Below are 57,671 nucleotides of genomic sequence, written 5' to 3' on the forward strand. Positions count from 1 at the left end.
TAAACTTTACAACATTCTCTATCTTTCCTTTGGATTCCGGGTCTGCTTTCCTGCATAGATATACGCGAAAATCCCGGTTCTGTTTATAGGCCTGAAATTCCTCTGTCAATATAAGATCCCCTCCATTTTCACTGACCGTCATTAATTTATCTTGGTCATAGACAATCTCTTCTGTGATCCCTCCAAAATACTCAAAAGCATTTTCGTGGCATCTAAGGACATCCCTTGTAGTGAATGGTCTCTCCTGCCACTCCGCATATTTGTATCGGGAGTGCGAAAGTACGAATGCTATCACATAAACCTTCATGGTTCTTCCATCAATAACCTTTACTTTCAACTCTCCAAAATCCACCTGCATCTGTTTACCTATCGGTAACTCTTGTATAGCCTCAAAATGCCGTTTATGCATGATTTTGGGGATATGATATTGTGAACGAAGTTCTCTTACATAGCTCCTCACCGTGCTCTCGCCAATCTCCCGAAAACCACATCTTTCTTCCAACCAATCAGATATTTGGGAGGCCGAGAGGTCTGGGTGTTCCCGCAGCCAATCCAGTATAATTTCTTGATAGGAGTCTAACTTTTTCTTTCTCGTTTTGAGTGTATGAACCCAATCCATTGCTGTATCAAAGTCTTTTTCTAGGTAAGCANTCTGCTTTCTTAACTCTTATTCCATAATCTTTCCAAGCAAAAAACACACTAATTAAAGTCATTAAAAATAAAAGTAACCTTCCAAAATCCAATTGAAACTCTCCTATGCAGTCTATAATTTTACCAGCATCGTTTACAACTGTATTTTTTTCCATTCTTTACTAACGTCAATCCATTCTGAAATTGGAGTACTTCTCAAATTCATCTAAAGAAAGGTCGATTGCACTATTCCTGCTACCACATGCAGCTATACTTTCTCATACCGTTTTAGAGACTTGTCCAGATATACGGCAATATCCTTACTGATTCCAAACGGACATACAACTCCCGGAGGATGTCCTACCATTTCTTCTACTTCATTGCCTTTTAACATTACGGCTCTCTTATGGAATTGTGCTTTATATTTTGGATTATCAATTTTGGCATCTCCTGCCATTACAATTAAAATCACCTTACATCGATTATATGACATTGTTTTTGCAAGCAACCAATGGCTAATGCAGCTTCTTCTACAGTTGAGCTAGAGATTGGAATTTCCTGTATTCTATCTTCCATGTTGAAATAATTTTGTCCTGATTCGAGTATAGTTTACAATAAAAAGTAGCTGTAACTTATTAATTTATTATTGCAAAACGATAAATAATGTATTAAACTCATAATGAAAATAATGAAATGAGGTGCTTAGAATGAAACGTGGTTCAACACTCCTTCTAAAGATAGCTGTTATTTTAATTGGAGTTCCAATTCTTGGGTTGTGCATATTTTTATTGCCTCAAATAGCGAGAGAAGCTTTTGAGCATGCAGGAAAGGGAGCAGTGTTGGCTTATGTAGTGTTTGGCATATTAATTATTATGTATCTATCCGCGATACCGTTTTACTTTGCGTTGTATCAGGCATTACGGCTTATAAATTATATTGACAAGAACCAAGCTTTCTCGCAAATTTCTGTGAAAGCTCTCAAGAAAATAAGAACGTGTGCCATCACAATCAGTGGCTTGTATGTGGTGGCCCTACCTCTCATCTTTGTGGTAGCGGAGTGGGATGACGCACCAGGTCTGATATTAATCGGTCTGGTCATTGCTGGGGCTTCCATGGTGATCGCAGTCTTTGCTGCTGTTCTTAAAAAACTATTACAAGAAGCGATAGATATAAAATCAGAGAACGATCTAACAGTCTGAGGTGAATAATATGGCAATTATAATCAATCTTGATGTAATGCTAGCAAAAAGGAAAATGAGTGTAACAGAACTTTCGGATAGGGTCGGAATCACGATGGCAAATATCTCTATACTAAAAAATGGAAAGGCCAAAGCAATTCGGCTTTCAACTTTAGACGCCATTTGTAAGGCCTTGGATTGCCAACCGGGAGATATATTGGAGTATCGTGAAGACGAATAGGGACTAAGGGGAGGTTACACATGAACGTAGCTTTTCAACGTGATACTCAAAGAAACTCTTGGAAGGCAAAAGGCATGGGAGCTATAAAACAACTTATTCGCTTTGGTTGGGAGGAGGCCTGGTCATGTTTATTTGCGGTCGCTATTTTTGCCTCCCTGGCGATTACTCAACTCATGACGCTCCCCTTTCTACCAAGGTATGATTGGCTACTCATCATCTTCATTCTGATGCAAGTCTGGATGATCCGGTCTGGACTTGAAACATGGGATGAGCTAAAGGTGATTACATTGTTCCATCTTATCGGGCTTGCTCTTGAAATTTTCAAAGTGCATATGGGCTCATGGTCTTATCCAGAGGAAGGGTATTCCAAAATCTTTGGAGTCCCTCTCTATAGCGGATTCATGTACGCAAGTGTTGCGAGTTATCTTTGCCAATCGTGGAGGAGATTAAAGGTTGATTTGGTTAGGTGGCCATCTTCTCTGGCAGTTGTGCCTCTTGCAATCGCCATTTATTTGAATTTTTTCACCCACCATTATTGGATAGATGTTCGCTATTGGCTAGCGTGGCTTGTCATCATTATTTTTTGGAAATCATGGGTCACCTACGAAGTTAATGGGATACGCTACCGCATGCCACTCGCACTTTCTTTTATGCTCATCGGTTTTTTTATATGGGTAGCTGAGAATATTTCAACGTATTTGGGAGCCTGGGAATATCCAAACCAAGCGGAAACATGGAGTCTCGTCCATCTTGGAAAAGTAAGTTCATGGGTCTTATTAGTAATTGTCAGCTTTCTAATTGTAGCTACGTTAAAACGGATGAAGGGAAGATGCATATAGATGCCTGACACCCCTATTCTGGCAATATATTGTGCCTATCGCCCTAAGCAGACGTTACGTGGGTGCAGAGAATATGGGAAGGGGCAAACATTTCGGAGGGATAAATCATGCCAATAAAGATTCCTATTTTCAATAATAAACAACAACGGAAAGATTCCTTTTATGATTCGGAAGGTACTATACCGGGCCATATCGCCATCATTATGGACGGAAATGGACGCTGGGCCGAAAAGCGGAGCATGCCAAGAATTTACGGACATAAAGAAGGGGTATCTGCCCTTACCAAAATTGTCGAGGCAGCAGTCAAATGCAAGGTGAAGATGCTGACACTTTATGCATTTTCCACGGAAAATTGGAAACGTCCAAAGTCCGAGATAGATTATATATTAAGACTTCCTAAGGAATTTCTACATATCTATCTGCCAGACCTTATATCCAATAATGTACGCATCTCAACCATCGGTGATATGAAAGATCTACCTGCCTCCACAAGCGAAGCCGTGCAGTATGCAATGGACCGTACCCGAGACAATGACGGTCTTCAGCTAAATATTGCGCTCAATTATGGAAGCAGACACGAGATTGTGGGTGCCATAAAAAACATACTTACGGATATAAATAATTCGGCATTGTCACTGGACGAACTGGATGAACAGAAATTTTCAGGGTACCTGTATACAGAAGGTTTGCCAGAACCCGACCTGCTTATTCGGACCGGCGGAGAAAAGCGTCTGAGCAATTTCCTGCTCTGGCAGCTAGCCTATACGGAGTTCTGGTTTACTGATATTCTGTGGCCGGATTTCTCCCAAGAGGAATTTTTTCGTGCAATGGAAGAATACCAGCGTCGACAAAGAAGATATGGCGGAATATAGGTTAAAGGGAGACCTGAAAAATTAGGCGCACTTCATGGGGAGTGCGCCTAATTTATGAAACCAGAAATCATACCATAAATTGAGTGAACATTCTTCTTGAGCTAATAAGTATGTAAGCATAAAAAAGGGAGGCTATTTCACCTCCCAAAACTCTGCGAATAAATATATTTTCCTCTTCAACGGAACTACTTACAGCTGTCCATCTTTCCCGAATACCTATTTACTTCTTTACATGTTCCGGGTCGTCCTTGGTTTCTTTTGGTGCAGCTGCTTCCTCATCACTGATCAGGCTGCTTGCCGATTGCTTGAATTCAGACAGGGTCTGTCCAAATGCTTTGCCGATTTCCGGCAGTTTCTTCGGCCCGAAGATGATCAGGGCAATGATCAGGATGAGGATCAAGCCTGGTATGCCAATATTTGCAACTCCCACGTCAAAACAGCCCCCTCATTAGCCATACATCGCTGATATTGTCCTGCGTCATGCAAGCTTCCTGTCATTCTTTTCCTCTTTTGCCTTCTGGTCCTTCGCTTCTTGGGCAAGCTTGCTTTTACTCTTCTGGTTTCCTTGCACCAGCTGGCCGCCGTTTTCCCGGTACTGCAGAATGCCTTCTGCCGCCCGGTAGGCAAGCGCCCCTACTGTCCCGGTCGGATTGTAGCCGCCGTTATGGGCAAATGCGGAAGCCCCGACGACAAATACATTTTCATGGTCCCACATCTGCAGATAGTTGTTGACTGCAGATGTCTCCGGATCATCACCCATGATGACCCCGCCGGTATTATGGGTGGTCTGGTATGGAACGATATCATAGTGGTCCGGCATGGTTGCCCGTTCCACAATATCGGCTCCCATTTCTTCCATGATCTCTGCTGCCCGGTCGGATAAGTATTCATGCAGTTTGCGGTCCTGTTCCGTAAAGTCGTAGTTCAGACGCAGGAGCGGATTCCCATGGGCATCTTTATAGGTCGGATCCAAGTCCATATAGTTATTTTTATGCGGCATGGAAGCCCCTTGCGCCCCAATGGACAGCGAACGGTTGAAGTAACGGAGGGACTGGGCCTTGAAATCCGCTCCCCAGCCAGGTGTCCCTTTAGGCACCGGGTTATTGGCGATCGGTCGGCGTCCGGTCTGGGTAATGGACATCACCCCGCCATGGATGAATCCAAGGTCGGAATGGTCGAAGTTGTCTCCATTGTAATCATCAACCGAGGCACCAAGAGCACCGGCCCCCATGAAGGTATTGAATTTTTCCTCCTCAAAATAACCGGTGGCACCAGGGAGAATCTGATAGCAATAGTTCTTGCCGATGACTCCTGTACCGTTGTCAGGATTATATGGTTTCCCAAGGCCAGACTGGAGAAGCAGCCTCGTATTGTTCATTACATAGCTGGTCATCACCACAATATCCGCCGGCTGGATGAATTCCTCACCGGATTTCAGATCGACATAACGCACACCTGTGGCCTTTTCGCCGTCATGGATGATCTCTACTACATCAGCATCCGTGCGCATTTCGAAATTGCCGGTGTCCAAGGCGGTCGGAATAACGGTCACGTTCGGCGTGGACTTAGCGCCATACTCGCATCCGAACCGCTCACAGAATCCACAATACTGACAGGCGTTGATCCGCTGGCCGTCTGGGTTTTCATAGCTCTCCGATAGGTTCCCGGATGGCATCATGAATGGATGCAGGCCGAGATTGCCTGCCGCTTCCTTGAATCGGTCGAGGATCGGCGTGCTTTTCATCGGAGGTGTCGGATACGGGTTGCTCCGCGGCGGTCCCATCGGGTTTTCCTCCCCGCTGATCCCGGCAGTCTGTTCAAACTGATAGAAATACGGCTCCAATTCCTCGTAGGTGATTCCCCAGTCCTGCAGGGTATATTCATTCCCCAATTTATCCCGGCCGTATTTTTGGTCGGTCATGGATTTGATCTGCAGGTCATATGGAAGGAAGCGCCAAGTCTGCCCGTTCCAGTGGACCCCCGCTCCCCCGACACCCTCACCAGGAAGGAAGGATCCCCATTGTCTGATCGGCAATGCCCTTTCTTCCCGGTGGTTTCGGAATGTCAACGTTTCTCTCGATGCGTCCTGCATCAGTTCATATCTCAGTGCATAGCGGTACTCATCATGCACCATCTGGAAATCGGATGTATCCCTGTTCTCGCCGCGTTCCAGGCCTACTACCTTCACACCTTCTTTTCCCAATTCCGCGGCAATGATGCCGGCCGTCCAGCCGACACCGACTGTCACTACTTCCACTTTATCCAGTTCTTGTGCCATTGTCAGTCTCCTTTTCCATCTAGAAGTTGTTTATGTTATCCGCAAGTTGCATATACTTCACTTCTTTTCAACGGGCTGCCCCTCTTCTCTTGAATGGATGCGGGTCCCAGCGTGCGCTCCATGTACGAGCCAGTTCCAGGCTGCTAACCTTTCAGCTTAAAAAAGTAGCCTTCTTTTTAGAAATTTGTATGGGACGTGAGGGCATCCGGCTCGATCTCTACAAATTCTTCACTATCAATCTGCTCCGTATAGCTCATTTGGCTGCCAGGGAATTCTTTCATTCTCCAACCTTCCATATCGGCATTCCCGCCATATAATGGATCGGCATAGGCTCCAGCCAGGGTCGCAGACTTCAATTCTTCGAAGAATGTGGAAGATGTTGCCCCTTTGATAGCCACCCCGTTATTTTCAAATTCTGTTAGAATCTCATCCTGCTGCTCGCCTTCCAGATCAACGAACGATCCATCGAATCTCTTTCTGCTCTCATCATTCAGGGCACGGATACCGACCATAAATAACTCATGGCGCTGCAGCCGTGTCTGGTATCCCTGATAGTCCGTTCCAGGATAGAAAGGCCCTTGCATATACTCCCTGTCATTATGTCCATAACCGCTGGCCAGCTGATGGTCGATAAAGTACGGAACACCTAATGCGACGGCACCTGGGCCATTATCATCCTCGGGGAAAATCCGCTCTGTTGCCGCACTGAGCGTATTAAAATCTTCCCTCCGTTTAAAGTACATCAGGGCTCGGTTATAATTATTCCGGTTATCCGCCGTTTCCGGAGCTGTCTCCTGCTCCGTTCCCAGCATATTCGTCCCCAGCAAGGACCCGAGGATTCCACCACCGATCGCCCCACCGGCTACATAACCTGTATTCTTGATAAATCTCCGTCGGGAAATTTTCTGTTCTTGTTCTTCTGCCAATTCAATTCCTCCATTCACATCCAAAGATTTACCTTCAAAAGGCAGGACTGGATCCTCCACCACAGGGTCACCAGTCGGATTGTTCTAATATTTACCTGTAGGTTATGCAATAAATTGAGAAAAAAACATATTTCTCCATTTTTTTGCAGCATCTTCCAATAGCCTCATATTTTCACGGATATCCTGCAGGGTCGCCGCCCGGGACATCCATCCTGAAACGTGCGTATATGTAGCGCATATCAAAAAAGCGGACACCGTCATGTCCGCTTCCTTACATCCCTATTCATTTAATCATCTTGGTAAAAATCAGTCCTTCCACTATGGACGATTTTCCCTCTAATCTTCATCATCCTGTTCTATTTCCAATACGTCGCCTGTCACCGCATCGATGGTCAGTTCCGTCTCGCCGTTATCGGTACCCAGTTCGATTTCATACACATAGCGCCCATCATCTTCATCGACTTCCATTTCTGTGACCGTACCATCAACCTCAGCCTGGGCAATTTCCACTGCTTGCTCAGTTGTCAGGATGTCGCTTGGGAACTCTCCTTCCCGGTCGTCATCATCATCCCCATCTGATTCGGTTTTCAAGACTTCTCCGGTATAGGCATGGACGTATATCTCATGTTCAGCTTTCCCATTTTCTAATTCCATCTCATAATAGGAAACACCGTCATCTTCATCCAGCTCCACTTCCACCACATAGCCATCCTTCTCAGCAAGCGCAATATCCTTCGCCTCTGCCACGGAGAGCTTGTTTGCCTCTCCTGATTCTGCTTCCTTCACAGCCCCCTGCCCGTCATCAGCGGATGATGCCGCCACCGACACTCCACTGAAAATGACACCTGCTGCAATGGTTCCCATGATTAATTTGTTCTTCATTTCCATTCCTCCCTTATTTTTTCTACATCTCTACCATAACCTTCAGATATTAAAGGAAGAATAAAGGCAGATTAGAATTTGATGAGAAAGGTTAATTTCTCTTAACATAGAGATAACTCAGATCCCGGGAGGAAATAATCATGACGAAGCAACTGATCCTAGCATCATCCTCACCAAGAAGGAAGGAACTCTTAAGCCAGGTGAACATTCCCTTCACCCTCCGCAAACAAGACATCGATGAATCACAGGTCACCAGCCAGGACCCGGTGGAAAAGGTCAAACAGCTGGCCATACTGAAAGGACGGAATATCCCCATTCATCAGCCGGATGAAGTCATCCTATCGGCAGATACGGTCGTTTCCTACCAGAACAACATCTTTGAAAAACCTGCAGACCAGGAAGAAGCAAAGAAAATGATCTCCACATTAAGCGGAGATGTCCATGAAGTCTACACCGGTGTCCTGTTACGCACGGAGGAGGAGGAAGCAGTAATAGTCGAGCGGACCGAGGTGGAATTCTGGCCGCTGACAGAGGAAGAGATAAACTGGTATATTGCCACAGAGGAACCGTATGACAAGGCCGGCGCCTACGGAATCCAGCACCTTGGTGCGATGTTTGTAAAGCAGGTGAAAGGAGATTACTACAACGTCGTGGGCCTCCCCATCTCCCGTGTCGTCCGCGAGCTCCGTAGGTTTTCCGTATTTCCAGAGAGAGGGGATTTATAGTGATGTTGGCGCCCGAGTGAGTGTGCATGGTGCCCGAGTGGAGGTGGCTGGCGCCTGAGTGCGTGGGTGTGCGGCCCGAGTGGATCTCCAAGTTAAAGAAAAGCTGCTCATTTCCATGAGCAGCTTTTCCATCATCTCTCTCTTTTATCGAAATGCTCAAAATTCGCTATTACACGCCCGCGAAAATTCGTGGTAAGATAAAAATATCCAAAAATGAATGCGGTTACAACGAGGGGAGAGGGATATATCATGCAGGTAAGGGACTATATGATCACCAAGGTCTTTACAATTAAACCGGAGAGTACGGTAAGGGAATTGCTGCACATCCTCCATTCCAACCGGATTGGCGGTGTGCCGGTAGTGGATGACAGGGGGAATTTGACCGGAATGGTCTCCGACGGGGATGTATTGCGCTATCTCGCCCCCAAGCGCCTGGGCGTTGCCGGCCTCATCTATATGATAGAAGATGGAGAAATCGAGGATGTGATCCAGGAAAAGCTGGATACCCAGGTCCATACCATCATGACCAGAAGAAACCTCCTCTCCGTCCCGCCGGATGAGGATTTTGAAAGCACCCTCCAGTTATTATCACGGCATCATTATAAAAAGCTCCCCGTCGTCAATGGAGCCGGCCGTGTCATTGGCGTGCTCAGCAGAGGGGATCTCATCCACAATGTGATGGAGAAGGTATACTCCTCCTAACAAAGATTGCTGAATAAAAAGAAGCCACCTACGAACGGTATGTTCGTGAATGGCTTCTTTGATGATACAGGTACGTTTTAAAAATGTGAGATCATCAAACGTTTCTATCTTCTTGCAGTGGCAGTTTTCTTCACCGCTGCCGGCGCCTTTCCTTTCGCCTCTACTTCGCTTGGTTTTTTCACAAACAAAGCACAGATCAATCCAACTACCGAAATACCGGTGATGAAGTAGAAGGAATATCTTACACCCGTAGCCAATACATCCGGCTGAGCGGCATCAGGAAAATCGACCAAATAGCCATTCTGGCCGATGGTAAACAGGGTAATCGAGATGGCCGTACCCGCAGCACCGGCTACCTGATTCAATGTATTCATCGCCGCTGATCCGTCGGCATATAATTCACGCGGCAGCTGATTGAGTCCATTCGTCTGTGCCGGCATGGTGACCATCGTCAGCCCGAAGAACAACACCATGAAGGACACGATAATCTGCCAGGCAGGTGTCGTCGACGACAGGACGGTCAAGAAGCCTAAGTTTCCGATAATGACTAGTACAAACCCGCTGATGACGAAATAGCGTGCACCGAATTTATCAAACAGAGACCCGACAATCGGAGACAGAATAACATTGACGGCATTACCAGGAAGCAGCATCAGGCCAGCCGCCGCCGCACTGAATAATAATGCACCCTTCAAGTAGAGCGGAAGCAGTATTCCCGTAGCTAGAATAATCAGGATGCTCAGGAACATGATCGCGGTACCCAAGGAGAACATCGGGTACTTGAACACGCTCAAGTTCACCATCGGCTCGTCCATCCTTGTCTGGCGTCTGCCAAATAAGAAGAGCGAGATCAACCCTACAGCCAATGGCCCCCATACCTGCGGCGAGGAGAAAGAAACTTCCGCCATCGTTGCCAACGCGTAAATCAATCCGCCAAACCCGATAGTTGACAGGACAATTGATGTCACATCAATGCTCGGCTTGGTGATCTCCGATACGTTCACAATCTTTGCAGCCGCAGCAAGTGTCAGTAATACATAGAAAGCAGCGCTGATCCAGAAAATATAGGACCAGCCCAATGTACTGATGATCACACCGGAAAGCGTCGGCCCTAACGCAGGCCCCAATGTAATCACAAGACCCATCAGCCCCATGACGATACCGCGTTTATGAACCGGGAAAATAAGCAGGACGACATTCAACATGACGGGAAGCAATATCCCCGTTCCCATCGCCTGGATAATCCGGCCAAGCAACAGCATGCCGAAATTCAGAGACATTGCTGCGAAGAGAGCCCCCAGCATGGAAATAAGGAGCCCCCCTACCACCAATTGCCTCGTCGTGAACCATTTCATCAATAATGCTGAAATCGGAACTAAGATTGCTAATACTAATAGATAACCGGTCGTCAGCCACTGCGCAGTCGCTGCCGTCACCGAGAATTCTTCCATAATATTGGATAATGCCATATTTAATGCTGTTTCACCAAACAGACCAAGAAATGCACCTAACATTAAGATAAAGGCCATGGTCTTTGGATTTTTCACGTCAAATTGTGTACTCATGCAAATCTCCTTTTTACGTAATAAGAACAGTTTTCGGCAAGACCTGTGAAATTTGCTTGAGTGGTTCACTTGTGTCCTTAGTCAGGCAAAGCATCACACCGCCCTCGATCGAAGCAGTCAGCATGAGTGAAATGGAATCAGCATCCCCCTGCGAAAACCCATCTCCCATCAACTTATCCGCATAAATCCCCTGAATCCTCGTGTACAGGTCCGAACAGGCCTCCCGGACCGGTTCATTCAGGGAACCCATCTCACTCACAATGCTTGCGAATGTGTAGCCGGTAATCGTTCCATCCCGCTCGAAGTCGGCTACCAGTTTTTCAATCATTGCCTCTAGTGCTTCTTCGGTCGACGGATATTTTTGGAAGAACGCCTCCACATCCGTCGTGATTGTTTTATTCAACGACTCAAGACAAGCAATCAGCAGCTCTTCTTTCCCATTGGGAAAATGGTGATAGAGAGCCCCCTTCGTAATTCCACAGGTCCTTAAAATTTCACTTATTCCCACACCCATATATCCCTTTTTCTGAAAAAGGGCCGTCGCGTTTTCAATTATTAAAGATTTTGTATTTGTATTCATTTTCCGTTGTACACCTCCACATACCAACCGGTCTGTTTTACTATACCAAAAAAAATCTCTATAATACAAGAGATTTTTTATCTTTATGAGCAAGCTATCAGGGCATATTGTGATACCTGCTGGCCGGGATTGAACACTTTTTCACCGGTTCCAGTACATTATTCGGAGCTTCTGTCTCATAGCTTAACGGAGGATATAAGGTGTTTATTCTCTTCACGCTTACGTAAAAAAGATGAAATCCCCAATCCTTGGATACAATCTTGAGGATTTCATCTAAGTAGATGTTTTTTAAAATAGTACTTCAATAACAATTAATAGAAAAAGGATATTAGAAAAAATTAAACTATATTCTTGCTGTTATTCAGTTAAATACTTATAGATTTGCTCCTTCATACTTTTTTCCGTAGCTTTCTTGTTATTTGAAAAAGCGTATTTAAAGATATTTTCTTTCACGAAGTCTGTAGAATCATTAGTTAACCACGTCTCCAATTCTTCAATTTCATTCACTATACAAGGTTTTAGATCATCCTCTTTTGACATTTCTATTAGCAGTGTATCTGAATTCAACTCATTAGAACGTACGTAAATGCCCTTTTTATAAGAGACAATGGCTCCTTTACCTATATAGGGAATGAAATTAGTGACAAACTCATAGTTACCTTTCTTTAACTTTTCTGTGGTTTCACTAGGCAACTGATAGTTTTTCGTTTCAAAAAAGTTTGTTTGAACCATTCTTTTAGCATTCGAGGTAAATAACTGAATAAAGAAGTTCTGATAAAATCTTTTCATAAAGGAATCGTCTTTAGTAACCGTTTGGGATTCTAGCAAATTACTAGTTTTGGCAATTTGTTCACGCGCTTTATTGATGACACTTTCGTGATTTATTCCAATTTTCACTTCGATGGGGTATAAGTGGATTTTTATACCCTCTTCTTTTTGTTCCAGGCCAATTAGTAAGATGTCATCACTATGCTTGCCCTTTACCCCAAGGTTTTTTGCTGTAAAAATTCCACCAGTTTTATTAAGACTCACTGCACCTGCTACTCTTAATACTTCTTCAAGGGAAATAGGTACCCACAAAACATCATTATGGTTAAAATACGCTAAAGATGTCTTAATGGCAGCAATGATACTCAACTTTTCTTCAGTAAAGTAACCCCTGTTTCCTATGATCTTCAATAACCATTCGCCATTGATCGTATTAAAAGCAGAAATTGTTCCCTCTACCGCCTGCGGTTTATCATCGGTGGAAATATCTATTGAATCAAAGAACTCTTTAATTACATCATAATACTGGTTTGATCGGCTGGTAACTGTAATTGCATCGTATCTGGCTGATGAAGAATATTGATCATTATAATGGATTACCAACAGATCATCGATAGTACTTTCAAAAAAGTCTAGCTCTACACCAGGATCTACAAATGTTACCCAGTTTGAAGACTGAAGGATGTTATAGATAACATGCAGATCATCTAATGTTGTCCGAGATACAATACCTCTCCCTTTCATATAAGTGTTGCTAGCCTGATTAACCATATTTGAAGCCAATTCATTAGTATAATAAGCACAGTTAAGCAATAAATCGTCTGGACCTATTGTATAGTCTTTTATTCCAAAGCCACTTCGATAATCTTCTTCGAACTTTTTAGATGGTACTGTTGTATAAAGGCCGTTCATAGAGACGCCAGATTCTAATTGGTTCATAGGCTGAGAAGCAAATTGTTTTTGAGCTTCCATTTTATAAAATGAAATATGAGCATATTCATATGTCTTAGCAGAGCTGGTGACATAAAATTGAATATTCTTATGCAATTCCTCTAATAGGTCCTCTGGTGACTCGTTAGGATTCTGTGATTTTAACTTAACATCAAATATTTGCTCAAAGTACTCAACATTACCAATTTCGGTAAAGTGCTCGCAATAACTATCATCTATCTGCTCACGGTAGACATTTACAATAATTGGTGGCATCTTGTTATTTTTTTGCTTATTCTTCTTGTCTAAATACCACCTGATTAATCCCCTTATTGCTTGATAATCATTTAATACATTAATAATGTTGACTCTAATCGGAGCTACAGATTGCTCAAGGAACAAGTACGAAAAATGCTCTTCGAATTGTTGAAGCTTATCTTTGACCACCTTATCTAGATATAGATCTGCATCTACTACGTTTGCAGTTTCCACTTTTTTATATATTATCCAACCTGGCACGTTTTGTTGGGAGTCAGGATTAAATACATCATCATCCTCATCATAAATGAATGGCAATAACCCATCAGGTTTTAATCTATCTAAGATGCCTAGTTCAATTTCTTCATTACTTAGTTGTTCAATTTTTCTCAATTCAAACGCGACATTTAATGGGTGAAAGGGTGTTAACCAAATCTCGTCGCCATTATAGTTATAAATAGTACCAAGCTTAAATAAGTTTTTGCTTTTTTTACCTGCAGGCTGGGTTTCATCCAGCAATTTTATTTCTTTAATAAATTGCTCAATGTATTCCTTTGCGCGTTGTTGTATTGTTTCACTCCAATAAGTGAGTGAGGGCGCCTTCTTTATAAAGCTATTAACAAAGCGACTATATGCATTTGAAAGCTCAGGGGGCAACTTAATTTCATCGTTCTTTCCAAATTGACCACCGTTATAGAAACCTGAATAGGAAATGTCGTCTAACCATTCCTCTTCGATATCAAGAAATTTCTTATACTCATTATATACGTAAAAATCATGAGCATGGTTACTGGTGACCTTTGTTCCTTTCATTTCAAAACTGGCTTGCAATTCTCTTTTCAACTTTGCCAGTTTATTTGCTTTTATAGGATATATATCTGGTTTCTCACCTGCTAACTCTATCTTGACTTCTGTACTTTTATAATTTACTTGATAGATAAGCCTTTCTTCTCTATCTAACATTTCATTTGGCAATTCAAATATGGCACCGTCTGGCCCTTCAATTTCTAGAATGTCCTGTTCTTCCGAAATACCTTGTTTCTGCTCAGGGTTAACACCAAGGGTAATTTCATTACTATCAAATGGCACTTTCAATAATTTATCTTTAAAAACTACTTCAAAAGATGTGTGATAATCTTCAAAAATTAATTCCGAATAAGGGAGTACACAAATATTAAACTCCGCTCCCAAAGATGCCTTTCCTTCATGCTTATAAACTACACGTTCAAAAATAGGCCCTGATTCATCACCTGATATTGTTACATCGATGGCTTTCTTTCTAACCTTTAATTCAGATTCTCCATAATGCTTTAGAAACTTTTTGTGTAACCCATCAATCTCGCTATTCTTCACATCCATATTTAAAGAAAAACTTAATGATTGAGGATTAGCGGTATAGATTAGAAGTTGAAACTTTCTTTTTCCCGCCCCCTTCTCAGAAAGCGGCCTAATAAAAAATTCACAACTAACATTGGAGGGAACTTTAATTTTCTCAAACGTAACTTTTGTACCCTTAGAAGACTCAATTCTTCTCTTATTTGAATGGTATACTTCAGTAAAGTCTAGTTCCCTCCAATTGTCCTTCTTAAATTTAGGAATGTCTTTCTCAATAAATAGCCTCTCATATTCTGAGTCATCCTGATTAAACTCATGAAGCTTTTCTAATTTGGAATACAGCTCTTTGTTTTTCTTTAATCGTTCCTCTAAATTAACCCCTTTAGATCTACCTAAATCTTCATCTTTAAACATAGCTAAATTTTGATAATCTTCTTTTGATAACATTCCTTTACTCACTATTTCTATGACCTCTTTATAATCATAAAAGGTAGTGAATTGGACAAGCCTTTCTTTATCAATTTGAGATAAGTGATTCGCCAATACTATTCGATCTGTCGTATCTATAACTTCTTCTGAAATTTTTTTTCTAATACTTGCTGATAACTCTTTAGGGTGCAAAGGCATTCCTTCACTTTGGAGTGAAATACTACCCCCGCTGATTGAATCCAGCTCATCAATAATAACACTTAAGAGAGCCTTACCTTTCCACTCTCCAGCTTGGTCTCCGACTCGGTTACGTAAGGTCACCAAAAAGTCATTTGTAACCACTTCACTGGTATGGGCAATTACCAAATCTACTCTTTCACTGTAGATTATTTGATCAGTCGAATAGGTACCTCCATTTTCAAGCTTATATTCAAACGTTTCTGTTTCAATAGCTCTGTCCAAAGCGTCTTTAAAATTTTTTATATCCTTATTATTATTTAGAGTTAAGTAATACCTCTCCCCTGGATTGGGGGAATTATTAGAAAAATACTCATAGATTAATTCGGCTATAAAATTAAAGAATTGGTTTGACATACTGCGCATCACCACTATCACTCTTCTTTTCTATATAATTCTGTTGATCTAATAATTTAACTGCTTCTTTTTTAGAGTACTGATCAAATACGATTCCACGCCGTTTCAATTCTACAAAGAAATTTTTTAATGGAATTTTTGTATTTCCTACAGCAACAGCACTTAACATTAAGAAATCATCTTGCTTTAAAGATAAAATATAACCATGTTTTCCTCTTGCTTTGAGGAATTTACCTTTTCCTAAGTTATCAATGTTTTTACCATACTTTTCATACACGTCATTGCTCATACCCTTTTGTAGCTGAGTGAATAAGGTTCTAAAAAGCTCAGAGAATTCTATCTCAGCATTTAGTTCTTCTGAAACATCTCTTTTAAGGGCTAGCTGAGAATATTTCCGAATCCAATTAACCAGTGTTTTTTTCTCCTCGAGCTTTTCATCAGGGCCTAGCTTTTCTAGTTCTTTTATAATTTGTGAGTAAGACTTTAATTCCTGTTGAGGGTTATGTTCTTTGTAGTTATGGCTTAGGTGTGACATAGTATGAACATGAACAAATAGGTTTTTGGCGTTCTTCTTAATAAATTGGTAATCATTTACTGCTTCTCTATAACCTCCAACACCGGTCTCCCAGTCAAAGGTAAAATGAAAAGGATCCATTTCTCTCCAAATTTGATCTCTACCAAACTTTTGAGCACTTTTAAGAAATTGTAACACGTACTGGAAGATGTAATAATGTATAATATTAAAGAAATGATTAATGAAATAATCTTTATACCTGCTTAGGAACAAAAAGTCCTGAACAAATAACTCATTAATAACGGAAAATGTATTTGAATACCGAGTCTCCTTTATTTGTTTAGATGCTGGTCGACTTTCTAATTCTGGTAAAGATGAAATGACCAATTCAGTTAATAAATTGTCTGTATCTTTAGATGAAAATAAAGAGGAAATGTTGTCGTTATCATAAAATAGTAAATCATAAATAAATCTAGCATACTTTTCCTTATCATTTTTTTCTCCGTTTATTCCAATATAATTAAACAGATATAAGTGTAAAGGTTTCAATTCTTTACTGCTTTTGAAAAGAAAATCTTCTAAAAAACCAGAGAGAACTTCATGATACATTCCACTAGGGAATTCCACATTTTCTATTACATTATTAATCAGAGGATATTCAGAATAAAAGAAATCTCCTTCATAGTTAAATTGAGGTTCCTTTAGATTATTTGTTATCCGTACAAGCTCTCCAATAATTTCATTAATCCCTTCATTAAATACTTTAGTAAGACGAGAAGAAGTAAATGGAAAAGCGTGTTTTACATTACCTGTATCATGAGAACTTAATCCCTGCTCAGTCTCTTTTTTGCTTAATTTTGTATCTATTTCTTCAAAGTCAAAATATCCACTCATTTTAATTTTCCACCTTCTCAAATGCAAATGATCCAATAAAGTCTTTTTCTAGAGTAAATAACTCTTTTTCTCCATGGAAATGTATTAATAGGTCTGATGTTTTCGATATATTAATCAGCTGGTCCATAAACGTAATAAACGCGAGACCATCTTCATAATCCTTCTTGTTTGGTCTATAACCATTAGACACCTTAGATAATAACTCAAATAATGGATAATCAATTTCTAATTCAACAGTCTCTTTTTTTGATTGATCCATAAACCTCAAATTAAGTGTTGTATTAAAGGAATCTAACTCCTCTTTTGTTGACTTTCTATTTTGATTTGGTGAGGGGATAAAATCGATTTTCTGTGCAACCCTGTATGCCTCAGTCATGTTATTAATATAAATGTACCCCTTTTTAGGTGAGCCTTTCCAAGCGAAGATTGCCTTCCTAACACTCTCATATATGTCTCTAATAATACCTTTTCCGCCTCTATTGTATCCATATAAATAACGGACATATTGCTGCATAGCCGGTCTTTCTAGTTCTTCTTGAATTAATGGGTCCGTCAGGTATGCTGAACGTATAAACGACTTTGTCAGAGATTGAAAGGATTCATCCTCTAGAGTGTTTTCTTCACTATCTAATAGAGTAGAGAAAGGTTCAAAAACTTTCTTATAATTATCATCTTTAATGAACGATTCTATTACTTTATTAAAGTTTTGTGTGCTATAAATGCTGTTAATAATTTCATCAATCATCCGGGAACGCTGGTGTATTGGATCATACTTCTGCATTCCATCGATAAGATCACTCCGCCCTTGTCGATTAAACAAAAGTGATGGCAGCGTATATTTAATACGTTCAAACTCTGTCATATTCTCAATGCGGATATCCTTTAAATTAGTCTCAGTTGGGACTAGGATATCAGCAATAAAATTCAAGAAAGACCTCGTGGAAATAACCATCTTATCTTCTAAAATTAAATTACAGATAAGCTTATTAAGCTCCTTCTTAGTTGACTGATTCGATAACAATTCATAATTAAAATGCACAGCTGTGTAAACATTATTTTTTAAATCTTTTTGGTATGCTTGATAAAAAGGGTTTAAGCTGTCTTTGTTTGTGACTTTGTATAAAATTTCATCAAAATACTTGGAAAATACCTTAGTTTCCATAAGTTGAAATGGTTGATAATCTGAAAAGTTAATAATAGAGAATTGATTTCTTTCAAATACTTCAGTAACTTCATCAGTGAAAAGATTACTATCGTTTATAAATTGTTCAAGATTAGTAAATGTTAAATCATTATGGTCATAAGATATAAAATTATTTAATACTCCTAAATTTATAGCTAAAATTACTTTTTCATCGCCTTCAGTTAAATGTTGATCGCTAAAACCACTCAGTTTCTCTTTTAGTGTTTCCATACTATTTTTATTTGGGGCACTGCTCTCAGTTGCATCGTTTATGATGGTATAATCTTTTATGAGATCAGGTTTATTTTCATTTAAATAGGATAGTAAATGAGACTTACCATCCCCTACACTTCCAGAAAGTAAAATTAACTTCTTTTCTTTTTGGTTAGAACTTTGAAGCTCTTCTTCTAAATTAAACTGAATATTCCTCTCCACATGTAGGTAATTTTTAAAAGCCGAAAAGTTGCCCACGTTTTCCAATGCTTCTTGTGAAGAAGCCTTTAATCTATTTAGTTCTCTAATTAAATAACTTTCGTCAGTTCCTAAGTCACCTTTAATCTCGAAACTATTCTGTTGCGAATCCCCTTCCGTAATCTTAGAACCAGTAAACTTACTAATATGTTGTTTAATAATTTCCTGAATATAATCCTCGTCGATACTTGGGGTAGGCTTAGGTTCAATGTATTCGGGAGTTTCAAAGTCAGGCGACCCATAAACTTCCGCATACCAACCAGCCAATTTGTGCACTTTACGATGTACTTTTAAGGCTGTAATTTGCGAATGTTCCCTTTGTTCATGAACTGCTTTATTTCCATTAAAGCGGAGAAAATCAAAATCCACTTGTAAATCTCTACCAAATATATCTTCCCTATATAATTCATTCAGCATATCATAGAGTTTTGGATAGAAACGTTCATCTTCGACACCAATTTCCATCTTATATATTTCTTTCAGAAGACTTTCAGCAAACTTTCTACCTTGGATTACAGATGAAGTTGCCTCAACATATACTAGTTCATCAACCTTTTGCGAAATCATATATAATGAATGGTTGTATTCTTTTAAGAAACCACAAAACGGTACCTGGGACATATAACCTTACCTCCGAACAAAAATCTATATTATATACAATATTAACATAAAAATAAGGGGACAATAATCGTCAAATAATGTTAAAGATCTCTATTAAAATTATTGAGTTAAAACTCTCTAAGGTTTATAATCAAACTACGATATTACGTACGTAATCAGGAGGATTGACATGGATTTCGGTTTCAGTTATAACTTCCCTGCTATTAAAGGGGTTCAAGCTGGGCAAGAGTATTTTATTGCAATGTGTCCTTTAAGAGTGATACCTAGAATATTCTTATTTAATGAGGAAGAAGTACCACCAAATTACCGAGCTCAAAGAATAATTAACAAAAATAGAATACCAGAAATGACAAATTATATTGTGGACAACAGAGATAATTATGTGTTTTCCTCATTGACCGCTTCTATTGACGGTGAAGTAGAATTCACGTCAGTATCTGAGGAACCCTCATTAAAAGATATGGGTATGCTGACAATCTCATTAGATTCTCGATTCTTAATAAATGATGGACAACATAGACGTGCAGCTATAGAAGAAGCACTCAAACTTAATCCAGAACTAGGCAGTGAAACAATATCAGTTGTGTTTTTTATTGACTCTGGTCTAAAAAGATCCCAACAAATCTTTTCCGACTTAAATCGGCATGCTGTTAATACTACGTCCTCTATTGGCATCCTATATGATCACCGTGATAAACTTGCAATTGCCACACGCACTGTTATTGATAAAAACACCTTTCTAAAAAGATATACAGATCGCGAAAAAGTCTCCCTATCAAAAAATTCTCCTAAAATCATAGCCCTAAATCATATTTTCAATACTAATTTAAAGTTACTAGGAGTGTCAAAAGGGGATAATATCACTGGGGAAGATGAAAAGTTTTTAAATGAGTTCTGGGATCTATTAACAAGCTCTATAACCGAATGGAAACAGGTAATGAATCGTGAGTTGACACCTAAAGAATTAAGAATGAATTACATCGTAGGCCATGGAGTTTTTTTAGAAGCCTTAGGTATTGTTGGTAAAGAACTTAGAGAAACGCATGGAGATAGTTGGAAAACAGTAGTTTCAAATTTAAAAAATATTGACTGGTCAAGAACCAATACTGAGTGCTGGGAAGGCCGGGCAATTAATCATAATGGCAGAGTACAAAAGACCTCCAGTACAATTAAACTAACAGCAATTCAAATAAAAAAATTACTAGGTCTTTCTCTCAGTAAACAGGAATCCCTATTAGAAGACCAGTTTAAGAAAGGAACATCAAAATGAGCGGAATTATTTCACAAGCATTTAATGAGAAAACTACTTTAATAGACGAAGCTAAAGAAGAAATAAAGAGAACCTATATGTCAGACGACCGACCATGGGTAATTGGATATAGTGGCGGTAAAGACTCTACTGTAGTAGTTCAACTTGTCTTTGAAGCTTTACGTGAACTACCAAGTAACCAATTAACCAAAAAGATTCATGTAATTTCTTCAGATACATTAGTAGAAACGCCTCTCATCATACAATCTATTAACACGACATTACGTCGCATTGAAGATAAAGCAATTGAATTGAATTTACCGATTGAAACACACAAGGTGAAACCAATGGTTGAGCAATCATTCTGGGTTAATATAATTGGGAAAGGTTATCCCTCCCCCAATCAACAATTTAGATGGTGTACAGACCGTTTAAAAATAGATCCTGCTAATCAATTCATTAAGGATAAAGTTAATGCCTTTGGAGAAGTAATCATGGTCCTAGGAGTACGTGAAAGCGAAAGTGCTACAAGAGCGAACGTCATTAAATCACATTCTGTCGAAGGTAAAGTTTTAATGAGACATTCTACTCTTACTAATGCATATGTATATGCCCCTATCAGGAGATTTGATTTAGATGAAGTATGGAACTACCTATTAAACTTCGAATCCCCCTGGGGAGACGATAACTACGAACTCCATCGGTTATATAAAGAATCAGGCAGTGGTGAATGCCCTTTAGTAGTTGATAAAACTGTAAAAGAATCTGCAGGATCTTGTGGTAATTCAAGATTTGGGTGCTGGGTGTGTACGGTGGTTAATGAAGACAAAGCATTAAGTGGTTTCATTGATAGCGGACATGACTGGATGAAGCCATTACTTGACTTTAGAAATTGGTTAGCCTCCATACGTGATGATCGAACAAGGCGTATGAAATATCGTATGAATGGTCAGGTTTACTTTAGACCCATGCAGGTTAAAGAGATTGATGGTAAAGATTATGTCATTATCCCGAAAAAAGGAAGCCGTAGAAAGGACCTTATTCCTTTAGAACAATTTGATGTTATTGAGAAAAGTGAACTGAAACAATATCTAAATAAAAATAATATTGATCTCTCTTCTTCTGATGACCCTATGGTATTAATTAAAGATAAAAAACAGAATTTATGCCGTCTTGGTTTAGGGGCCTTTACACTCGAAGCCCGAATGGAAATATTGCAAAAACTCCTAGAAGTTCAGAGAGATTTGACTCACCCATTTGATGATGAGTATGACCTAATTAAAGAAGAAGAATTAAAAGAAATTAGAAAGATATGGTTTAATGATGGAGACTTTGAAGATTCTCTTCCTAAAATTTATCGAGGTGTATTTGGTGAAGATTTAAATTGGGAAAAAGATGAACGATTGATCTTTGACCAAGATGAATTACATCAACTTGAAATGATGTGCCAAGAAGAAGGTTTAGACTTTAAACTTGTTAAGAAGCTTCTACTAATAGAGAAAGATTATACAGGGTACAAGGTGCGCCGTGGTTTAATGGATCAGTTATCATCCGCTTTACAGCAAGATTATTTGCATCTCTAACGTGCTCCGTTTGAAAGGAATAAGTAGTCATGATTTTAAAGAAAATTATTTTAAATAATATTGGCCCCTATGAGGGTAAAAACATTTTTGATTTGCATACCGATGATAGGTTAAATACTGTTTTAATTGGAGGTAAAAATGGTTCCGGAAAAACCACATTCCTCAATAGTGTAAGATTAGCTTTATATGGCCCTTTAGCTTACAAGAAAAAAACAGTAACCCCTGATTATTTAAAGAAGATAAAGTCTTTAATGAATGCTAACGCTATGAAGCAACAAAACGGTTCTTTAAAAGAGTATGAAAATGAGTTTTATATTCAAATAGACTTTACCATAATAGAAAGTTTCCAACGTATTAACGTTTCTATTATAAGAAGTTGGACCATCGGCCCTAATATTAAAGAAAATGTAAGTGTCATTAAGGAAGGTGTGGAAGTTAGTGAAGTTGAAAAAGATCAATTCTTTTCTCATTTACGAACAACTTTCCCCCCTTCCTTATTAGAGCTATGTTTTTTTGATGGGGAGGAAATTTCGCATCTTACAGATGAAGATAACTTATCTCAATATCTCAAAGTCCTGTCATCAAAGATATTTAACTTAGATTTATTTCAAAACTTAGAGCAAGACATGTATGCTTACCTGGATCAGAGCTCTACATCTAAAGAACAAACACGTTTAGAACAAGAAGAAAAAGAGTACGAAGAAGCACTCAACCAAAGCATTCGCGACTTACAAGAAGTTAGAGGTCAAATTGAGAATACTGAAAGTGAAATAACGGTAAGTAAACAAAGATATAACAAAGTGAAGAATGACTTTTCCCTACATGGTGGCATTGCTTATGAAGAAAGGACAAGACTCCAGGAAAAAATTAATGAAATTGAAGTCAATAGAAAACATATAAATGAAAAAATCAAAGAGTTTATTGCAAACGAGTTACCTTTCTTTATTGCTTTTCCACAGCTATATAAATTAGTAGTGCAATTAAAGAATGAAGAGGAATTTCATGTCTCTAATATATTAAAAAATAAGATAGATAAACTTCCAGTAAATCAAATTATGGGTGAGCTAGGAGTACAATCAACTAACAATACTGAAGAAAAATTAAAAGAAAGTCTCGTTACCCACTTAGCAAAAACAGAAGAAGTCAATATCATTCATAATGCTTCTAAGACAGAAGCACAGCAAGTGTATAATTTACTATCTCAAACAAGTATCAACAGGTTAAACGTGATAGTTTCTCTAATTCAGGAAAATCAGAAGTTACTATCTGATGTACAATCTAATAAGAAAAAGTTAAAAGATAACGAAGAGTCGCCGGAATTCGCTGATATGATCCAAAGCATGGAAGAATATACTCGCTCCATTAGTGAGCTAGAAGAACGCTTGAATTCTTTAAAGAACCAAGAGAATGAACTAAGAAATGAAATCGAAATAGTTAATAAAAAATTCGAAAAAATAAAGCAGCAATTATATAAAATTAGAAAGACAAAGTCCTCTTTTGATGAATCCCAGAAAATCATTCAAATCAGCCAAAGATTTCAACAACATCAGTTGAGAAATAAAATAAAAGATATTGAGTACTTTTCTTCTAAGATGTTTAAAGAATTAATAAGAAAAAAAGAATTTATCCACCATATACTCATTGACCCAAAGACCTTCCAACTCAGCATATTGGACCACAACAGCGAAAGAATTGATAAAGATATCCTATCAGCAGGTGAAAAAGAATTATTAGCCCTCTCCATTATTTGGGGAACTATCATGTCATCGAAAAAAGAGCTCCCTCTGATTCTGGACACTTTATTAGGTAGACTGGATAATGAACACAAACACTCTATTGTAACTAATTTACTCCCTAAGTTCGGTGTTCAGAATATCGTTCTGTCTACAGATTCTGAGATTGACGCAAATTTATATAAAGACCTTAAGTATACTATAGCGAATGTCTATACGCTTAACTATGATTCGTCTAATAGAAAAACTGAAATAGAACGACACTTCTTTAACCTGGAAAATGAAAAGGTGACTAAGTAATGAATTTCCGATTAAAAACTACAGCTAATACAGGTGAATTCTTAAAAAACCTGCAAAATTCTACCGGACTGACTCCAAACCTTTTAGCGAGGATCGCTATTTCTCTATCAGTAATAATAACTGATGAACCCGAGGAAGTTTCTTCAGATAGTCAAGGACTTGAATTTAATAGGAATACATTAACCGGTGATCGTGATTACTTTTATAAAGCATTAATTAGACAACATGCATTAAGAGATGTTAGTGAGGAAGAATACTTCCCTAACCTGTTTAATGCCCACCTAACCCGTGGAGTTAAATTACTTAATGAAGAATATAAACATGCGGGTAATTATGATAAGCTCCTTAAAAACCTTCTAAAGCTATCGGAAGAAAATCTAAAGGAGGCTTAGTAGATGCTATATCTTGATAATAGTGCCACAACCCCTATATTGCCTGAGGTTAAAGATAAAATGATTACCTATCTCACTGAAGAATATGGGAATCCTTCAGGCAAATATTATGATTTAGCAATTAATGCGGAAGCAGCAGTTAAGGATGCGAGAAAGCAACTCTCTAAGTTATTAAACTCTGATGAAAAAGAGGTAATTTTTACAAGTGGGGCCACGGAAAGTAACAACATAGTCTTAAAAGGTGTCGCTCAATATTATTCTTCGCAAGGAAAGCATATTATTACCTCCAAAGCGGAGCACAGCGCGGTATTAGAAGTATGTGAATACTTGGAAGAAAGTGGGTTTGAAGTCACTTATTTAGATGTCGACCAGTTCGGCAGAATCAATAGTAAAGACCTTAAAAAGGCTATACGTCAAGACACTATCTTAGTGTCAATTATTTGGGGTAATAATGAGTTAGGGTCCTTGAACGATATAAAAGCTATAGCCAGCGTTTGTCACGAAAAAGGTGTGTTCTTACATACTGATGCTACCCAAGTTATAGGTAAAATCCCTATTAATTGGCAAGAGATTGAGGGACTTAGTTTTTTATCATGCTCCGCTCATAAAATGCACGGGCCAAAAGGCGTTGGAGCATTAACTATTAGAAAAGATCGATATGGTAAGTTAATCCCCCTTACCCCCCTTTTTCATGGAGGTGGACAGGAAGAAGGTATTAGAAGTGGAACCTATTCCGTTCATAATATAGTGGGCATGGGGGAAGCAGCAAGGATAGCAAATAACAACTTAGAGAAGAATAAAAAGCACTTAAAACTACTTGAAGATAAATTAATTGAGATATTAACCAACAAATTTAGTGAAAATATAACGTTAAATTCAGATAGCAAAAATAAGATACCGGGAGTCATCAATGTACGGTTTATAGGACTTAATAATGAAGTATTATTAAAAAAGCTTTCTCCTCTCATCGCTGCGTCTACCGGTTCAGCTTGTAGTAGTGCGAAGCCCTCACATGTTTTGCAGGCAATAGGGCTAAACCTCAAAGAAGTCAGAGAGTCTATCCGTTTTTCTTTTTCTCCTTACACGAATATTGAAGATGTTAATATATTTAAAGAACTGTAAGAAAAAGCAAGGCACAGGCCTTGCTTTTTTCTTATAAGTTTAGATTCTCTTTCAACCTTTTCTTTTTTAATTGTTGCTCATTCTGTATTTCTTCAAATTCCTGGAGGTAATCGATAATATTTTGTAAAGCATTCTTTTCATCTTCCATCACCAATTTATATATTATTTCTGCTCCTCCAGCTGCATACTCTTCTGCTATTGTTAGCTTTTCAACAAAATGTTCTTCTGTGTGACTATTAAGCAGCATAAAGTTTTGTGTTTCCAAGAATGCTATCATGTTAATAATTGGTTCGTCCGTCCGCTCTTTAAAAACCTGCCAATGCAACTGCTCAGACGTGTCTTTAAAAGGATGTCTCCTTTCTTCCAAGTAACCTACTACAAGGGATAACATAAACAGGTCTTTATAGGACTCAAAAATTCCAAATTCATTTTTATCCGTTAACTTTGTATATATGTGTTCTTGCTCTTTTGGCCTTCTTATCCTCCTATTGAACATTCCTTTTACCACCTTTTAATCTCTGTATATTCAAATTCTTCATCGCTATTTTGTCTAGGATCGTGATATTGTAGAAGATATTGATTATCAATATAAGGAGTAAGGGATTGTTCCACCTCACCCTTCCATTGTGAGGTAGACACTATTACAATAATTTGATCCGATAGCCTATGAATGCCTTTAGCTACTCTTTCTCTATGGTCAGAGTCCAGTGCTCCAAATGGTGAATCCATTACCAAGGGGTAAATTCCACCTTCGTTAATGACATTAGAGGACTTCTTATGGTAATGCTTGCGAGCAATATCTACTATTGCACCAATAAAGGATAAACTTGTTATTTGTCTTTCGCCTTGAGACAAAGGAACCTTTTCGTCATAAAAATTACTTACGTTCAGCTTAAAATCATCCGATAAGGAAATTTTGAAACCTTTTCTTAAGAAATTACCGTAGACCTCTTGAATTTTTTCCTGGAGATCCGTTTTCACTTCTTCTTCTTTAAGAGAATATATTTTCTGCATGATGCCTGTAATCTTTTCGCACGTATCTAACCTTCTCTTAGCCAATTGAGCCTTATCCTCAATTTGCTGCTGTTTATCTATTTGCATAGTAACCTCTTTAAACTCTTTCGCAACTTCTTTTATACTATGCTCTATTACACCTAACCTCTTTTGATACTCATTCAACTGGCTTTGGTAATGTCTTCGGTTAGCCTCCAAATCAGCTACATTTTCAAAATTTCGATTGCTTAATTCAACACTTATCTCTTCCAGCTTATTTTCCGTATCCCTTACGTCCTCTTTTAAATTATATTCTGTTTCCTCACTAATTTTAATATCTTCTACAAAGCGCTCTCTTTTATCAAGGACAAGGTCCATTTGAGTATTTAAATTACTTATCATTGCAGCCTGGTTAAACGCTCCCACTTGATCTAACAAACCTGTCAAATGCTCTCTATGATTTTCACATAATTCTTCACCACAGATACAGGTCCCATTTTCTAATATAGAATTAATTAATTGAGCAGTTAGGTCAGGATATACATTCCTTTGCTCCTGTTCATCCTCTGAAAACGTCGTTTTAACTTTTGCAGCCAAAATGTGACTCATGGCGAGATACCCATTCTTACTGACAGATTTCCGCAAATTTGTTTGAGTTTGATTCAAACTTTCTTTTAAATCAGCTAAACTTTCTTCTAACTGTTTTCGTTCCTGCTGTTTTTCACTAATTCCTTTTACAGAAGTTAATTGTTGATCAATATCAGCAATTTGTTTTGTTCGTAATTTAACATTTTGATTAACTTGTTGCTCTTCCTTCTCCAAGTCTTGCTGCCGATACTTCAGGCGTTCCTGTTCATCAAGTAATCCTTTTGTTTTTTCATCTGCAAAACTGGCCCATTCTTTTTGAAAATCTCTCCTGGCATCTTCCGTATGTCGAATTCCACGATCTATGATTTCAAGGTCCATTACGGTTTTTACTGCTTCCTTTATCTCATCGTTATCATTATGCTTTGATAAGTTATCGATTCTTTCCCCATCAAAGAAGAAATAATTTCTTAAGTTGCTTGGTAATATCCTATTGATTTCTATAGATGGATTACTCAACTGTTTTAACTTCCCATCTTCATAATACTGAAGCAATACTTGTTCTCCTTCGCTTCTTAACCTATTACCAAACTTCGTTCCTTCACTACTTCTTTTTAATATATAGTCAACTTCTTTTGAGGCAAACTCCATCTCTACATACATTTCAACTTTCCTACCGTCTGGAGCTGATTCAGCTGCATAACTATTGGTTAACTTGTTGGAATCTGGAAGCTCCGCTTCTCCATACAAGCACCAATTAAATGCATTAAGTAAAGCAGTCTTTCCAGAACCATTCTCCCCATGGATCACAGTAACGTTCTTTTTTCCACTAGTATTAAACTCCATCGATTGTGTTCCGTAATATTGCCGAAAGTTATGTAGGGTGATTTTTTTAATAATCATTACTTCACCCCCTCTTTAATAAAGTTATAAATATCTTTTTTTATAGAAGTTCCTTGTAAAGACTTACGATGCAACAGCTCTTTCTCAGCCTTAACTATTTTCATAAAAATCTCTTGCTCATGATCTTCTAATTCATCTAAAATCCGATATAAATCATTTTCGTTCATTTAAACACCTTCTCCCTAAATATCTAACAAGTTAAATTCTTTCTTTAGTTCCCAGATAACATCTTCTGCTTGCGGTCCATTTATTGCCAAATCAGAGAATTCTTTAAAACGCAGGAATTCTTTCTTAAGTTGGTTTCTTACCATGTTATAAAAATGATCCATACCTTCCGATATATCTTGGATATCTGGCGGTACGACAATGAAGTCAAAGATAGTAGCACTATCCTTACCAGTGTGTTTTCTTAATACTCTCCCTCTTCTCTGAATAAATTCCTTAGGATTTCCGGAACTAGCGATTAAATAAGCGTGCTTTGTTGCTGGCACATCAATGCCTTCATCTAAACATTTTATGGCAACAAGGGCTTCTACCTCGCCGGACTCAAACGTAGATAATAATTCATCTCTTTCATGATTAGATTCATCAGATGTAAATCGTTTGGCATTAACGTTGAACTTTTTCCTCAGCGTTTTCAGGATAGCATCCACTTGTCGCTCTTCTTTATGTTTTCCATCACCACAGTAGAATAACGAATGCTTATGAACACCTTTTTCACTTAGTAAATCAATTAACTCATATATCTTATTCTCAGCAGAGTAAATAATCCTAGCCCTTTTCAAAGCCAGTCTCTCCATGGAATCTTTCGCGTCTGAGTCTTCTTTTGATCTATAGTACAATTTTTTTATTTTATTGGTTAGCTCTATATACTCCTCTGTCTCTTCCTCATTTAGATGAACCAACCGAGGGTAGTAATAATATTTAGTCAGAAATCCTTGCTTTATGGCATCTTTCAATGAAAATGAATATACCACCTTGTTACCAAAATAACTAATAAGATTTTCGGTACCTTCTTCATCCATCCATCTTATAGGAGTTGCTGTAAGTGCCACCCTGTATGAAAATTTATGAGGCAAATGCTTATTTAGTTGTTTAGCTCCAAAATAATGCGCCTCATCTATAATAAGTAATGTATTTTCGGCCATCTTTGGTATTCTGTTCTGAAAAGGAGCCATAGAAAACGTGGCATTTGTTGTCACAGTCACTACTATGTCAGTTACCCCTTTATTATATGCTCTAATAGCGTCGTCTAATTGAGGCATCCATACTTTAGACTTTTGATAAGCCTTTATAGGTTTCAAACCAAAGTTACGGCACTCTTTCATCCATTGTGAAGAAAGTTGACTAAACGGAGTTACGATTACGATATTAAGGCGACTTTTTCGCTTTAATAGTTCATTAGCTAAAGCAAGTGCTGTAATTGTTTTACCTGTGCCTGTTGCCATTTCCAAAAGTCCTTGGCTATCATTTGCAAACCAATTTTGAATTGCTTCCCTTTGATAGTCCCGCATTTTTATAAATCCTGGCAGTTCGAAAGTCATATGTTCACACTCCTACCTATATATATCCATTTTATCAAATAAGCCCAGATAATTGTTAACTACTCCTATCTTTAAGTCTTGTTTTATTACCTAAATGATTAGTAAAATAGAAGTAGTGTAAACTCATAAAGGAGACGATTTCGTGCACTATAAAGAAAGGTTATTAATACACGAACTGGTAAAAAAGTATAATATTAATTCTGAAATGGTTTTAAAACTTTTAAAGGAGTCAAAAATGACATCCTATGAAAATGTTAAAGACTCCGAAAAAATTTCTGAAATAGAAAATCTCATATCTTTTTATATAAAGATGGAACAAAAGGGTGAATCCAAATGAGGTTCAAAAAGTTAATATTCGAAAACTATAAAACCTATTACGGAAAACAAGAAGTAGACCTTACAATAACTGATGATGATAAAAAAGAAGGACGGAATATCATCTTGTTAGGTGGTTTGAACGGGGCAGGCAAAACCACCATACTAAAAGCAATTCGGTATGCTTTATTCGGTAAGCGGGGAATCACCAAAACAGAGCAAGAGCGATTACTAGCAAACACCATTAATAATACATATTTTGAGGAAGGAGGCCGCGACTCCTCGGTCACACTAACTTTGAGTATGGATTCAGGTGAAGAGTGGCGTTTAAAAGTAAAGTGGAGATTCAATTCTCAAAAAAATAATACAGGCGAGGACCGAGAAATTTACATTAAAAGACCAGGTGTATCACAAGAAAGAAAGCTGAATGTTACGGATATTTCATCATATAATCATTTTATTGATCGAATAATTCCATATAATGCAGCTCCCTTTTTTATCTTTGACGGGGAAGAAATTAAAGACCTGATTATGAAGCAAGATAGCAATGAGATGAAAAAAGCAATTCATAAAATTACTGGGTTAGATAGTTATAAAATCTTAGTAAATAATCTGAATTCCTTAGAATCAAAATTATATAAAAAGCTTTCTTCCGCAACTAATAAAAAAACGCTTGATAAACATAAAGAAGAGTTAGATTCATTGGAGTCAGAAGTCGTTAAATACGAAAACTACATTAAAAGATCAAGGGATGAAATACAAAAAATTGATGAAGAAATCAAAGAGACTACTGAGAATAGAAATCAAAAGATTACTAATAACTCAAAATCAAGGGAAACGCTCGTAAGAAAACAAGCTCAAATCTCTACTAAATTAGAGCTCAAGAAGACGGAGTTAAATGATTATTACAGTGATAATATTCTTTATATTATTCTTAGTGAAGAATTAAAAAACCTAAAACAAGAAATTAACAATGAAAAAAAAGCTAAGAACAATAGAATTATGCGGGAAAATGCTCTAGAGCCTTATAATAGATTTATAAATAACTTACTAGGTAAAGAAATTGATCCACCATTAACAGAAAAGCAACTAGACCAAATTAAGAGAATTGGCGAAATGGTATGGTTGGATGAAGACCACACTCCCAATAGTGAATTACAAGAACTGCATGATTTATCTTTTAAAGAGGAAACTATACTTAAAAACATCCCAAGTGTAGACAAAAATTATCTGTTCCGGCTGAAAAGTGAAGTTTCTGATTTACAGCTGCAATATGGTGAATTAGAAACAGAAATTTTATCTGCTCCGGAATCCGTGGACATTGAAAAGGAAACAAAAAAGATAGCGATGCTTCAAGAGAAACGAGGAGTGCTTAATTCCAATGTACGTAAAGCATTCAAAAAACTCACACCCTTAAAAGAAAAGGTTACTAACACTAAAAATAAATTAACCAGACTTTCCTCAAGTGATGTATCTTCCGAAGAATTAACGATAAAAGTAGATTATACTACCCGTACAAAATTATTTGCAGAGGAATTTTTAACCAGAGCAACCAAATTAAAAGCTCAAATGATCAGAGATGAATTCGACTCTATGCTAAAAAAACTCTTCCGAAAAACAAATGAATTTGGAGAAGTCACTTTTGACATAAACAACTATTCAATCAGGCTATACAATGAACGCGGCCAAGAGGTTAGCATATTAGATCGTTCTGCAGGTGAGATGCAAATGATCTCTTCCGCCTTAATCTGGGCACTAATAAAAGCATCTGATCTGGATTTACCAATGGTGATTGATACGCCATTAGGAAGATTAGATAGCATCCATAGAAATCGATTAATTGAACACTATTATAAAGAACTATCTGATCAAGTAATTATTCTTTCCACAGATACAGAGATTACAAGAGAATATGTAGACATGATGAAAAACCACTCCGCCAAACAATATCTCTTAGACTACAACGAAGATCACAATTATACTTTAATCAGAGATGGTTATTTCGATATCGTGGAGGTAAATTAATGGCAAATAGAAAATTAAGTTTATCAAAAGAAGGAAAAGACATTTTAGAAAAGGCAGTAGTATCCCTTGATTTAGAAAGAGCTTTGGTTGTAAAAATGTCGCTTGCAAAAGGAATCGCACACAAGGATGACGTTCAGTTCGATACCAACTCTACTCCTAAATGGACTATCCCAGACATAATTAAAAATAACGAATTTCTGATGTTTAAGCATCTTATCATTAGTAAAAATCGAGAAACTGTTGAAGAGGAAGAACTTTATGGGTTAATGCAATTTTATATAGAAAAAGGAATTCGTGTCATAGGTAAAGAACTTGATAATAAGAATAGCCTTGAAGATAGTAGGTTTGTAATAATTTAATACAATGAAAAAGAAGAGCTAAATTCAAGCACTTTTGAAGAAAAGGAATTACAGAGAAGAAGTTACACCTAGTAGGGAAGAGTGGCAACCTGTGGTGGCGCCACTCTTTCAACTCAGAGTCTTTCAACAGTTTTATTCACCAAATAAGCTCATTACCCGTTCCTCGCGCCTAATCCCTGTCAAAACCCTATTCAACTCTCTTCTTTTTCCAAAGAAGGCCTTTACTAATTTTGCCGTCTCGTAGCAAGCTTCTACATCGAGCACTTCTCTGTCTGTATGCTCGTTATGATAGCCAGCGGATAGGTTTACACTTTGAATTCCGTGCCCTGCCCAAATTTTCGTGTCGCTGCTGCCGCCACTAGTCACTGCCCACTCTCCAAGTCCTGCCTCTTCTGCAACTTCTTCAAAAAATGCTCCATAACTCGGGTGGCAGAAGTCGATATATCCGCCGCATGAGGTGACTATATCACCTTTTCCCCTGCGATCGATGACAATAGCTGCATCCGTCCCCCACAGGAAGTATTCATGCACGTTGCTGGCACCGACTAAGCCGCATTCCTCTTCGACAGAGAAGATGAATTTTACTTTACCACTAAAAGAATCGGTGGAGTGGAGATGCTCTGCAACGTGAAGCAATACAGCTACTCCAGCCCGGTCATCTGCACCGAGAATACCTTTACTGCTGGACCATAAAGGACCTTCTTTGAGGATTTCCCTGTCTTTCTCTATCTCACAGACCGTATCAAGATGTGAGTTCAATAGGATGGTTGGACCCCTCCCGCCTCTATAGGACCTTTCCGCCAATATGTTTCCTACATGATCTACCGTAAGATAATCAACAAACGGAGAAAGTTTCTCTATTACATACCTTCGTACCTTTTCTTCCCTTCCACTTTCCCCAGGGATTGCCAACAGTTCTTCCAAGCTGTGTCGGAAAAGCTGCTCCTTGATAAAATCATGCCCCTTCTCTACCCAGCCGTCTTCGATCAAGCTGAGCTGTTCCGCCAGGTCAAGCAGTTCCGTTTGCTTAAGAGGGAGGTTCATACGATAGGTCACATTCTGGCTTCGCCTCCTAAATAAGCGCTTTTGGCCAACTGCATGAAGCACTCCAGCAAGTGCCTCCATGTTACATTGCTCCGTGAGCAACACATGGGCAGCTCTTCTTCCGTGACCGTCACAGGAGCCGCTCGTGTGGAAGCCGAGTCTGTTCAGCTGGCGGACGATTCCGGAAATGAATATATCTAACTCCTGGACCTTAGGCTCATCAACACCTGGACGAAACCACAATCCTTCTCCGCGGCCACGGTATTTAAAATTAACTGCCTCCAGCCACTCCTCTTCTGCCGGAGAGGCCTTCGGAAGAGCAAGTTTCCCATTATGAAAGGTGTAGTTGACATTTGCTGTATCTAAACACTCTAATAAAAATTCGATATTCAACTCTGTCTCTTTGCCGCAGTCAAACATATTCTCCTTCACTTCTGCCAGTAACCATCCGTGACGCACCAATAATTGATTCCACTTTTTCATGTAACCATCTCCCCTTCGAATTTGTACCCTTATTATCTCAAAAGCCTGTGACACTCCTGTCACAGGCGCAATGGACGTTCAGTGCAAGGAGAGAAACCTTAAAGCTACAAGCCCCGCCCCATTTATATTAAGTAAAGCCTCGATTGGTATGGAAACTTATTTACTGACTCTTTAGAATAATCCATTGACAACAATTTACGCTTTAAGTAAACTTATTGTTAACCAATATTAATTGTTGGTTGACAATAAGTTGAGGAGGGGAAATATGGATTATCATGAAGAGTTAATAGAGAAAAGCAAGAAATATTTGTGGTTGCCGTTTACTCAGATGAAGGATTACGACAAAGATCCGCTTATCATTGAAAGTGGAGAAGGCATCAAGGTGAGGGACACAGAGGGAAAAGAATATTATGATGGCTTCTCCTCTGTCTGGCTGAATGTCCATGGGCATAGAAAAAAAGAGCTGGATGATGCTATTAAAAAGCAGCTCGACAAAATCTCCCATTCTACGTTACTCGGGATGAGTAATGTACCTGCAACGGAACTCGCGGAAAAGCTAGTACATATTGCACCTAAAGGGCTTGACCGTGTTTTCTACTCTGACAGCGGGGCAGAAGCTGTTGAAATTGCTCTGAAAATGGCTTTCCACTACTGGAAAAACAAGGGTGTCAAGGAGAAAAACAAGTTTGTGACAATGACTAACGGTTATCATGGGGACACCGTCGGCGCTGTTAGTGTCGGCGCGGTGGAGATTTATCATAAAGTCTATCAACCACTGCTATTTGATAGTTTCAAAGTTCCGTACCCAAATGTTTATCACCATTCTAGCCGGGACCCGGAAATTTGCCGTGATGAGTGTTTGGATATGCTTGAAAACATCCTTGCAGAACATCATCAAAATATATGCGCCGTGACAGCGGAATCTATGATGCAGGGTGCCGGGGGGATGAACCTCATGCCAGAAGGATATTTATCTGGTGTCGAGAGGTTATGCAAAAAATACAATGTCTTCCTCATCCTTGATGAAGTAGCCACCGGATTTGGCCGGACAGGTGAGATGTTCGCATGTGAACATGAAGGAGTAACACCGGATATTTTAACTGCAGCAAAGGGAATAACAGGTGGCTACCTACCTATTGCAGTTACTCTAGCATCCGAGGAGATTTACCAAGCATTTTATGATGACTATGTCAAATTAAAAACATTATTTCACGGCCATTCTTATACAGGGAATCAGCTGGGATGTGCAGTCGCCCTTGCGAATCTAGATTTATTTGAAAAGGAATATATCATTGATAGTGTCCGGCAAAAGTCCAAAATAATCAAAGAAGAATTATATGGCCTTCTCGAATTAAAACATGTCGGAGACGTCAGGCAATTAGGCTTTATGGCCGGCGTGGAACTTGTAGCGGATAAAGAAACACGGGAAAATTTCCCGTTTGAAGAACGTACAGCCTACCATGTCACATTAAAAATGCGCGAACTTGGGTTGCTGTCTCGTCCGGTTGGGGACACACTTGTCTTTATGCCGCCATTGTCCAGCACAGAAGCAGATATTCGGGCAATGGTAGCCATTATGAAATCAGCTATCCAAAGCGTAACGGAGGGTAATAAGACATATGCTGACAAAACCAACTAGCTCACCATTCCAAGACAGGCACCGTAAACAAGGAGGCTTGTTCATCACTGGAACAGACACTGGAATTGGGAAGACTTTCGTCACAGCTGGAATAGCCGCTTCGTTAAAAAAGCAAGGTGTGGACATCGGTGTATTTAAGCCTATGTTAAGCGGAGATGATCGAAATAACCCAGAGAGTGATGCTGGTATTTTAAAAATAATGGCTGAAGACAGCACTCCTATCGAGCAAATTACCCCTTTCCAATTTAAGGAGCCTCTCTCGCCTTATGAAGCAGCAAAACAGGAAGGAAGAATTATCACAATGGATGATATTGTGTCTGAGTGGAACAAAGTTCGGGTCAACCATGACTTTTTCCTTGTGGAAGGTGCCGGCGGACTTGCCGTTCCATTAGGAGAAAATTACCTTGTCGGAGATCTCGCGAAAGTAATTGGATTTCCACTGGTTATTGTGGCAAGGCCAAACCTTGGTACAGTCAATCACACATTACTAACCATTTCTTATGCAAAAAAACTGGGGTTAGAAATCGCCGGCATTATCATCAACGGAATAAACAGAACAACAGAGGATCCCAGTGTCCAAACCAATGCTGGAACTCTCAGCGAATTTACGGATATCCCTGTACTAGGGGAAATTCCATGGGTTCAAATGCCCGATAAGGAAGCTATTTGTAAAGTGATTGAAGATAATATTACATTCCAGCCATTTTAAAGGTCGGTCCTATACTAAACTATAAAATATACTAGGCGGATTCCATGTGTTCATTAAAAGGAGTGAATGTTTTTGAAATCAAAATCAAGATATCGAACCATTGATTTAACGATGATCAGTATGTTTGTGGCTTTAACTGCAGTCGGGGCAAATATCACCTCTTTCGCCCCATTCCTGCAAATAGGCGGTGTACCAATCACGTTGCAGACATTTTTTGCTATTCTGGCAGGCGCCATTCTTGGCAGCCGGCTCGGAGCCATCGCCATGACTGTCTATGTGCTTTTGGGCTTGGCTGGTTTGCCGATTTTCGCCGGTTTCAAAGGTGGACTAGCCGCTGTCATGAGTCCTACATTCGGCTTTATCCTTTCTTTCATTCTAGTAGCTTACGCAACCGGAAAATGGATTGAATGGATGAAGAGCACAAGAATTGCAACATATGTTACTGCCGCATTTATCGGACTGATTTTCAACTATGTTCTTGGAACAGGGCATATGTATCTTGCATTGAACTTTTTAGCTGGAGACCCAGAGGGTATCACTTATTTGCATACTTGGATTATCATGGCCGCTTATTTGCCTGTGGATGCGCTAACCATTTTAGCAGCTGGACTCGTGGCACCGAAAATTCATCATGCATACAAGAGGAAGGATACACCGATTGCTGCATAAAAGAAAGGACACCCCCTCCTCCTAAGCTCTAAAACTATTCTCGCTAACATGTTAATAGAAATATATAAGTAGTAGCACCACAAAGACGTGGTGCTTTTGTTCTTTTTTTACCATAATAAATATATCTAACAGTATTCTCATTTCTTTAAATAAAGGATATCCGTACAGTCCTAAATTTCACTAAATAGGCTGAAATTTTCTATTCTTGAGTTTTTCCAACAACAATTCATGACGCACCAATACCACTTTTTCATGTAACCATCTCCCCTTCGAATTTGTACCCTTATTATCTCAAAAGCCTGTGACACTCTTGTCACAGGCGCAACCAGCTGTACAGTAATGGTGAGGAACCTTAAGGCTGAAGGGGGAACTTCCGCCATAAAAAAAGCCTATGGATCATTAATCCATAAGCATTTCAGATGTCACATCACGATTATGTTTGAAAATGCGGTATTCTTGTAGACAGTTCCAGCGATAGCCGCCGTCAATACTTTCAATGAGATCAAGGGCCGGATCCAATTCACTCAGCTTTAATCTCAGCCTTCTGATATCCTGCCTCAGCATTGCTTCCGGGCTATTGGAGGGCCTCTGCCTCCTTTGGATGATGACTTCAGATTGCACTCCACCCGGATGCTGCATCAAATACTCCAATAACGGTGTGAGGATCTTTGTGATCCGAACTTCTCTTCCATATAAGGAAATGAATGTATCATTCATACTTTGTTGATTGAGGATAAAGCAATGTTCATTTCTAAATGGGTCTGACAGCTCCTCATATTCTTCTTCACTAAGATTCCTCATCTCTGTCCCATTAATGGCCATTTGATAAGGATAATGTTCGGATGAGCCTCTGCCTGCTTTTACTTCCTTAAGTAGATCCTTTATGTCCTGGAACAAATCTAAATCTTCCACAGGAATTTTCTCCACTTTTTCAATGCCTTCATTCAAGATGATTTGAGTCGCTTTCAGTATGTAGTGGTGAGCTTTGAGCTGCTGCAGTTTGTTCAAGCGGTTCGACTCTTTTCTGGCATACGTGGAAAGAGCTTGTTGAAAAGCGTCAATTGAATTTGTCCATGACTCTTTGTAAAAATAGAGAAACCCGAGGCGATAATAAGCCCGCGAATGATCAGGATCAAGCCGTACAACCTGTTTCAATGGAGGTATCGCTTTTTCGTAGGACTGTTGCTTCAGCTTGAAATCTTCACCCTGATTCAATAACAGATTGGCAAGTGTCTCCTTGTAACGGATCTCCTGTCTATTTACAATAGATAGCCTTTGGAAAATCCAGACCCCTTCATTGAACCAAGCTATGCTTCCTTCATCCTCACGATTCCACCATGCATCCTCTTTCTCTAACAATTCCTCTTCAGTCAACTCAGACCCTCTCGGCATAGTGCCCCTCCCCATTCCCCTTGTTGCTTTAGTTAACTTAACAGTTATATAGAACCAAACTTTTAATTAAGTTTCATTATACCAAAACAACCAAAAAATTCTGTAACCTATTTCACGCTTATTAAAATTTGATTCGGGGTAACTTTCCTTTTTCCATATATTTCTAAACAGGGCCATAGCCGCCCTTGCCATTTCACTCCCCTATGGTAAAATATAACTAATTCAATAAGGTTATCAAGAGTGAACGAGAGTAATGGCTCAATGACTTCGCAGCAACCTGCCCTACGGGTAAGGTGCTCCTACCAGCAAAGCTTGCTTTGAATGATAACGAACGGTGCTTCAGCCCTTTGTCAGCATTCACTTGCAGCAAAGGGCTTTTTCATTGGTCTTGAAACCTATTGATAAATAAATAGGAGGAATGAAATGAAGGCAACAGGATTTATCCGTGGCTATATGGCCAAAAATCTGGATGAGGAAAAATTTTTACACCATGTAGTTGGGGTGATTGAGCAGCAGCTTCAAGAGTGGGATGAAACCTATAAAGTTGATATATTTAAAAGTGAAGACTATACCGTTTCTGTACAACAGAAGACACATATTTCAGAAATAACCATTTCACCTTCTCAGTTAACATCGCTTCAGTTACAATCGCCATTCTCCTTAGACCGATATATTTGGACAAAACTTAAAGAACACGGGGTGACATTCAAAGATGAAAACGGATACGGCAATTATTTAGATTTTGTGTTTAGGTGAGTAGAGGAAATACTCCTACTACCCATGCCGGTGCCTTCTCCCTCTTCGTAGTAAGGGTACTATTGGTTCATCGATAGGTACCTCTACATCTGTATTATCTAAATACACCGCCAGAGAAGCAGCAGGATTTAAAAACCCAAAAGTTTATAATAAAGTCTGATAAAAATGAAAGTAACCAATTGAAAATGCTAATTGTATTAAAGAAAAGAAATACCTTGTAAACAGTGGAAAAGCAAAGGACGGTCTGTTGGTTTAATACCGACGAGACACGGAAACCTCATTTCGGCTGCAAGTAAAGATAATAGCAAATCTCTGCTGATTAGAAAATATAGTAGAATTTTAAGAAGAAGATAAGGAGGGATGACGATGGTAAATTCTACATTATATAAAAAAGACTATCATATTGACTTACGTGACGTTGATTTTAAAAAGAAATTAAGGATAAGCACATTATTCAGCTACTTTCAAGAAATTGCCAGTCTTTCTGCTGCAAGTCTTGGCGTCGGTATAGATGATCTAGAAAAAGACTATGGTGTCGCCTGGATTCTCATGCGGATAAAAGTAGAAGTTGCCCGAATACCGGAACTCAATGAAGATATTACGATTGAAACATGGGCACATGAACCTGGTAAATTAGAGTTCAAAAGAGATTTCTTCGTTCGTGACCAGCAAGGAACCCCTATTATCCGAGCAGTCTCTGCTTGGGTGCTAATGGACTTAGTGGAGAGAAAACTAAAAAGGTCTTCACATATCCCATTTGAATATCCATCAGGCAGAGAAGAAACTGCAATCGATTATGAACTAAAAAAGCTGAAGCGTGTAGAATCAATGAAAACTGTATACCAAAAAGTGATTGGCTACAGTGATATTGATTTTAACGGCCATTTGAACAACTCAAGGTATGTAGATTTTATACTGGATTGTTTACCTATTATCGATCATCAAACCCACGAAATCGCAGCCATTGAGGTAAACTTTAATCATGAGGCTCTACCAGGGGAAACTATAAAGTTAAAAAAGGGTATTTCTAATAAGCATACAAATATAATTACTACGGAGGGGATCAATGAGAATACCCAAAAGACAGTTTTTAGAGCTCAGTTAGAAATCAGAAAATTAGATAAGAATAGTGACTAAGCTACTCTCTCTATTAGATACTCACATTTAAGGGTGGTGTTATTCACACCACCCTTAGGTTACGCTCTTGTTTATGCAAGAAACCTTCATTACATTTAAATTATAATAAACCTTGTTAGATTGCTTCCTCCGTATCTGACAGTACTTCATTTGTCGCTTGTTTATCTTCTCTTAAGCCAACTAGTAAAAAGTAAAGGACTATACCAATACCCATCCCCCACGCGGCCCCAAGTGTTGCTGTCAGCATCCCGATGATAAGTACCAAACCACGTGAAATGTTACTTGAAACCATTCCCATCGATACATATGCACAAGCAAAGCCTGTTAAAAGAAGCGTGACGGATAAACCAACCGGAAACAACGGTGTGATTATACCGATGACAGGCAAAAATAGACCAAGTGGAATTGCTAAAATATAAAAGTTCATCGGCCCACTATAAATAGAATCCATAACCCGTCTCCCCTTTTTATACCGCTCAATCAAGAATATCTGTACCCCAGTCCAAATTGGTCCATGAATCCAAAGAAGTGGGCCTCCGGTGAGAAGTTGGGCGATATTCCTAAGAGAAAGTATATAATGGCTCCTAGTTGGATTAATGTCTATTCTCTCATCGCTTCTTGCTTTATCTGCGTCCTTTAAAAGAGTGTTAGCAACAATTAAATCACTAAAGGCTAGGATGTAGATCATAATCCCTATAGGAAGCACAGAAAGGATAACATCCCAGCTTGGGAAGCCGACAGCCCATATGGACAAAGTTGAGATAGTTTCTCCAATGGGCGGTACAAAGATTCCCCAGGATAAATCATACGTTAATTCTCCGGTAAGCCATCCGATAATACCAGCTCCAGCAAAGGCGAACAAAAGAGCATTCGCCCCAGCGGCAATCTTCAACTTTGAATCTGGCAGTTTAGAAAATGGAATAGAAAACATTAAGATCAACACGGTAATCCATGCAGTAACCAAGGTAATCGGCATTTCCTGCAAGCGATCTAGCTCGGACTGGAACGCTGCAATAGCCGCCCCCATAATAACCCCCGCCTTGAGCGTAGTTGGAAACATATTATTAAATGCTTCACCGAGCTTGGTAATACCAAAAAATAAAAACAATGCGATAACTACGAGGAAAATGGCAATCATGCCTTCAATAGCTTCCTCACCAGGTGTAAGCGTATTCAAAAAAACAATAGTTAGTGGCAATCCTGCTGTAATCCCTCCAGCAGCATACGGATCTCCAAATAAAACAGTTTGAGCAAGAACCCAAAATAGCATAACAAGGCTCACAGTCCATGCTATTTCAAAAGAAACTTCAAAATAATGCATTACAAGTGGCGTTACCGCACCGCAAGTACCTAGTAGCATTAGCCCACCCTGTATATGCTGACTTGGTGTAATGCGTAGGTGAATCCCCGGCACTCTTAATGTGAAGGGCCCCCACCTCAGTCCCGGTTGAAACTTTCCATGTTTTGTCATAAATAGTTACTTCCTCCTTTTTTTATTTATTAAAAGGGAAAATTACCCCATTTTAATTAGTTGTCGGTATCTTATATCCTCTTTCTATTTATGCTTTCTGATACGCAAAATCATTGCCTGTCCAATTCATTGGGACCATGGTGTGTACTGATGATCCCTAACCAAACAAATTAAAATATAACGTTTTAATAACGTAATATAAAATTTCATTATATTAAGAATACTGAAATAAAATTGTGGTGTCAACACTATATTTTAAATATTTAAATTTTAAACAATTTAATTATTATTCACTATTTAATAAAGGTAAGGTCGGTTGAAGAATGGATAAGTCCACTAAAAAATAAGCAGTCCTTCTTCCGAGAACCCGCCATCAATTTGCATGGATGAACTTCCTAAAGAACCAATAAAATTTAACTAATACTCTAAGGAGTAGTCTATTCTTGCTTAGGTTGTAGAGGGAGAGTAGAAAGGTTACATAATTGATGGATGGCTAGTAAGAGGCTTGAAGGAGATTAAATAATAGAAGAAAAAACTCAATTAGAAGACTTTCTTTTGAAATGTATGCAAGGCTTGATTTAATGTTATAATAAGTTTGACAATTTAAATAATTGGAAAGGAGCGAAAGAATGGTTATACCCTACAATAGCAAGTATCCTGCTATCCATGATACTGTATTCGTAGCCCCAGGAAGTCATATAATAGGAGACGTCTCCATCGGAAGAGATTCCTCTGTTTGGTTTAATGCCGTGTTACGCGGTGACGAGGATTCAATTTCTATAGGTGAAAAATGCAGCATTCAGGACAACTCAACCATTCATTTGTATGAAGGGTGTCCTACCAATATTGAAGACCAAGTAACAATAGGACATAATGTAGTTATTCACGGATGCAAAATTGGGAGAAGGTCCATTATCGGAATGGGCTCTACTATTCTTGATAATGCGGAAATTGGAGAAGAATGCATCATAGGAGCTAATACTTTGATTCCTCCAGGAAAAAAAATACCGTCCGGTTCTTTAGTTGTTGGATCCCCTGGCAAAGTAGTACGATCACTTACTAAAGAGGACTTCGATTTAATTCAACTTTCCGTAGATACTTATGTAGAAAAGGGAAAGGAATTCAAAGAAATATTAGAGGTTAATAGTTAGATATCACCTCCTAATCATAATAAAAAGCTGTGCTCTAAACACAGCTTTTTATTATCTATTCTATTGATATGAAATAATGGTTTTTTCGGTAAGCTACTGCTTCTATAGAAGCAATAGCTTCTTTCTCTGTTTCAATTACAATACGATAAAAACCAATCCTATTATTCCGTCTCACCTCTGAAGCCTTGGCTATTATGGTGTCTCCTTCTGTTGCACTTTTCATAAAGTTAGTGGTTGTCGAAAGGCCGACAGAAGTTCTTCCATAAGAGTTACAAGCAAGTGCAAAAGCAAAGTCGGCCATTGTATATAATAGCCCACCGTGAATCGTTCCATGTGCATTTAGCATATGTTCTTTAGCTTTTAGCTGAACGCTAGCTTCACCTGCGTTAAAAGCGATGATTTCCATTCCTAGATATGCAGCATATCTATCATTTTTAAGCTTATTCAAGATATCATAATAGTAGTTCTGATGAATTGAGATTTCATCTTTCGTTTGAATCATCCCTACCCTCCTAAGACCCTGGCTTACAATGCATCCAAACTCGCTTTTAATGTTTCCTTTGCTTGTGTTACCATCTCTTCCATCAATTCTTCTACAGATGGACAATCTTTAATTAAACCAGCAATCTGTCCACTATTAACAAATCCGTTATCTGTATCCCCCGCTAAAGCCCCAATCTCATGGTACTTTTCTTGGGTTCTCTCCATAAAATCCTCCATAGACCCGTCTTCTATTTCTAATAACTTATTTGCATAGTTCCCTTTCAAGACTCTACGTATCTTGTTTGTAGGACGGCCAATAATTATAGTAGATTCGTCTGTTGCCTCTAAAATCGAATCCTTATAATTACGGTGGAACATTGCTTCTTTGGTAGCGACAAACCTAGTACCCATCTGGACTCCTGAAGCTCCTAGTGATAAAGCAGCTGCCAATCCTCTTCCGTCAGCTATACCTCCTGCAGCAATGACAGGAACAGAAACACTATTTGCCACTTGGGGTATCAAGGTCATGGTAGTGCTTTCATTCAAACTATTAATTCCAGCAGCTTCATAACCTTCACAGACGATTAAATCAGCTCCCGCATTTGTTGCCTTCTTTGCCTGTTTGACAGTAGAAGAAACACAAATTACCTTAATATCTTTTTCCTTCAATTGAGGAATGATTTTTGCTGGATTGCCTGCGGATAATGAAACCACTGGCACTCCTTTTTGGATTATCATCTCCACTATTCGATTGACTTCTGGATGGACAGAGACTGGAATATTTACACAACAAGGGCGATCAGTATTTTCCATCATTGTGCTAATTTTAATATCACATTCTTCCGCAGATGTGGTACCAACACCAATCGTTCCCAGTCCACCTGCATTTGATATTGCCGCTGCTAATTTAGGATCACTAATATTTCCCATCCCACCTTGAATGATGGGAAATTTTACTCCTAATAGATGTGTAATCGGATTTTCCAAATTATCACTTCCAAACTGGAATAATAGCTGTAATGTTCCCAATCTAAGATGGTCTTACTATTTAATTCGCATTCCGTTCGTATTTGTCATATCCTTTAGCGAAAACTTCTTCAAAAAATTGGTTGGCTGGACCTTCAAGGATTTTATAATAATCGTTGAATAATCTACTTGCTGGTTCCCCCTTCCATTTATCCGGTAATAACTCCTTTGGCAGTCCTGGGTCAATAAACAGAGACTTCCGATAATAATGCACCAATTTTGTACGTTTAACAAAACACTCTTTGTTGCTCAGAGACCCAGTTTGTATTCTTTTGCAGTCTTCTTCATAACTGTCTTTATTTCTATTGATAAACAGCTCGTACCGTTCATTTATAAAGTCAAGGTCCCAGCATTCCCTAACGATTTTATCGTCAGACTGAACACCTATGTTTTCGGAAACAAAGTAGTGAACAAAATCTTTAAGATTATATCTTTGGATGATATCATTAATCTGAGGAGATAAATCATTAGGTGTTACCCATAAACTATTGGATAATAACCCCATCCCGCTCCAGGTTAATTCCTTTCTTAATTCGTCTCTTATCTGCCTCTTGTCTTCAGGGATGGTATATAAAAACATCCTCCATTTCCCATCCCATCTATCTGGTTCAGCTCGATAAATTCTCACTGCAGCCTCATCAACTCTTTTTATTCCTTGCTCTGTTAAAGAGTAAAAGCTTTTATTCCCTTCTCTGCGGTTGCATACCCAGTTTTGTTTGCTCATTCTGGAAATGGCAGCCCTCACAGCCTGTGGGTTATGATTAAACGCTTCTAAAAGTTCGATAAGGCTGCCAATCCATATTTCATTTCCGTAATTTCTAATATAATCCCCATATAATGTAAATATCATGGAGCGGGTATTGGGTTTATTATTCATAAAAATACTCCTTATTGTCTTATGTTACTGTCCTATAAATTCAGGTGTTCTTTTTTCATTGAATGCCACCAATGCCTCCTCTCGATCCTTAGTAGGGATAGTTAATTCATATGATTTTGCTTCTATTTGCAGACCAGTTTTAATATCCACATTTAATCCATTTTGGATAGAGAATTTGGCTTGTTTGATGGCAATTGGCGCATTTTTCAGAATAGATTGTGCAAATTTTTCGCAACTGGATAATAGCTCGGTACTTTCTACAGAAAGATTTACTATTCCAAGTTGCTGTGCTTCCATACAAGATATACGTTTTGCTTGTAAGATTAATTCCATAGCTTTAGACACGCCTATTAAACGTGGGAGTCGTTGGGTTCCGCCAGCACCGGGTATTATACCCATACTTGTCTCAGTTAGACCCATCAGGGAATGAGAAGCAGCTATCCGAAAGTCACAGGCAATTGCCAGTTCAAATCCCCCTCCAAACGCATATCCATTGATTGCCGCGATTGTTGGCTGAGGAAGTGCAGCTATTTGATCGAACACATCGCTGATTTTCTTTACATTCCTTCTGACTTCTTTTTCATTTAGTTTTTTTCTTTCCTTCAAATCAGCTCCTGCGCTGAACGCTTTTGATCCTGCCCCCGTGAAAATAACAACATGCACATCTTGATTTAGATGCAATTCCTGGACAATATTTTCTAATTCAATTAATGTATTATAATCAAAGCAATTTAACACTTCTGGTCGGTTTATTGTTACATAGGCAAGATTTCCCTTAATATCAATTATAATTTTATCCAAACCGTTCCCTCCTTGCAAATTATAGCGCTTCCACAACAGTGGCTATACCCTGCCCTACACCCACGCACATGGTCGCTAATCCTCTCTTTACATCTCTTCTTCGCATTTCATGTACAAGTGTAGTTAATATCCTTGCCCCGCTTGCGCCAAGTGGATGGCCGAATGCGATGGCCCCGCCATTCACATTAACAATCTCTTTATTTACTTCCAGCTGCTTTATACATTCTAAGGATTGGGAAGCAAATGCCTCATTTAATTCAATCAAATCAATATCGCCTATATCCATCCCCGCTCGGGCTATTGCTTTCCTTGTTGCTTTTATCGGCCCAAGTCCCATATAAGCTGGTTCGACCCCAGCCGCTCCGCTCGACACATAACGGGCAAGTGGTTGAATGCCCAGTTCATTAGCTTTCTCAGCACTCATTAGTAATAAGGCGGAAGCCCCATCATTCACTCCTGATGAATTTCCCGCTGTAACTGTACCATCCTTGAACAATGGTTTTAATTTTGCAAGTTTCTCTTCATTTATCTCGGGACGGGGATGTTCATCTGTATCTACTGTGATTGTCTCACCCTTCCATTCATGGCTGATAGGAATAATTTCATCTTTAAAGAGGTTCTTTTCCATTGCTGCTTTGGCCTTCATTTGACTATGAAATGCAAATTCATCTTGTTCTTCTCGAGAAATATCAAACCTTCTAGCAACATTTTCTGCGGTTTGAGGCATACTGTCAGATCCATACATTTCTTCTATTCTTGGATTTGTAAACCGCCAGCCAATTGTTGTATCCAATAATTCCATTGTACCCCGAGGAAACTCCTTTGATGGCTTGGCCATTACATATGGAGCTCTCGTCATACTTTCCGTTCCACCTGCAATATATATATCTCCTTCACCTACCATGATTGCTCGTGCGGCCATATTCACTGCATCCAGTCCTGAACCGCACAAACGATTAATGGTCGTTCCTGTTACATGGATTGGAAGCTCCGCAAGCAGTGCTGCCATCCTTGCTACGTTTCTATTCTCTTCCCCCGCACCATTTGCATTTCCTAAAATCACTTCTTCAATATCATCGACAGGCAGTTGAGGTTGCCGTTCGACAATCCCTCTAAGGACATCAGCTGCCATGTCATCTGGACGAACGTTTTTCAATACACCTTTATAGCGGCCAATCGGGGTTCTGACTGCATCAACAATCACTACTTCTCTCATATAGTTCACTAAACCTCCCTATTTGTCGCATAATCATAGACACCAACACCAGTTTTCCTTCCCAGTCTTCCTGATTTAACATACTGTTCTAAAAGTGGAGACGGTCTATATTTTTCACCCAACGTACTATGTAAATAGCGAAGGTTGTTTAGACGGGCATCCAGTCCCACCAAATCAGCTAATTCAAAGGGCCCCATAGGATAACCTAAGCCAAGCTTGATTGCTTTATCTATATCTTCAGGAGTACCCAAGCCTTCCTGAAGCATATTAAAAGCTTCATTTCCTACAAGGCAACTAATTCTGCTTGTAACAAATCCGGGAAACTCGTTAACAACTACTGTTTGTTTTCCCATCTGTCTTGCCGCCGCTTCTGCAAAACGAGCTGTTTCATCGCTCGTTTCTAATCCACGTACAATTTCTACCAACGGCATCTTATGAACCGGATTAAAAAAATGCATAGCAATCACAGAGGATGGACGATTGGTATAGGAACCAATTTCTGTAGGACTCATCGTCGATGTATTTGTGGCAAATATACAATCCTGCGAAGCAATTTGATCGATGGTTTCAAATATGTTTTTTTTCAGTTCTTTCTTTTCTGGAACTGCTTCAATAATTAGATTAGCCTCTTTAGCAGCTTGCTCCAACTCCGTATAAAACTCTATTCGTTGTTTTGCTTGTTCAGCTTCTGAACTGGTGAGTTTGCCACGAGAGATCCCTTTATCAAAGTTTTGATCCATTTCTGCTTCAGCATCTTTTAATACTTCCTTGCTGAGGTCAGCTAACTTCACGTCATATCCTCCAAGGGCACTAACATATGCAATTCCTCGGCCCATAACACCCGCTCCGACAATTACTATATTCATCTTGGTCCTCCCTATAAATGATAATAAAAGGCGAACCTTTCTAAAGCAGATTCAGTTCGCCATTTATTATCGTATTTTTTAGAAACATCACCTAGAAAAATTGTTATTTATAGATTCAAAGGATTAAGCGGTTTTGATCCTGCATAGGAAAGCACACTTTTCGTTTCTGTATATAGATCCAAAGATTCAATACTCAGCTCACGGCCAAATCCGGATTGTTTATATCCTCCGAAAGGGGTTCCAGGAAAAGCAGAGAATGGGCAGTTGACCATAATTACCCCTGCTTGCAATCCATCTGATACACGCTGGATCAATCCCTGATCTTTTGCCCAAATAGATGCAGCGAGACCATATTTTGTATCGTTACCGAGTTTAATTGCCTCTTTTTCATCTGTGAATTTCATTACAACAACAACTGGCCCGAAGACTTCTTCCTGGGCTATTTTCATGTCGTTGGTTGCGTTAGTAATTATTGTTGGCGCGTACCAATACCCATCCTCAAATCCTTCTACCTCTAAAGCCTGCCCTCCAGTAACTACTGTCGCTCCCTCTTCTACAGCTTCCTCAACATGCTGATGGATTTTATCCAATTGTCCTTGGCTGATAATAGCTCCAATATGTGACTCGGGTGACATTGGATCCCCTGCAACCATCTTTTTCGTTTTTGCTACGAAACTCTCCAAGAACTCGTCATAAATATCTTCATGCACAAACAAGCGGGATCTTGCCTCACAGGATTGACCAGTATTGTAAAATATACCAAACAGTGAACCATTAACGGCAGCCTCCATATCTGTGTCCGGGAAGACCAAGTTCGGAGACTTTCCTCCTAATTCCAATGTGACACGTTTTAACGTTTGGGAGGCTTTTCCCATAATATCTTTACCTGTGGATGTTTCACCGGTGAATGCTACCTTATCCACCCCTTCATGCTCTGATAAATAAGAACCAATAGTTGCTCCCGGCCCTGTAATTACGTTAACCACACCTTCCGGCACACCAGCTTCATGACAGATTTCCGTTAACACTATGGCAGTAATCGGTGTTAAACTAGCTGGCTTCAAAACTACCGAACACCCTGCAGCGATAGCCGGTGCTATTTTCCAGGCTGCCATCATCATTGGGTAATTCCAAGGAATAATCTGAGCTGCGACACCAATCGGCTCCTTCTGAGTATAGTTGAAAAACCTCCCTGGAACATTATTCACCTCACCCCGGTGGCCAACGATAGCCCCAGCATAAAATTCAAAGTCTTCAATAGCCTGGGAGACCTGGCCTTGTGCAGCAGATAATGTTTTCCCACTATTTAAAACCTCTATTTCAACTAGTTCATTAAAACGGCTTCGCATAATGGACGCTATCTTGTTTAGAACTCGAGCTCTCTTCCCAACAGGGTATTTCTTCCATTTTCCGAAATCAAAGGCATTTCTGGCCGCTTCTACTGCTGCATCCACGTCCTTTGTTCCTGCCTTTGGCACCTCTGCAATAGCTTCTCCTGTGGCAGGGTTATAAACCTTAATTACTTCGCTTGATTCAGCATCGGTCAATTCTCCGTTGATCACCATTTTATAGGAATTTCTTTTCACTTCTGTTGGAATTGATTTTTCTTCTGTTTTTAGCATAATATCGCTCCTTTATTAATTAGTATCCCTTATATTCAGGCTGTCTCTTTTCAAAAAAGGCCCTTACTCCTTCACTGTAATCCTCTGTGCTACCAGCAATTTTCTGGCCATACGCCTCGTAATCGAGCATCGAGGCCAATGGAGTTTCAAATGATTGCTGTATATAACGTTTAATTAATCCAATAGCTTTCGTCGGCTTCGATGCAAGATTTTCAGCAAATCCTTGTGTCTCTTCTTCCAAAGAATCGTGTGACACGACCTTAGTAACAAGTCCATATTCATAAGCTTCATAAGCTTTAATTTTTTCTCCTAGCATAGCCAACTCCAAAGCCTTTGCGGTTCCTACTATACGAGGGAGATAATATAAACTTCCCGAGTCAGGAATCAAACCAATATTAATAAATGCTTGAATGAAGGAGGCTCTTTCCGATGCAACACGGAAATCACAACCTAGTGCTAAACTGAAACCCGCCCCTGCGGCTGCCCCATTGATTGCAGCTATTGTTGGTTTTTCGACTTTTGCCAACTGCTCCATCATTGGTTTATAACGGGTAAGAATCATTTCTCGATGATCAGCATCGGAACTCAATCCGCTAAGATCTTCACCCGAACAGAATGCTTTCCCCTCACCAGTGATAACGATGGCCCGTATTTCAGTATCTCTATCAAGGGACTTTAAAGCCTGAATAACTTCACGATTCATCTGCTCCGTAAATGCATTTAATTTGTCTGGACGATTTAAAGTAAGCCAGCCCACCTGATTTTCAACTTCATATTTCAACGTTTCGAACAACTGAACACCTCCTATTTGCCTTTGAATACGGGAGATTTTTTCTCTATAAATGCTCTCATCCCTTCTGTTTGATCCTCTGATGCAAAAAGTAGATAGAAGTTCTTCCTTTCATATTGCATAGCTTCATAAACGGGGAGATCTTCGCTTTTCCCCGCTGTATCTTTGATTAGGCGTAAAGAAAGGGGGGGTTGTTCTGCAAGTTTCCCAGCAAAAGCCATCGTTTCTTCCATTAACAACTCAGCAGGGACCAATCTGTTGATCACCCCATATTCCAAGGCTTCATGGGCTTCCATCTGGTCACCGGTCCATAACCATTCCAATGCTTTTCTACGGCCAAGTGCTTTCGTTAATTTGACCGTTCCACCTGCGCTAGGCATGACCCCGATATTTACTTCCGGAAAACCGAACTTCGCATTATCAGAACTGAATATGATGTCGGCATTCAATGCCAATTCGAACCCGCCACCTAAGGCAAACCCTTGTACTGCTGCAATGATCGGTTTCTTAATCAAGGAGATCTTATCCCATTCCGCGAATTGGTTTAGATTTTCTAATGAAATTGGGTTATCATTCGCCATTTCATCAATATCCGCTCCTGCAGCAAACGCTCTGCCTGCCCCGGAAAGGACAATGACCTTTACTTCCTCTGACTGGTCAAAATAAGAAAGACAGTCTACAATCTCAGTTATCATAGGCCGGTTAAGCGCATTTAATACTTTAGGGCGGTTCAGTTCGACTCTTGCAATTCCGTTTTCTACCCAGCTATTTATATATTGATAGTTATTCAACCTCTTCACCGATCATCATCGTTACAATATCTCCGGCAAATGACATTAAATCTTTTGCGGACTCCTTGGATTCCTCCGTTTTCATTGCCTGTTTCAACGATGAATGATCATCATAGTACATTTCGCAAAGCAAGTAATAGTCACTTTCTCCTGTAGGGGCACCGACTATTTTAGTAACCTCCATCTTTCTTAAGCCTGGAATCTTCTTTGTAATTGGTGTATGGACATTTTGATAGTGCTCATCAAAAGCCTGCTCATCTTCTGGTTTTTTGTACAATGCAATTAGTTTTACCATTTCACATCCACCTTTTCATGTATATTAGCGACCGGCTTCATAGCTTCAAACGGGTTGTTACATTCATTACAATAGAGAATGCTCCGGCATGCAGTCGGTCCAAAAATATTATCCATTGTTACATAAGCTGAATCACAATAAGGGCAATCCATTTCCCACGCCCCATCCTCTCTATGGCTTGAAGGAGGAGGGGTGATTCCATTACGTTTCAGCTTTGCTCTTCCATCTTTACTGATTCGATCAGTCGTCCATGGAGGATTGAAACTGAACTCTACTTGGATGTCCAGGGAATCATCTAATTTAATGATTTCATTTTTTACTTTTTGGACGACATCACCTTTTATCATATCCAAAGCCGGACAGCCGCTGAACGTAGGCAATAGTCTTACAAATATCCTAGAATCTTTCACCTTTACTTCTTCCACCATTCCTAATTCAACTATACTGATGAAAGGCATCTCGGGGTCCGTCACACTTTGCAACAGATGAAGAATCTTCTGTTCAGCATTTAAGATTTCCGGCATATGTCCGCCACTTCCTTTTTTAAGCTCTACCATGCAACTGCTTCCTTATCGGAGGTATACACTTCGGTTAAAACAGCCAATGCCTCCGCTAGATCATCAGTATGTTCTCCATTTCGCCCATTGCCACTGAGCATCCCAGGCTTTCCTTCGATAGAAAAATTCACTTCGGAAAACAAGTGATCAATTCTTTTAAGCCATTCCGACCGCAACTCTTCTTCCGTTGCAATAAGTTTAAGATGACTTATTTCATCGCTATACTTTCCGAGCGAGATTACTCCTTCGAATTCTCCCCAAACATGGTCTATCGCTGCTTCCATTTTCTCTCTGGCCTCTTCAGTACTGGACATCAATTGGTAGAACCAAGTCTTCCAGTGCATCAGATGGTAATATTGCTCCGAATGGATTTTCACTGCTGCATGGCGTAGTGGTTCATAGCTTGATTGTTTTAGTGATTCCAATCTAATACTCTTAAAGATTGCAAAAAGCAGATGACGGACCACTGTGAATGCCCAATCGTATTCGGGTTCTTCTAAATAATTTCCCGGGCCGTTGACCTGTTCCAAAAGAATAGCATTCCTAAAATCATCGGTACTCCGATTATGCGAAATATCATTTATTTCACCTTCACCCAATTGTTCGAGAAGCTGATAATACATCGCGGCATGACCCATCGTATCCTGATTAATGGAAGAAAACGCAACATCCTCTTCAATATGAGGAGCTAACCCAAGCCACTCAGACCCACGATAGGAATGGATGAAATTATCATCTGCTAACTGATAAAGCAATTCACAGATATATTTGTTTTCCTTAGTCACTATTAGGCACCTCCTAACTCATTTTTTCCTCAAAAGCTTTCCACTTCTTCGGCAAATCTGTATAACCTTTGGTTTCTCGATAGCCTTTATTATCCATGTTCTTAAATCCTTCTCTCTCCTGCTGGGACATCACCCTGATCTCTGAGCGTTTTACCACCCATAATTCCTTTAGCGCTTCCCGCCGAAAAAAGTTCTCTTTTGCCATGATGAAGGCCATTTCCCGATTTGGCGCCACAAGGCTAAAACGATGTTCTAATGGAAGTCCATCTTTTTTCCGGCTGAATACCTCAAACTCTTCGTAGAATAACTCTTCTGACATTCACATCACCCCTCACCTCATATTTCCCTGTTCCATCAACTAATCTGAACTTTACTTTCCTGGTGGCTACTCAACGCTTCTCGAACCCATGCGTTACTTTTATATGAATCCCTTCTTAGGGAAACCCGCTCATCCGTTTTAGGTCCATCACCTGAGACAATCTGTTTGAATTTTTTCCAGTCAGGTTCTTGATAGACCCACTCTTGTTTCTCTTCATCGAAACGCAATGTTTCGTCAGGAATTGTTAATCCTAATAATTCAATCTTAGGAACATATTTAGTCAGAAATTCTTGTCTCAATTCTTCATTTGTTTTGGATCTGAGCTTGTATTTGATATTGATATCAACACTCGAATGACCAACATCCTTTTTAGACTTCGGTCCGAAGAACATTAATAGAGCTTTCCACCAGCGATCGAGAGAATCTTGGAGCATTTGCTTCTGGCTATTGGTCCCAGCAGCTAATGCAAGAGTTAAGCTTTCACCATGTTTGGCGTGGAACGATTCTTCCTGGCATATTCTTTTTAGTGCCCTCCCATAAGGTCCATAAGATGTTTTAAGCATCATTGTTTGAGTAAGAATCGCTGCCCCATCAACAAGCCATGCGATAATAGCAGCATCACCCCAAGTTGGAGATGGCATATGAAATACATTATGAAATTTCAACTTTTTGGAGAATAAATCGTTTAAAATATCCTCACGCGTTCTGCCAAGTGGTTTACTAAGGTCCTCTGTTACTCGAAGAAGTAATTGGCCATGCCCCATTTCATCCTGCACCTTAGCCATGATAGATAGTTTTCTGTCGATCGTCGGCGCTTTTGGCACCCACTCCTTCTCAGGTAATGCACCCATAATCTCACTAATTCCATGGGAAGAGATAAGCTTTATCAACGCGTTTCTATATTCATCAGGCATCCAATCATTTGCTTCAATCTTTTCATCCATTTCAATCCGTTCCATAAAGTGTTGGTATTTTTCTTCTTCGGTTAATCCAGAAAATTGAACCGCTTTCATTTTACTCCCTCCTTACCTAAGTATTTGAAACAGTTGCTTCTTTCGGTTCCCTTATAACCCGGATAGCTTTTCCCTCCGATCTTGGAATCTTTCCTGGAGATTGAATTTGTGTATCAATTGTTACAAGGCAACTGCTTTTTAACTTTTTAGAAATTTTCGTTCCTAAAGTTTTTATCAGTTCGTGGTTCATGTCGCCGTCGACAGCTTGATAGACCTCTTCATTGATTTCCACGTTGAGGACTACTTTATCGAGTGCCCCTTTCCTTGTTATTGCAAGCTGGTAATGAGGGACGAATTCCTCCATTTCCAATAAAGCACTTTCAATCTCTGAGGGAAAAACGTTAACCCCGCGAATAATCAACATATCATCGATACGGCCTTTCACCCGTGACATCCGAACAGATGTCCTCCCACATTCACACGGCTCTTTTGTGATGGAAGCAATATCTCCTGTCCGGTAGCGTATAACCGGAAATGCTTCTTTTGTTAGACTAGTAAAAACTAGCTCTCCTTCTTCCCCTTCCGGTACTGGCTCCAATGTTTCTGGATCAATAACCTCTACATAGAAATGGTCATCTGCAATATGCAGTCCATTTTGCGCCTCCTTGCACTCAATACTTACACCGGGACCCATCACTTCACTAAGGCCATAAATATCCATTGCTTTAATGCCCAATCGTTGTTCCAAGTTTCTTCTCATTTCTTCCGACCAAGCCTCTGCTCCAAAAATACCGTATTTCAAACTTGTTTCACGCGGATCCTTTCCCATTTGTTCCATTTTTTCAATAATATTTAGAACATAAGATGGTGTACCAGTGATGACTGTTGGCTTAAAGTCTTCGATAACCATGATTTGTCGCTCTGTGTTCCCTCCTGAAATCGGGACAGTCGTCATGCCGAGTTTCTCGGAACCGTAATGGATGCCTAGCCCACCGGTAAATAGTCCATATCCGAAGGCATTATGCAATACACCATCAGGTTCGCCTCCACAAGCTGCAATTGCTCTTGCAACTATTTCAGCCCATACATTAAGATCATTCCTGGTAAATCCAACTACGGTAGGCTTACCACTTGTCCCTGTAGAAGCATGTAACCTTTCCAGTTCATTAACAGGCTTTGCAAATAATCCAAATGGATAATTTTCCCTCAGGTTTTTCTTTACTGTGAAAGGTAGTTTTTGAATATCATCTAATGTTTGAATGTCGTCTGGATGTACGTTTGATTCCCCGAATTTCTTCTGGTAGAAAGGTGTGTTCTCTACAACTCGTTTGACTGTCTCCTTCAACCGAGCTAATTGCAGTTCTTCCTTTTCACGTTCCGCAAGCGTTTCCATTTTTTCGTTATAAAACAACCGCCATCCCCTCCTATATTTAAGTCGCCTGACTAAAATGCTTCTCATTCAACACGATGTATTCTTCCTCTTCCTCTGGAACTTCTTCTTCCGCATAGATAGCCTGCACTGGACATGCTGATTCACATGCAGCACAATCAATACATACATCCGGATCTATATAAAACATGTCATCTCCCGGGTGGATCGCATCAACCGGGCAAACTTCCACACATTCAGCCGCTTTTTCGTTATGGCAGGGAGAAGTTATTACAAATGCCAATGGGATTCCTCCTTCTCTATACTTTTATCTTCTCAAATAGACTCGTGCTATGCTGTGGCTGTTGACGTGCTCTGGGGTCAACATAGGTTTTGATGCTGCTTATCGCTGTCGCAGCGTCACTAAAACCACTTGCTATTAATTTTACTTTGCCATCAAAAGTAACAATATCACCCGCTGAAAAAATGCCTTCTATATTCGTTTCCATCTTGGAATTGACTACTATAGATTTCTTTAAAAACTTCAGCCCCCATTCCTTAATGGGTCCAAGAGAAGATACATATCCATAGTTTGTAATTAATTCATCCAATTCTATAGTCAGCGTTTCGCCACTATCATTTTTTTGTAGGGATATAGCGTGGATTCTATCCTCATCACCATGGATATCCAGTAAATTATAGGGAGTGAAAATACTAATACTCGAATTTTCCATATCACCTACACTAGCTTCATGGGCTCTAAAGCGTTCTCTTCGGTGAATAATGTTGACCTTTTTTGCTATCGGTTCCATCATAAGTGCCCAGTCTACTGCAGAATCTCCACCACCTAATATACAGATTTCCTTGTCAGCAAATTGTTGCAAATTTTTTATAAAGTAATGTAAATTTTTCCCTTCATAACTTGCCGCTTTTTTATGATCAATACGGCGGGGGGTGAATGCCCCAATTCCTGCAGCAATTAGAACAGTCTTAGAATAATGAACATCTTTATCAGAAATTAATCGGAAATCCCCTTCGTCCGTTTTTACAACACTCTCCACTGATTCCCCCAAAACTACAGTTGGATCAAATTGCTTAGCCTGTATAACTAGTTGGTCGACTAAATCCTGAGCCTTTGTTTTTGGAAAACCTGCAACATCATAAATATATTTCTCTGGATATAAAGCGCTAAGTTGGCCGCCTAAGTGTGGCAAACTTTCAATTATCTTCACTTTTAATTGACGCATGCCACCATAAAAAGCTGAAAAGAGTCCGATAGGCCCTCCTCCGATAATAGTTACGTCATAAATATCTTCACTCATTTGTCACACCTCCTTATAACAATAATTCATATAACGTTCTAAAAACGCATTAATTTATTTCGTTATATGTATAGTATCAGCACCCAACACTTATGTCAATATTAAAATTAATTTAATTAGTCAGAATAATTGTTGGTTATTTTTCGTTAATTCGCTTGCAGCCCGTGAGTTTATTTCTAAATATTACAAGCCGGGACAAATCCCATTCATGGACACACTTTATTTTAGAAGTGGATTCAAGAGCTGATCAAGACAGTGGAGGAAGCTACGGAAGGTTCCTGATTACGTGGATGTATTCCAGGGGCTGATTGCGCAGGCGACCAATCTTTTCATCCTTGAAATAAAAAACGGGAACATGGTCGTAAGTAGACCTTGTTCCCATTTTTCTCATATTTATTGTAGCTTGACTAAATGCTTCCTTCGATGAACCGGGGTGCAGTGCTGCTATCCGGAATTTTCTTCAATAACTGGGAAGATGTACTGCCCCCGTGTCCCGTTAAAAGCTAAATTTAAGTACTTCATCTTGGAATTGACTCATTTTAAAGGTTTCTAAGTCAATTCCGTTTGTTATGGTTAGGGTAACTTCTTTGTCTCTTAAAATATCTACTTGTTTTTTGCTTAATAATAGAT

At 39.3% G+C, this 57,671-nt stretch carries 56 protein-coding genes and 1 riboswitch (1 of these 57 running past the window's edge); of the genes, 20 read left to right on the top strand and 36 right to left on the bottom strand.

Annotation, left to right across the window (positions count from 1 at the left end; all coding sequences use genetic code 11):
* Together ACFODW_RS06305 and ACFODW_RS06310 are read right to left on the bottom strand one after the other, a co-directional pair.
* On the bottom strand, positions 1-619 hold a 619-nt coding region (locus ACFODW_RS06305; protein WP_390304388.1), incomplete at its 3' end, for a transposase.
* Positions 620-898: 279 nt separating this feature from the next.
* Entirely contained in the window at positions 899-1,123 is a 225-nt protein-coding gene (locus tag ACFODW_RS06310; protein WP_390304390.1) for a YbaK/EbsC family protein, read from the bottom strand.
* Positions 1,124-1,337: 214 nt separating this feature from the next.
* On the opposite strand from ACFODW_RS06310, the gene ACFODW_RS06315 reads away from it, so the two are divergent.
* The 4 genes from ACFODW_RS06315 (at position 1,338) to ACFODW_RS06330 (ending at position 3,760) form a co-directional block, all read left to right on the top strand.
* On the top strand, positions 1,338-1,829 hold the full coding sequence (locus ACFODW_RS06315) for a DUF2975 domain-containing protein (protein WP_390304392.1): 492 nt from the start codon (positions 1,338-1,340) through the stop codon (positions 1,827-1,829).
* A 10-nt stretch (positions 1,830-1,839) separates the two neighbouring features.
* Complete coding sequence (locus tag ACFODW_RS06320) at positions 1,840-2,049, top strand: helix-turn-helix domain-containing protein (protein WP_390304394.1); 210 nt, start codon at positions 1,840-1,842, stop codon at positions 2,047-2,049.
* Positions 2,050-2,123: 74 nt separating this feature from the next.
* Entirely contained in the window at positions 2,124-2,888 is a 765-nt protein-coding gene (locus tag ACFODW_RS06325; protein ID WP_390304647.1) for a DUF817 domain-containing protein, read from the top strand.
* A 107-nt stretch (positions 2,889-2,995) separates the two neighbouring features.
* Positions 2,996-3,760 (top strand): isoprenyl transferase, encoded by a 765-nt coding sequence (locus ACFODW_RS06330; RefSeq protein WP_390304396.1) that lies wholly within the window; start codon positions 2,996-2,998, stop codon positions 3,758-3,760.
* 220 nt (positions 3,761-3,980) lie between these two features.
* Here the strand turns inward: ACFODW_RS06330 and tatA are convergent, their stop codons facing one another.
* The 4 genes from tatA to ACFODW_RS06350 form a co-directional block, all read right to left on the bottom strand.
* Positions 3,981-4,190: a twin-arginine translocase TatA/TatE family subunit gene (gene tatA / locus ACFODW_RS06335; protein ID WP_390304398.1), complete on the bottom strand. Its 210-nt coding sequence runs from the start codon at positions 4,188-4,190 to the stop codon at positions 3,981-3,983.
* A 48-nt stretch (positions 4,191-4,238) separates the two neighbouring features.
* Positions 4,239-6,038: a GMC family oxidoreductase gene (locus ACFODW_RS06340; protein WP_390304400.1), complete on the bottom strand. Its 1,800-nt coding sequence runs from the start codon at positions 6,036-6,038 to the stop codon at positions 4,239-4,241.
* A 176-nt stretch (positions 6,039-6,214) separates the two neighbouring features.
* Entirely contained in the window at positions 6,215-6,964 is a 750-nt protein-coding gene (locus tag ACFODW_RS06345) for a gluconate 2-dehydrogenase subunit 3 family protein (protein ID WP_390304402.1), read from the bottom strand.
* A 336-nt stretch (positions 6,965-7,300) separates the two neighbouring features.
* Positions 7,301-7,846: a PepSY domain-containing protein gene (locus tag ACFODW_RS06350; RefSeq protein ID WP_390304404.1), complete on the bottom strand. Its 546-nt coding sequence runs from the start codon at positions 7,844-7,846 to the stop codon at positions 7,301-7,303.
* Between the two features lie 140 nt (positions 7,847-7,986).
* Between ACFODW_RS06350 and ACFODW_RS06355 the strand changes: the two genes are divergently transcribed.
* Together ACFODW_RS06355 and ACFODW_RS06360 are read left to right on the top strand one after the other, a co-directional pair.
* Positions 7,987-8,571 carry a Maf family protein gene (locus ACFODW_RS06355; RefSeq protein WP_390304406.1) on the top strand — a complete coding sequence of 195 codons (585 nt, stop codon included), beginning with the start codon at positions 7,987-7,989 and terminating at the stop codon, positions 8,569-8,571.
* Between the two features lie 249 nt (positions 8,572-8,820).
* Complete coding sequence (locus ACFODW_RS06360; protein ID WP_390304408.1) at positions 8,821-9,273, top strand: CBS domain-containing protein; 453 nt, start codon at positions 8,821-8,823, stop codon at positions 9,271-9,273.
* A 104-nt stretch (positions 9,274-9,377) separates the two neighbouring features.
* Here ACFODW_RS06360 and ACFODW_RS06365 read toward each other — a convergent pair whose 3' ends face one another.
* From ACFODW_RS06365 to dptF, 5 genes are all read right to left on the bottom strand, one after another.
* Positions 9,378-10,838, bottom strand: a complete 1,461-nt coding sequence (locus tag ACFODW_RS06365) for an MDR family MFS transporter (RefSeq protein WP_390304410.1) — start codon at positions 10,836-10,838, stop codon at positions 9,378-9,380.
* 13 nt (positions 10,839-10,851) lie between these two features.
* On the bottom strand, positions 10,852-11,418 hold the full coding sequence (locus ACFODW_RS06370; protein ID WP_390304412.1) for a TetR/AcrR family transcriptional regulator: 567 nt from the start codon (positions 11,416-11,418) through the stop codon (positions 10,852-10,854).
* A gap of 357 nt (positions 11,419-11,775) precedes the next feature.
* Positions 11,776-15,732 carry a DNA phosphorothioation-dependent restriction protein DptH gene (gene dptH, locus ACFODW_RS06375; RefSeq protein ID WP_390304415.1) on the bottom strand — a complete coding sequence of 1,319 codons (3,957 nt, stop codon included), beginning with the start codon at positions 15,730-15,732 and terminating at the stop codon, positions 11,776-11,778.
* Positions 15,713-17,140 (bottom strand): DNA phosphorothioation-dependent restriction protein DptG, encoded by a 1,428-nt coding sequence (gene dptG, locus ACFODW_RS06380; protein ID WP_390304417.1) that lies wholly within the window; start codon positions 17,138-17,140, stop codon positions 15,713-15,715. The genes dptH and dptG overlap by 20 nt, the downstream gene beginning before the upstream one ends.
* Position 17,141: 1 nt before the next feature.
* Positions 17,142-19,415: a DNA phosphorothioation-dependent restriction protein DptF gene (gene dptF / locus ACFODW_RS06385; RefSeq protein WP_390304419.1), complete on the bottom strand. Its 2,274-nt coding sequence runs from the start codon at positions 19,413-19,415 to the stop codon at positions 17,142-17,144.
* A 169-nt stretch (positions 19,416-19,584) separates the two neighbouring features.
* Here dptF and dndB point away from each other — a divergent pair, with 169 nt between their 5' ends.
* The 5 genes from dndB to ACFODW_RS06410 are packed head-to-tail and all read left to right on the top strand — an operon-like array spanning position 19,585 to position 25,794.
* Complete coding sequence (gene dndB, locus ACFODW_RS06390) at positions 19,585-20,685, top strand: DNA sulfur modification protein DndB (RefSeq protein ID WP_390304421.1); 1,101 nt, start codon at positions 19,585-19,587, stop codon at positions 20,683-20,685.
* Positions 20,682-22,247, top strand: a complete 1,566-nt coding sequence (gene dndC / locus ACFODW_RS06395) for a DNA phosphorothioation system sulfurtransferase DndC (RefSeq protein WP_390304423.1) — start codon at positions 20,682-20,684, stop codon at positions 22,245-22,247. Before dndB ends, dndC begins: the two co-directional genes overlap by 4 nt.
* 29 nt (positions 22,248-22,276) lie before the next feature.
* Entirely contained in the window at positions 22,277-24,280 is a 2,004-nt protein-coding gene (gene dndD, locus ACFODW_RS06400; protein ID WP_390304425.1) for a DNA sulfur modification protein DndD, read from the top strand.
* A complete protein-coding gene (locus ACFODW_RS06405; RefSeq protein ID WP_390304427.1) occupies positions 24,280-24,672 on the top strand; it encodes a DndE family protein in 393 nt (130 codons plus the stop codon). Before dndD (ACFODW_RS06400) ends, ACFODW_RS06405 begins: the two co-directional genes overlap by 1 nt.
* Before the next feature lie 3 nt (positions 24,673-24,675).
* Entirely contained in the window at positions 24,676-25,794 is a 1,119-nt protein-coding gene (locus ACFODW_RS06410; RefSeq protein WP_390304429.1) for a cysteine desulfurase family protein, read from the top strand.
* A 31-nt stretch (positions 25,795-25,825) separates the two neighbouring features.
* Here ACFODW_RS06410 and ACFODW_RS06415 read toward each other — a convergent pair whose 3' ends face one another.
* From ACFODW_RS06415 to ACFODW_RS06430, 4 genes are read right to left on the bottom strand one after another with little or no spacing between them, the layout of a single operon-like run.
* Positions 25,826-26,290 (bottom strand): DNA phosphorothioation-associated protein 4, encoded by a 465-nt coding sequence (locus ACFODW_RS06415; RefSeq protein WP_390304431.1) that lies wholly within the window; start codon positions 26,288-26,290, stop codon positions 25,826-25,828.
* A 5-nt stretch (positions 26,291-26,295) separates the two neighbouring features.
* Positions 26,296-28,275: an AAA family ATPase gene (locus ACFODW_RS06420; RefSeq protein ID WP_390304433.1), complete on the bottom strand. Its 1,980-nt coding sequence runs from the start codon at positions 28,273-28,275 to the stop codon at positions 26,296-26,298.
* Entirely contained in the window at positions 28,275-28,442 is a 168-nt protein-coding gene (locus tag ACFODW_RS06425) for a hypothetical protein (RefSeq protein ID WP_390304435.1), read from the bottom strand. Before ACFODW_RS06425 ends, ACFODW_RS06420 begins: the two co-directional genes overlap by 1 nt.
* A 15-nt stretch (positions 28,443-28,457) precedes the next feature.
* Positions 28,458-29,819, bottom strand: coding sequence for a DEAD/DEAH box helicase family protein (locus tag ACFODW_RS06430; protein WP_390304437.1), 1,362 nt, complete (start codon positions 29,817-29,819; stop codon positions 28,458-28,460).
* A gap of 142 nt (positions 29,820-29,961) precedes the next feature.
* On the opposite strand from ACFODW_RS06430, the gene ACFODW_RS06435 reads away from it, so the two are divergent.
* Genes ACFODW_RS06435 through ACFODW_RS06445 form a run of 3 tightly spaced genes read left to right on the top strand, consistent with a single transcriptional unit; the run spans position 29,962 to position 32,518 of the window.
* Entirely contained in the window at positions 29,962-30,156 is a 195-nt protein-coding gene (locus tag ACFODW_RS06435) for a hypothetical protein (RefSeq protein WP_390304439.1), read from the top strand.
* On the top strand, positions 30,153-32,159 hold the full coding sequence (dndD, locus tag ACFODW_RS06440) for a DNA sulfur modification protein DndD (RefSeq protein WP_390304441.1): 2,007 nt from the start codon (positions 30,153-30,155) through the stop codon (positions 32,157-32,159). The genes ACFODW_RS06435 and dndD (ACFODW_RS06440) overlap by 4 nt, the downstream gene beginning before the upstream one ends.
* Positions 32,159-32,518, top strand: a complete 360-nt coding sequence (locus ACFODW_RS06445; protein ID WP_390304443.1) for a hypothetical protein — start codon at positions 32,159-32,161, stop codon at positions 32,516-32,518. Before dndD (ACFODW_RS06440) ends, ACFODW_RS06445 begins: the two co-directional genes overlap by 1 nt.
* Before the next feature lie 132 nt (positions 32,519-32,650).
* Here ACFODW_RS06445 and ACFODW_RS06450 read toward each other — a convergent pair whose 3' ends face one another.
* Positions 32,651-34,045 carry a M20/M25/M40 family metallo-hydrolase gene (locus ACFODW_RS06450; protein WP_390304445.1) on the bottom strand — a complete coding sequence of 465 codons (1,395 nt, stop codon included), beginning with the start codon at positions 34,043-34,045 and terminating at the stop codon, positions 32,651-32,653.
* Positions 34,046-34,310: 265 nt separating this feature from the next.
* Here ACFODW_RS06450 and bioA point away from each other — a divergent pair, with 265 nt between their 5' ends.
* The 3 genes from bioA (at position 34,311) to ACFODW_RS06465 (ending at position 37,062) form a co-directional block, all read left to right on the top strand.
* The gene (bioA, locus tag ACFODW_RS06455) at positions 34,311-35,684 is read left to right on the top strand and encodes an adenosylmethionine--8-amino-7-oxononanoate transaminase (RefSeq protein WP_390304447.1); all 1,374 of its coding nucleotides are present in this window, start codon (positions 34,311-34,313) and stop codon (positions 35,682-35,684) included.
* Complete coding sequence (gene bioD, locus ACFODW_RS06460; RefSeq protein WP_390304449.1) at positions 35,665-36,393, top strand: dethiobiotin synthase; 729 nt, start codon at positions 35,665-35,667, stop codon at positions 36,391-36,393. Before bioA ends, bioD begins: the two co-directional genes overlap by 20 nt.
* A 72-nt stretch (positions 36,394-36,465) precedes the next feature.
* Positions 36,466-37,062 (top strand): biotin transporter BioY, encoded by a 597-nt coding sequence (locus ACFODW_RS06465; protein WP_390304451.1) that lies wholly within the window; start codon positions 36,466-36,468, stop codon positions 37,060-37,062.
* 399 nt (positions 37,063-37,461) lie between these two features.
* Here ACFODW_RS06465 and ACFODW_RS06470 read toward each other — a convergent pair whose 3' ends face one another.
* Positions 37,462-38,454 (bottom strand): hypothetical protein, encoded by a 993-nt coding sequence (locus ACFODW_RS06470; RefSeq protein WP_390304453.1) that lies wholly within the window; start codon positions 38,452-38,454, stop codon positions 37,462-37,464.
* Positions 38,455-38,682: 228 nt separating this feature from the next.
* A riboswitch (SAM riboswitch) is annotated at positions 38,683-38,785 on the top strand.
* Between the two features lie 92 nt (positions 38,786-38,877).
* Here ACFODW_RS06470 and ACFODW_RS06475 point away from each other — a divergent pair.
* Entirely contained in the window at positions 38,878-39,210 is a 333-nt protein-coding gene (locus ACFODW_RS06475; RefSeq protein WP_390304455.1) for a hypothetical protein, read from the top strand.
* A gap of 366 nt (positions 39,211-39,576) precedes the next feature.
* A complete protein-coding gene (locus tag ACFODW_RS06480) occupies positions 39,577-40,347 on the top strand; it encodes an acyl-[acyl-carrier-protein] thioesterase (protein WP_390304457.1) in 771 nt (256 codons plus the stop codon).
* A gap of 115 nt (positions 40,348-40,462) precedes the next feature.
* Here ACFODW_RS06480 and ACFODW_RS06485 read toward each other — a convergent pair whose 3' ends face one another.
* The gene (locus ACFODW_RS06485) at positions 40,463-41,818 is read right to left on the bottom strand and encodes a hypothetical protein (protein ID WP_390304459.1); all 1,356 of its coding nucleotides are present in this window, start codon (positions 41,816-41,818) and stop codon (positions 40,463-40,465) included.
* A gap of 629 nt (positions 41,819-42,447) precedes the next feature.
* Between ACFODW_RS06485 and ACFODW_RS06490 the strand changes: the two genes are divergently transcribed.
* Positions 42,448-42,969 (top strand): gamma carbonic anhydrase family protein, encoded by a 522-nt coding sequence (locus ACFODW_RS06490; RefSeq protein WP_390304461.1) that lies wholly within the window; start codon positions 42,448-42,450, stop codon positions 42,967-42,969.
* 55 nt (positions 42,970-43,024) lie between these two features.
* Here ACFODW_RS06490 and ACFODW_RS06495 read toward each other — a convergent pair whose 3' ends face one another.
* The 18 genes from ACFODW_RS06495 to ACFODW_RS06580 form a co-directional block, all read right to left on the bottom strand.
* The gene (locus ACFODW_RS06495; protein ID WP_390304463.1) at positions 43,025-43,471 is read right to left on the bottom strand and encodes a PaaI family thioesterase; all 447 of its coding nucleotides are present in this window, start codon (positions 43,469-43,471) and stop codon (positions 43,025-43,027) included.
* Positions 43,472-43,494: 23 nt separating this feature from the next.
* A complete protein-coding gene (locus ACFODW_RS06500) occupies positions 43,495-44,439 on the bottom strand; it encodes an NAD(P)H-dependent flavin oxidoreductase (RefSeq protein WP_390304465.1) in 945 nt (314 codons plus the stop codon).
* Between the two features lie 61 nt (positions 44,440-44,500).
* Positions 44,501-45,355, bottom strand: coding sequence for a phenylacetic acid degradation operon negative regulatory protein PaaX (gene paaX, locus ACFODW_RS06505; protein WP_390304467.1), 855 nt, complete (start codon positions 45,353-45,355; stop codon positions 44,501-44,503).
* Positions 45,356-45,379: 24 nt separating this feature from the next.
* The gene (locus ACFODW_RS06510) at positions 45,380-46,156 is read right to left on the bottom strand and encodes an enoyl-CoA hydratase-related protein (protein WP_390304469.1); all 777 of its coding nucleotides are present in this window, start codon (positions 46,154-46,156) and stop codon (positions 45,380-45,382) included.
* A 19-nt stretch (positions 46,157-46,175) separates the two neighbouring features.
* Positions 46,176-47,372 carry a thiolase family protein gene (locus ACFODW_RS06515; protein WP_390304471.1) on the bottom strand — a complete coding sequence of 399 codons (1,197 nt, stop codon included), beginning with the start codon at positions 47,370-47,372 and terminating at the stop codon, positions 46,176-46,178.
* Between the two features lie 8 nt (positions 47,373-47,380).
* Entirely contained in the window at positions 47,381-48,238 is an 858-nt protein-coding gene (locus ACFODW_RS06520; protein WP_390304473.1) for a 3-hydroxyacyl-CoA dehydrogenase, read from the bottom strand.
* Positions 48,239-48,345: 107 nt separating this feature from the next.
* Positions 48,346-49,860 (bottom strand): aldehyde dehydrogenase family protein, encoded by a 1,515-nt coding sequence (locus ACFODW_RS06525; RefSeq protein WP_390304475.1) that lies wholly within the window; start codon positions 49,858-49,860, stop codon positions 48,346-48,348.
* 19 nt (positions 49,861-49,879) lie between these two features.
* Positions 49,880-50,653: an enoyl-CoA hydratase-related protein gene (locus ACFODW_RS06530; RefSeq protein WP_390304477.1), complete on the bottom strand. Its 774-nt coding sequence runs from the start codon at positions 50,651-50,653 to the stop codon at positions 49,880-49,882.
* A gap of 11 nt (positions 50,654-50,664) precedes the next feature.
* Positions 50,665-51,441, bottom strand: a complete 777-nt coding sequence (locus ACFODW_RS06535; protein ID WP_390304649.1) for an enoyl-CoA hydratase/isomerase family protein — start codon at positions 51,439-51,441, stop codon at positions 50,665-50,667.
* Complete coding sequence (locus tag ACFODW_RS06540; protein WP_390304479.1) at positions 51,434-51,736, bottom strand: EthD family reductase; 303 nt, start codon at positions 51,734-51,736, stop codon at positions 51,434-51,436. The genes ACFODW_RS06535 and ACFODW_RS06540 overlap by 8 nt, the downstream gene beginning before the upstream one ends.
* Positions 51,730-52,293, bottom strand: coding sequence for a 1,2-phenylacetyl-CoA epoxidase subunit PaaD (paaD, locus tag ACFODW_RS06545; RefSeq protein WP_390304481.1), 564 nt, complete (start codon positions 52,291-52,293; stop codon positions 51,730-51,732). The genes ACFODW_RS06540 and paaD overlap by 7 nt, the downstream gene beginning before the upstream one ends.
* Positions 52,287-53,078 (bottom strand): 1,2-phenylacetyl-CoA epoxidase subunit PaaC, encoded by a 792-nt coding sequence (gene paaC, locus ACFODW_RS06550; protein WP_390304483.1) that lies wholly within the window; start codon positions 53,076-53,078, stop codon positions 52,287-52,289. The genes paaD and paaC overlap by 7 nt, the downstream gene beginning before the upstream one ends.
* 13 nt (positions 53,079-53,091) lie before the next feature.
* Entirely contained in the window at positions 53,092-53,397 is a 306-nt protein-coding gene (paaB, locus tag ACFODW_RS06555; RefSeq protein ID WP_390304485.1) for a 1,2-phenylacetyl-CoA epoxidase subunit PaaB, read from the bottom strand.
* 35 nt (positions 53,398-53,432) lie between these two features.
* Positions 53,433-54,410, bottom strand: a complete 978-nt coding sequence (paaA, locus tag ACFODW_RS06560) for a 1,2-phenylacetyl-CoA epoxidase subunit PaaA (protein WP_390304487.1) — start codon at positions 54,408-54,410, stop codon at positions 53,433-53,435.
* A 16-nt stretch (positions 54,411-54,426) separates the two neighbouring features.
* Complete coding sequence (locus ACFODW_RS06565) at positions 54,427-55,743, bottom strand: phenylacetate--CoA ligase family protein (RefSeq protein WP_390304651.1); 1,317 nt, start codon at positions 55,741-55,743, stop codon at positions 54,427-54,429.
* A gap of 37 nt (positions 55,744-55,780) precedes the next feature.
* Positions 55,781-56,023: an indolepyruvate ferredoxin oxidoreductase subunit alpha gene (locus ACFODW_RS06570; protein ID WP_390304489.1), complete on the bottom strand. Its 243-nt coding sequence runs from the start codon at positions 56,021-56,023 to the stop codon at positions 55,781-55,783.
* 16 nt (positions 56,024-56,039) lie between these two features.
* On the bottom strand, positions 56,040-57,041 hold the full coding sequence (locus tag ACFODW_RS06575) for an NAD(P)/FAD-dependent oxidoreductase (protein ID WP_390304491.1): 1,002 nt from the start codon (positions 57,039-57,041) through the stop codon (positions 56,040-56,042).
* Positions 57,042-57,537: 496 nt separating this feature from the next.
* A protein-coding gene (locus tag ACFODW_RS06580; protein ID WP_390304493.1) for a lamin tail domain-containing protein crosses the window boundary here: on the bottom strand, positions 57,538-57,671 show its 3' end. Its footprint extends 4,879 nt past the window's final position; only the last 134 of its 5,013 coding nucleotides appear in the window; the start codon falls outside the window, past its right edge; the stop codon is at positions 57,538-57,540.

This window comes from Virgibacillus sediminis, assembly GCF_042643265.1.
Classification (GTDB): Bacteria; Bacillota; Bacilli; order Bacillales; family Amphibacillaceae; genus Virgibacillus_O; species Virgibacillus_O sediminis.

Bases quoted from the DNA above. Each gene is read 5' to 3' on its own strand.
- ACFODW_RS06310 (WP_390304390.1), bottom strand. From the start codon at position 1,123: ATGTCATATAATCGATGTAAGGTGATTTTAATTGTAATGGCAGGAGAT.
- ACFODW_RS06315 (WP_390304392.1), top strand. From the start codon at position 1,338: ATGAAACGTGGTTCAACACTCCTTCTAAAGATAGCTGTTATTTTAATT.
- ACFODW_RS06320 (WP_390304394.1), top strand. From the start codon at position 1,840: ATGGCAATTATAATCAATCTTGATGTAATGCTAGCAAAAAGGAAAATG.
- ACFODW_RS06325 (WP_390304647.1), top strand. From the start codon at position 2,124: ATGGGAGCTATAAAACAACTTATTCGCTTTGGTTGGGAGGAGGCCTGG.
- ACFODW_RS06330 (WP_390304396.1), top strand. From the start codon at position 2,996: ATGCCAATAAAGATTCCTATTTTCAATAATAAACAACAACGGAAAGAT.
- ACFODW_RS06340 (WP_390304400.1), bottom strand. From the start codon at position 6,038: ATGGCACAAGAACTGGATAAAGTGGAAGTAGTGACAGTCGGTGTCGGC.
- ACFODW_RS06350 (WP_390304404.1), bottom strand. From the start codon at position 7,846: ATGAAGAACAAATTAATCATGGGAACCATTGCAGCAGGTGTCATTTTC.
- ACFODW_RS06355 (WP_390304406.1), top strand. From the start codon at position 7,987: ATGACGAAGCAACTGATCCTAGCATCATCCTCACCAAGAAGGAAGGAA.
- ACFODW_RS06360 (WP_390304408.1), top strand. From the start codon at position 8,821: ATGCAGGTAAGGGACTATATGATCACCAAGGTCTTTACAATTAAACCG.
- ACFODW_RS06365 (WP_390304410.1), bottom strand. From the start codon at position 10,838: ATGAGTACACAATTTGACGTGAAAAATCCAAAGACCATGGCCTTTATC.
- ACFODW_RS06370 (WP_390304412.1), bottom strand. From the start codon at position 11,418: ATGAATACAAATACAAAATCTTTAATAATTGAAAACGCGACGGCCCTT.
- dptH (WP_390304415.1), bottom strand. From the start codon at position 15,732: ATGTCAAACCAATTCTTTAATTTTATAGCCGAATTAATCTATGAGTAT.
- dptG (WP_390304417.1), bottom strand. From the start codon at position 17,140: ATGAGTGGATATTTTGACTTTGAAGAAATAGATACAAAATTAAGCAAA.
- dptF (WP_390304419.1), bottom strand. From the start codon at position 19,415: ATGTCCCAGGTACCGTTTTGTGGTTTCTTAAAAGAATACAACCATTCA.
- dndB (WP_390304421.1), top strand. From the start codon at position 19,585: ATGGATTTCGGTTTCAGTTATAACTTCCCTGCTATTAAAGGGGTTCAA.
- dndC (WP_390304423.1), top strand. From the start codon at position 20,682: ATGAGCGGAATTATTTCACAAGCATTTAATGAGAAAACTACTTTAATA.
- dndD (WP_390304425.1), top strand. From the start codon at position 22,277: ATGATTTTAAAGAAAATTATTTTAAATAATATTGGCCCCTATGAGGGT.
- ACFODW_RS06405 (WP_390304427.1), top strand. From the start codon at position 24,280: ATGAATTTCCGATTAAAAACTACAGCTAATACAGGTGAATTCTTAAAA.
- ACFODW_RS06410 (WP_390304429.1), top strand. From the start codon at position 24,676: ATGCTATATCTTGATAATAGTGCCACAACCCCTATATTGCCTGAGGTT.
- ACFODW_RS06415 (WP_390304431.1), bottom strand. From the start codon at position 26,290: ATGTTCAATAGGAGGATAAGAAGGCCAAAAGAGCAAGAACACATATAT.
- ACFODW_RS06420 (WP_390304433.1), bottom strand. From the start codon at position 28,275: ATGATTATTAAAAAAATCACCCTACATAACTTTCGGCAATATTACGGA.
- ACFODW_RS06425 (WP_390304435.1), bottom strand. From the start codon at position 28,442: ATGAACGAAAATGATTTATATCGGATTTTAGATGAATTAGAAGATCAT.
- ACFODW_RS06430 (WP_390304437.1), bottom strand. From the start codon at position 29,819: ATGACTTTCGAACTGCCAGGATTTATAAAAATGCGGGACTATCAAAGG.
- dndD (WP_390304441.1), top strand. From the start codon at position 30,153: ATGAGGTTCAAAAAGTTAATATTCGAAAACTATAAAACCTATTACGGA.
- ACFODW_RS06445 (WP_390304443.1), top strand. From the start codon at position 32,159: ATGGCAAATAGAAAATTAAGTTTATCAAAAGAAGGAAAAGACATTTTA.
- ACFODW_RS06450 (WP_390304445.1), bottom strand. From the start codon at position 34,045: ATGAAAAAGTGGAATCAATTATTGGTGCGTCACGGATGGTTACTGGCA.
- bioA (WP_390304447.1), top strand. From the start codon at position 34,311: ATGGATTATCATGAAGAGTTAATAGAGAAAAGCAAGAAATATTTGTGG.
- bioD (WP_390304449.1), top strand. From the start codon at position 35,665: ATGCTGACAAAACCAACTAGCTCACCATTCCAAGACAGGCACCGTAAA.
- ACFODW_RS06470 (WP_390304453.1), bottom strand. From the start codon at position 38,454: ATGCCGAGAGGGTCTGAGTTGACTGAAGAGGAATTGTTAGAGAAAGAG.
- ACFODW_RS06475 (WP_390304455.1), top strand. From the start codon at position 38,878: ATGAAGGCAACAGGATTTATCCGTGGCTATATGGCCAAAAATCTGGAT.
- ACFODW_RS06480 (WP_390304457.1), top strand. From the start codon at position 39,577: ATGGTAAATTCTACATTATATAAAAAAGACTATCATATTGACTTACGT.
- ACFODW_RS06485 (WP_390304459.1), bottom strand. From the start codon at position 41,818: ATGACAAAACATGGAAAGTTTCAACCGGGACTGAGGTGGGGGCCCTTC.
- ACFODW_RS06490 (WP_390304461.1), top strand. From the start codon at position 42,448: ATGGTTATACCCTACAATAGCAAGTATCCTGCTATCCATGATACTGTA.
- ACFODW_RS06495 (WP_390304463.1), bottom strand. From the start codon at position 43,471: ATGATTCAAACGAAAGATGAAATCTCAATTCATCAGAACTACTATTAT.
- paaX (WP_390304467.1), bottom strand. From the start codon at position 45,355: ATGAATAATAAACCCAATACCCGCTCCATGATATTTACATTATATGGG.
- ACFODW_RS06515 (WP_390304471.1), bottom strand. From the start codon at position 47,372: ATGAGAGAAGTAGTGATTGTTGATGCAGTCAGAACCCCGATTGGCCGC.
- ACFODW_RS06520 (WP_390304473.1), bottom strand. From the start codon at position 48,238: ATGAATATAGTAATTGTCGGAGCGGGTGTTATGGGCCGAGGAATTGCA.
- ACFODW_RS06525 (WP_390304475.1), bottom strand. From the start codon at position 49,860: ATGCTAAAAACAGAAGAAAAATCAATTCCAACAGAAGTGAAAAGAAAT.
- ACFODW_RS06540 (WP_390304479.1), bottom strand. From the start codon at position 51,736: ATGGTAAAACTAATTGCATTGTACAAAAAACCAGAAGATGAGCAGGCT.
- paaD (WP_390304481.1), bottom strand. From the start codon at position 52,293: ATGGTAGAGCTTAAAAAAGGAAGTGGCGGACATATGCCGGAAATCTTA.
- paaB (WP_390304485.1), bottom strand. From the start codon at position 53,397: ATGTCAGAAGAGTTATTCTACGAAGAGTTTGAGGTATTCAGCCGGAAA.
- paaA (WP_390304487.1), bottom strand. From the start codon at position 54,410: ATGAAAGCGGTTCAATTTTCTGGATTAACCGAAGAAGAAAAATACCAA.
- ACFODW_RS06565 (WP_390304651.1), bottom strand. From the start codon at position 55,743: ATGGAAACGCTTGCGGAACGTGAAAAGGAAGAACTGCAATTAGCTCGG.
- ACFODW_RS06575 (WP_390304491.1), bottom strand. From the start codon at position 57,041: ATGAGTGAAGATATTTATGACGTAACTATTATCGGAGGAGGGCCTATC.